Genomic DNA, 55,885 nt, shown 5'->3' on the forward strand with positions numbered 1-55,885 from the left:
TCGGCCACCTCGTTGCGACGATCGAACCCGGCGAATGCAAAAACTACTTCACAAACGCCGGATACGCTTCCGTCAAAACGTGAAAGACTCTAGCGATCGATTTCTCCGAACACGATGTCGAGCGAGCCGATGATCGCGGCAACATCGGCGATCATATGGCCTCGGGATAGGAAATCCATCGCTTGCAGGTGGGCGAAGGAAGGTGCGCGGATCTTGCATCGGTAGGGAACGTTGCCTCCGTCCGACACGAGGTAGACGCCGAACTCACCCTTCGGCGCCTCGACGGCGGCATAAACTTCACCGCTCGGCACGCGAATGCCTTCGGTATAAAGTTTGAAGTGGTGGATCGTCGCTTCCATCGAGCGCTTCATCATGGCACGCGGCGGCGGCGTGATCTTGCGGTTCGGGATCGCGACCGGGCCCTGACCTTCGGACGAGCGCAACTTTTCCAGACATTGCCGCATGATCCGGACCGACTGGCGCATTTCCTCCATGCGTACGAGATAGCGGTCGTAGCAGTCGCCATGCTTGCCGACCGGGATATCGAAATCCATCTCCGAATAGCATTCGTATGGCTGCGCCTTGCGCAGGTCCCAGGAGGCGCCCGATCCGCGCACCATCACGCCGGAAAAGCCCCAGGCCCAGGCATCATCGAGGCCGATCACGCCGACATCGACATTGCGCTGCTTGAAAATACGGTTCTCGGTCAACAGCTCTTCGAGATTGTCGCAGACCTTGAGGAACGGATCGCAGAACTTCCAGATGTCGTCGAGGAGTTGCGGCGGCAGATCCTGATGTACGCCGCCGACCCTGAAATAATTCGCGTGCATGCGGGCACCGGACGCGCGCTCATAAAAGACCATCAGCTTCTCGCGTTCGGCGAAACCCCAGAGCGGTGGCGTCAGCGCGCCGATGTCCATGGCTTGCGTGGTGACGTTGAGGAGGTGCGATAACAGCCGGCCGATTTCGCAGAAAAGCACGCGGATGAGCTGTCCGCGTCTCGGAACCGATATTTCGAGGAGCTTCTCGGCGGCGAGACAGAATGCATGCTCCTGGTTCATCGGCGCGACGTAGTCGAGCCGATCGAAATAGGGCAAGGCCTGCAGGTAGTTCTTGTACTCGATGAGCTTTTCGGTGCCGCGATGCAGCAGGCCGATGTGGGGATCGGCGCGTTCTACGATCTCGCCGTCGAGTTCGAGCACCAGCCGCAGGACGCCGTGAGCGGAGGGATGTTGTGGCCCGAAATTGATGGTGAAGTTGCGAACTGCAGCCTCGGCCATGACAGTCCTCCGCGATCAGGCGGACTTCGGTTCCGTGCCGGAACCGGCTTGTCCGCTTTCAGCCGCTCACGTCGTCGTCTGGATGATCAGCGTGAGCGTGCCGTCGCCGTCGATATTGGCCGCCACGACCTGAGTGGAATTAAGTCCGTTCGCCGCCAGTGCCGATGCCGCCTGCGGCGATGCGTCGATCGAACTTTGCAGGATGCGCAAATCCTCGGCGCTGGTCTGGGTGACGACGGCCTCCGCCTGTGCCTTGATTTCAGGAGGCAGATCCTCCATCGCCACGATTGTCACTGCGGTGAAATTCTGGGCGGAGAAGGCTTGGTCAGGTGTAGCCTGGTCGGAGGTGGCCCCTTCTGGCGTGGCTTGCTCTGGCAGGGTTTGCGGCGCCGTTGGCGGCACAGGGGCAAGCTCTGGTCCCACGGATTGCGCATAGACCGGCGAGGCAAGGGCCAGTGCCGAAAGTGTGACAATTGTCGTTGATAGGCGCATGGCCATTCCTTCCGTTTTGCTCAGCGGACGATCAATTCGGTCACGACAAAACCATCGTGTCGAAATATGGTTCCGTTACGGAGGTTGCTGTCTTGCCGAAAGCCGTGATTGTCGCGGAAAGCAGGGCGCGAAATCTGGCGTTGCCCTTTCTAAGGCAGCGGCGTGGCTGCGATCGGGCTGCGGCCAGCGCTGCAATGCTTCACGGCCCTGAGCGGTCAGTTCGTAGATCCCGCGATCGGTGCGCGCGAACCAGCGATACACGTTGTGCAGCAGGATCTTGGGTGCGTTCGGCAGGTTGGGCTTCAAGTCACGTGGCCGCTTTGGGCCGTCGGCGAGCGCTGCGGCGCATGCCAGTGCCTGCTGGCGATACGCGGTCATGATCGGCGCACGCGAGCCGCCGCCGGCGACAGGATCGCCCTGCCGACGCCGATGTTCGTCGATTAGTTTCGAGCGGCGCCGGGGATCCCGACGCGGAGCCAATGCCGTCGGGCTGAGCAGCACCTGAACCTCGCCGTTCGTTCGCACGCCAAGTAGGCCAAAGCCGAGGCGACGGCAGAGATTGCGGTATCTCACATCGCTGTCGCGGCCCTTGCCACGGGCCGACATGCAGGCCGCGAGCCAGACCTCGTCGCTCGCCGCCATACGGTCGACGCCCTGGAGGATGAGTTCGAGATTGAACCTCAGCTTTAGTTCGCAGATGACGACGATCGGTGGAGAGTCGGCACTCAGCGCTAGCAGATCGCAGCCGCCGATCTCGCCCTTGACCATAAATCCCAGGCCTTCCAGGAAGGCCTTGACCGGGCTGTAGAGTGAAGTCTCGAGCATGGGCCTTTGTTGGCTGCGAATCATCCCGCCGATCGACGGTTCAGCGCGATGATCGCTCTTTGCCGTTGAACAGGAGGTAAACGACGGCCAAACAAGTGGTCAGAGCCGTGCCACGGCCGCTTGCCAATTTGGTATGCTGGTATAATGTGTACCTGAGGTAGCATGCTCCGCGTAACTGCGCTGTGCTGGACATCCGGGCGCCCGAGACATCGTCCAGGGCATCGTCATTTGAGCGGCGGCTCCCCTGCGTTTTCTAATCCGCCAGCCGGCGGCAATGTGCATACAAGTCAATGGGATGACGATCGGCAGGGCCGTCGTTGGAATTCAGGAGTAACGGACACATGACAACGATTGCGCTGTTTGGTGCGGGCGGGAAAATGGGTTACCGTCTGTCGACCAATTTTCGCGGATCTCCCTATACGATACGCCATGTCGAGGTCAGCGACGCCGGCCGCGAGCGGCTAAAGTCGGGCCTCAACATCGATGCCGTCAGCGCCGATGAGGCGCTTGATGGCGCCGATGTGGTGATCCTGGCGGTGCCGGACACGCATATCGGCAAGGTCGCGGCGAGTATCGAGGGCAAGCTCGCATCAGGCACGATGGTCGTCGTGCTCGACGCCGCGGCACCTTTCGCCGGGCATTTGCCGAAGCGGCCGGACCTGACCTATTTCGTCACCCACCCGTGCCACCCGCCGATCTTCAACGACGAGACCGACATGGCGGCCAAGAAGGATTATTTCGGCGGCGTCAAGGCCAAGCAGCACATGGTCAGCGCCTTGATGCAGGGACCGGAGGAAGATTTCGCCAAGGGCGAGGCGATTGCAAAGATCATCTGGGCGCCGGTCATGCGCTCGCATCGCGTCACGGTCGATCAGATGGCGCTGCTCGAGCCCGGCCTTTCGGAAACGGTATGCGCCTCGCTGCTCGTCGTCATGAAAGAGGCCGTCGACGAGGTGGTGGTGCGCGGGGTCGACAAGCAGGCGGCGCTCGATTTCCTGCTTGGCCATATGAACGTGCTTGGCGCCGTCATCTTCGGCGAAACCAAAGGCGTGTTCTCCGATGCCTGCAACAAGGCGATAGAGTTCGGCAAGCCGGTACTGATGCGCGACGACTGGAAGCGGGTGTTCGAGCCGGAGGAGATTGCCGCGAGCATTCAGCGCATCACCTGAGGGCGCGACGCGTCTTCCGGAACATATCACCTGAAATTGTCATTGACTCATTATACCAGTTGGCTTAGCTGTTCAATGGATCGGACCGTCAAGCTTCGCAACAGGCTCAGGGGCTGGATGAGTGGAGGGATAGGGGGAGCGATCCGTCGAGTTGAAGCCGGCAAAGGCTTGTGAATCTGACGCGACCCGCCGCCTACGGCCGGCTAACGAAATCGAATGCATATAGCCTTGGGACAAGGCGCGGATTTTCAACGGGAGGAATACATGAAACTGACACGCAGAATGACGCTTGCGGCTTTTGCCGGCATACTGGCGCTTGGCACCGCCGCACCCGCCTATGCGGCGGATTTGATCGCCATCATCACGCCCTCGCATGACAATCCGTTCTTCAAGGCGGAAGCTGTCGGCGCGGAGGCCAAGGCCAAGGAACTCGGCTACGAGGCGTTGGTGCTCGTCCATGACGACGACGCCAACAAGCAGTCCGAATTGATCGACACGGCGATCGGCCGCGGCGCCAAGGCGATCATCCTCGACAATGCCGGCGCCGACGCCACCGTCGCCGCGGTGCAGAAAGCCAAGGACGCAGGCGTTCCTTCCTTCCTGATCGATCGCGAGATCAATGCCACTGGTGTCGCCGTCGCGCAGATCGTCTCCAACAATTATCAGGGCGCCCAACTCGGCGCGCAGGAATTCGTCAAGCTGATGGGCGAGAAGGGTAATTTCGTCGAGCTCGTCGGCAAGGAATCCGACACCAATGCCGGCATCCGCTCCAAGGGTTACCACGACGTCATCGACGACTATCCGGACCTGAAGATGGTGGCGCAGCAGTCGGCCAACTGGAGCCAGACCGAGGCCTATTCAAAGATGGAATCGATCCTCCAGGCCAATCCCGACATCAAGGGCGTGATCTCCGGCAACGACACGATGGCGATGGGCGCCTATGCGGCACTCGCCGCTGCCGGCCGCAAGGACGTCATCGTCGTCGGCTTCGACGGGTCGAACGATGTGCGCGACTCGATCACCTCCGGCGGCATCAAGGCGACAGTCCTGCAGCCGGCCTTCGCGCAGGCGCAGATGGCGGTCGAGCAGGCCAACGACTTCATCAAGAACAAGAAGTCTCCCGCCGAAGAAAAGCAGCTGATGGACTGCGTCCTGGTCAATGGCGACAATGCCGCCAAGCTGGAGACGTTCGCGCTCACCAACTGAGCCGGCGTAACATCAAGCAGCAAGGGACGAGCCCCCGGTTCGTCCCTTGCTTCCATTTCGCCCTTTCTTCCATTTCTCTGGGGGCTCCTGACTGCCATGCCGAACGAGCCGACATGTTCAACACGCTGACCCGGCCGATCCTTGTAGCGTTGTTGCTCGCAGCAATAGGCAGCCTGACCGCCTGCAAGATCCTGCCGACGCCGTCGACGGAAAACGGCGGCACTGGCTCCGCGTTCGATCCCGACAAAATGGTCGAGGACATCTGGGCGGCGAAAGTGATACCCTATCTACAGCAGAAGGCCGGGCCGTTTGCCGAGGTTCATGCCTTGGCCAAGACCGATCCCGCCGCTGCCGGCGCCAAATACGGCAATCCGAAGAAGCAGGCGAATTCGCCATGGACCTTCGCGGTTCGGCTCATGGGCAAGGTCGTTGCAGCCAATACACAGTCACGCGCGGCGACGATGGACATCGATGCCGACGGCGACGGCAAGGCGGATGCGCGGGTGCAGATCGGCCCCGCCATGCGCGGAACCGCGCTGCGCGACAGCCTCGACTTCATCCAGTTCAACGATTTCACCAACCAGATCGACTTCGCCCAGTTCGGCAAGGCGTTCAACGCCTATGCCGACAGGGCCGTGCTTTCCAAGCTGCCGCGGGAGGCACTCGAGGGCCGCAGCGTCGAGGTACTTGGCGCCTATACGCCGGGTAGTGGCCAGGACCTGCCGCTGGTGACGCCGGCGGAGGCAGAGATCGGGCCGAAGCCATGAGCGGCGATCAAGATGTCATCCTGAAGCTGGAGGATGTCTCGAAAGTCTATTCCGGCACCGTCGCAGTCAAGCGGGCGAATTTCGAGGTGCGCAAGGGCGCGGTCAACGTGCTGGTCGGCGAAAACGGAGCCGGCAAATCGACGCTGATGAAGATCATCGCCGGTGTCGAGCAGCCGACACTCGGGCGCATCCTGCTGGACGGCGAGGAGGTTTCCTTCTCGTCATCCGGAGACGCGGTGAATCGCGGCATCGGCATGGTTTTCCAGGAGCTGAACCTGTTCGGCAATCTGACTGTCGCCGAAAATATTTTCGCCACCCGCGAGATCACCAATCGGTTCCGCAAGATCGACCGCAAAGAGCAGGAGCGCCGCGCAGCGGAATTCCTTGAACGCCTGGAAGCCGGCATCCGGCCGGACATGCTGGTCGAGGATCTGCGCATCGGCCAGCAGCAGCTGGTCGAGATCGCCAAGGCCGTTTCGCTCGATGCGCGCATCCTCATCATGGATGAACCGACCTCGGCGCTCAGCGCGGCGGAAGTCGAGATCCTGTTCAAGGTGATTGCCGACCTCAAGGCGCGTGGCGTGGCAATCGTCTACATCTCGCACCGGCTCGAGGAACTGATCCGCATCGGCGACACCATCACCGTGCTGCGCGACGGACGCATCACCGGCCAGGCGGAGATGAAAGACGTCGACACCCAGTGGATCGTGCGGCAGATGATCGGCTCGGACGCCAAGGACTTCGCCAAGGCCGACGGCCATGTGCCGGGCGAAGAGATATTCCGCGCCGAGGACATCTGCCTGCCGCGTGTAACCGGCGGGCTCGCGGTCGATCACGTCTCGCTGTCGCTGCGCGCCGGCGAGATCCTCGGCATCTACGGTTTGATGGGAGCCGGACGCAGCGAGCTGTTCGACTGCATCATGGGCCGCCACGGCCATTCGACCGGCACGATATTCATTGCCGGCAAAAAGGTGCACGAGCGCGACACGACGCGGCGCATCCGGCGCGGCCTGGCGCTGATCCCCGAAGACCGCCAGCGCGAAGGGCTGGTGTCGATCCTCTCCGTCGCCAGCAATCTGACTCTGGCCAGCCTGTCGCGGTTCGTGCGTCTGTTCCACATTCGTGGTGCCGCCGAACGGCAGGCGGTGACCCAGACGGTGCGCGAACTGGCCATCAAGGTCGCCGATCCGGCGCAGGAAGTCTCGTCGCTGTCGGGCGGCAACCAGCAGAAGGTGGTGATCGGCAAAGCGCTGCTCACTGGACCGAAGGTGCTGCTGATGGACGAGCCCAGCCGCGGCATCGACGTCGGCGCCAAGGCCGACGTGTTCCGCACCATGCGCAAGCTGTCGCGCAACGGCCTGGGGATCCTGTTTGCCACCTCGGATCTTGATGAGGTGATGGCGTTGTCCGACCGCATCGCAGTGATGAGCAATGGAAAATTGACCGGCATGTTCGACCGCGCCGAGGCGACGGAGGCCGCACTCGTCGCTGCCTCGGCCTTCGGCCACGGACCGGTCCCGCACGGAGAGCAAGGCGCATGACTGACATCCCAGCCAAGGCGGCGGCCAACTCCATTTCGAGCGGCTCGGTCCTGCTGACGCTGATGAAGGCGAGGACGTTCATCGCGCTGATCGCCGTACTGTTATTCTTCTCGATAGCTGCCCCCAATTTCCTGTCGGCCGCCAATCTTATCCTGATGTCGAAGCACGTGGCGCTGAACGCATTCCTCGCAATGGGCATGACCTTCGTCATCATCACCGGCGGCATCGACCTGTCGGTCGGCTCGATCGTCGGCCTGTGCGGCATGGTGGCCGGCTATCTCGTGCTCAACGGCATCGACCTGCAGGTCGGCTATACCATCTATTTCAACGTCTTCGAGATCGCGCTGATCACGCTTGCCGTCGGCATATTGATCGGCGCGGTCAACGGGTTGCTGATCACCAGGCTTAACGTTGCGCCGTTCATCGCCACGCTCGGCGTGCTCTATGTCGCACGCGGCCTGGCCCTGCTGTCGTCGGACGGCCGTACCTTCCCCAATCTCGTCGGCAAGCCGGAGCTCGGCACCACCGGGTTCGGCTTTCTTGGCGCCGGCCGGCTGCTTGGCCTGCCGGTCGCGCTGTGGATTTTGCTCGTTGTTGCGCTAGGGGCGGCCTATCTCGCCAAATACACCCCGCTCGGCCGCCACATCTTCGCCGTTGGCGGCAATGAGCGGGCGGCGCGGATTTCGGGCGTCAGGGTCAACATGGTGAAGATGTTCGTCTACATGTTCTCCGGTTTCTGCGCGGCGATCGTCGGCCTGATCATCTCGTCCGAGTTGATGGCCTCGCATCCGGCGACCGGCGAAAGCTTCGAGCTCAACGCCATCGCAGCGGCGGTGCTCGGCGGCACGTCGATGTCGGGTGGTCGCGGCACGATCGGCGGCACCATCGTCGGCGCCTTCGTCATCGGCATCCTTTCGGACGGGCTGGTGATGATGGGGGTGAGCTCGTTCTGGCAAATGGTGATCAAGGGCCTCGTCATCATCGTCGCCGTCGTCGTCGACCAGGCACAGCGCCGGCTGCAGAGCCGTGTCACGCTGATGCAGATGGCAAAGGCCGGCTGACATGGCGGAGCTGCGTGGAGCGCTGATCGGCTGCGGCTTCTTTGCGGTCAACCAGATGCATGCCTGGCGCGACGTGGAGGGCGCCTCGATCGTCGCTATCTGCGACCGCGATCCGGACCGGCTGCGGGTCGTCGGCGACCAGTTCGGGGTCGCGCGGCGCTATACCGATGCGGCCGCGCTGTTTGCCGGCGAAAGGCTGGATTTCGTCGACATCGCCACCACCGCACCAAGCCACAGAACGCTCGTCGAGATGGCGGCGCAGCACGGCGTTCCGGCTATCTGCCAAAAACCGTTTGCGCCGACGCTTGCCGACGCCCAGGCGATGGTGAAGGCCTGCGCCGACGCCGGCGTGCCGTTGATGGTGCATGAAAATTTTCGCTGGCAGTCGCCGATCCAGGCGGTGCGTGCCGTGCTCGACAGCGGTGAGGTCGGCACGCCCTTCTTCGGACGGATCTCGTTCCGCTCGGCCTATGACGTGTTTTCCGGCCAGCCCTATCTGGCGACCGGAAGACGCTTCATCATCGAGGATCTGGGCATCCACATCCTCGACATCGCCCGCTTTCTGCTGGGCGACGTCTCGACCGTCACCGCGCGAACGGCGCGCGTCAACCCTGGCATTGCCGGCGAGGACGTTGCGACGATGCTGATGGACCACACGAGCGGCGCCACTTCCGTGGTCGATTGTAGCTATGCGACCAAGCTCGCTACCGAGCCGTTCCCCGAGACGCTGATCGAGATCGACGGCAGCGACGGCACGATCCGGCTGGCGCAGGGCTACCGCCTCACCGTCACCGGCAGGAGCGGGACGGCTATCAGCGATGTCTCGCCACCGCTGCTGGCCTGGGCATCACGGCCGTGGCACAACGTCCAGGAAAGCGTCGTCGCCATTCAAAAGCATTGGGTCGATTGCCTGACCAACGGAACCGAGCCCGCGACCTCGGGCGCGGACAACCTCAAGACATTGGCGTTGGTCGAGGCAGCGTATGCCGGCGCCGCAAGCCGGGAGCCGGTGCAACTCGACGCCTTGCTGAAATGACAGCCGACGCCTTCCTCCTCTACGGCACACGTGCCGTTGAAGCCGAACCGGTCAGGCTGCGCGCCGGCGCGCTGACAGCGGACTTCGTCAACGGCAATCTGCGCACCATCCGGCACGGCGACACCGAAGTCCTGCGCGCCATCGCCTACATCGTCAGGGATCGCGACTGGGGCACCTACGAGCCGACGCTCACCGATTTAGTCATCGACCAGGGCGATGACGCTTTCTCCGTCAGCTATTCGGCAGGTTGTTTCGGGCCAGAGGGAAGCCGGCTCGACTTCCGCGCAACAATCAAGGGCTCCGCCGATGGCCAGTTGGTCTTCGACGTGAGCGCTCGTCCCGACAGCGATTTCGAAACCAATCGCTGTGGTTTCTGCATCCTGCATCCGATCGCCGGCGTGGCCGGCAGCCCGGTCACGGTCGAGCATACCGATGGCAGCGTGGTCGCGACCAGGCTTCCAGAGCTGATCGATCCCTGGCAGCCGTTCAAGGATCTGCGGGCGATCACCCACCAGGTCCGGCCCGGCGTCACCGCCGAATGCCGGATGGAAGGCGATACTTTCGAGATGGAGGACCAGCGCAACTGGTCGGATGCCTCCTACAAGACCTATGTCCGGCCGCTCGCGCTGCCATGGCCATACGTGCTGCCGGCCGGCGAGGCCTTCCGCCAAACCATCAGCTTGCGTATAGCGGGTCGCGGGAAAGTGCCGGCCGCCGCCGCGCGCGCCGAACCGATTCGTGTCAGGCTCGGCCAAGCCGGACCGGTGCTGCCGGATATCGGCGTGATCATCTACCCGGATGAGGTCGAGGCGGCGCTGGACAACCTGTCGGTGCTGTCCGAGCTTGGCCCGCAGCAATTGATGTTCCACTATGACCCGACGCGCGGCCACGGGCTTGCCGCCTTGCGGTCCTACGCCCGGCTCGCCGCCGCCTATCCGGTCCAGACAACGCTCGAATGTGTCATTGCCGGCGACGGCGATCTCGACGCCGAGCTTTCAGGCGTCGCCGACAGGGTGCGCCAGGCCGGGCTCAAGCTTTCGGCCATTGCCGTCTCGCCCTCGGTCGACCGGCAGTCGACGCCGCCGGGCAGCGCGTGGCCGCAATGCCCGCCGCTCGAAGATGTCTATGCCGCGGCGCGGCGTGCCTTTCCCGACATCCGCCTCGGCGGCGGCATGTTCAGCTATTTCACCGAACTCAATCGCAAGCGTGTGCCGGCCGACCCGCTCGATTTCGTCACGCATTGCACCTGCCCGATCGTGCACGCCGCCGACGATCTCAGCGTCATGCAATCGCTGGAGGCACTGCCTTTCATCACGGCGTCTGTACGGGCGGTCTTTGGAACAAAACCTTACCGGATCGGGCCGTCGACCATTGCCATGCGCCAGAACCCTTATGGCGGCGCGACCAAGGCCAATCCCGACCGTCTGCGCATTGCCATGGCCGACCGCGACCCTCGCCACACCGGGCTGTTCGGCGCCGCATGGACGATCGGCTATGCCGCCCGCGTTGCGCCGGCCGGGCTCGAAATGCTCACGCTCTGCAGCTTCACCGGACCATTCGGCGTACTGGCCTCGTCGGGCGAACCTGTCGAAGAAGGTACACCTCGGCCGATTTTGTACGCGGTGAAAGGACTTTGCGAGCTGGCCGGCCATGCGCATGTGGCGGCGACAACGACTGATGAGACGCGGATGCTGGCACTGGCCGGCCGCTCCCAGACAGGCAAGATCATCGTCTGGCTGGCGAACCTTACCCCGGACGACGTTCCGGTCGACGTTTCCGGGCTCGGCTCCGATCAGGGCCCTCTCAAGATTTGGGATGGACGAATGTCACGCCAGATTCAGCAAGACGCGTCGGGCCGAGACCGTCTTGTGATGACGCCCTACGCAATCGTGCGGGTCGGCTGAAGTCATTTGCCGAGGCTCACGGGTAGCCGCCTTCCGCAGCGGTTGCCCGCAGCCGCAGCACTTCCGTTGCCGACTTGTCACCGGATTTGCTTTCGAAACTCGCCTGGCGCCATTCCAGTTGTCCTGGAAAAAAGACGGCTGAACGAGGCGACGTCTTGATATCCCACCCGATAACAAATTTCTGAAACGCTCAGTTTCGTTTCCTCAAGCATGGATTTTGCCAACTCCAGCCGCCGTTCCTGGATCCATTTTCCCGGCGTTGTCTGGAGTTCGTCGAAAAATCTGCGAGACAGGGTTCGCGAAGACATGCCCAATTCGGTTGCGAGAAATTTCAGATCGATTTCCGACATCTTGTCTTTCGAGAGCTCGCGCAGCCTATTCTCGAATGGGCTGGCCTCGTTCGAAATTCCATCGAGAGAAAATTCATAGGGACTCTGGAATGTGCGCGGCGGAGGGAGAACCAGAAGTTTTCGGATGATCCGCTCCTCCTTTGAGAAGCCCAGATCGATCAGCAAAGCCCTGGCGAGTTCGAGCCCGGAAAACCCGCCTCCGCATGTGTAAAGGCGGTCCTGGCGAATGAGCAAGCGGGAAGCGTCCCATCGCACTTGCGGAAACCGGCGGCTTGCCTCGGCTTTCAGCCACCAGGATATCGTTGCGCGTTTGCCGTCCAATAATCCTGAATTGGCGAGTAGATAACATGCACCGCAATGTGCTGCGATGATTGCGCCCTGCTGTTGTGCGAGCGCGATCAGCGGTTTTGAATGTTCACTCTCGTCGTCGAGCGAGCGCAGAAGCTCCGGAATCTCGACACCCGGCATCGCAATGAGAATCAGGACATCCATTTTCCGGGATGGTTGTGCCTTTGTCGGGAAGGAAATTCCGGTGCTTGATGCCGACGGCGCGCCCCTTGAAACGAACTCACAGGAGAGAACCTGCGCACGGCAGACGTCATTCACAAGCTGAAACATTTCCACGAGCGTCGAGACGACGGCCGAATAGAAATTCGACGGCAGCCAGATCACAACGTGGAGGCTCCTGTCAGCCATTGCGGTTCTCCCGGTGTCGTTCTCGTCGAGTGGCAAGTCTAGCATAGTCTTTGTCAAAATTGCCAATTCGAGAAAAAGCGCGGCGCCTCCCGAAGGGCCTAAGCGGGCTTGCTGACGAAAGCGGGCCGCGGAAATCCATGGCTGGGAAGATGCGAATGCTGAAATCGTTGAATGAAAACACGCGGCAAATTCATCGGATTCAGACGGCAACAGAAAACTGCGTCGGTCCGGGCTCGGGCTGATCTGTGGTCAGTCAGTAGGCCGAGAACACGGTCCCGACCGCGACGCCGGTAGGGACCTGCACTTGATTTTCAGTTGCCGGAATTCATGACGTAGAGCGCACGCGAGCGTTCGAGGTGCTTGATCATCGCCTTCTCGGCGCCATCAGCATCCTTGGCTTCGATGCGTCCGATGATCTCTTCGTGCTCGGTCAGCGTGAACTTTTCCTTGCCGGTCCAGATCAGCATTTCGGTGTGGTATTCCTTTAGCCAGCCAAGCATTGCCTCGCTGATGGCGACATAGATCGGGTTGCCGGATATTGCCGCGATCTGGGTGTGGAATTTCATGTCGGCGGATATGAAGGCTTCCGAGTCGCCACGATGGCTGCGCTGCTCGGCGACCGTTGCCCGCAGCCGCTGCACGTCCTCGGCAGTTGCCTTCTCCGCGGCTTCCCTCACCATGCCGCGGTCGAAGAAGATGCGCGCGTTCTTGAGGTGCTCGAGCGTGTCCTTCGATGACGACAGGATGATCTTGGCCGCGCCGTCGACCTGCTTGATGATCGACTTGGCGGTCAGCTGCAGCACCTTGGCACGCTCACCATGCGAGATCGCGACCAGCCCCATATTGCTCAACGCCTGCATCGCCTCGCGGATCGCTGGCCTGCCGACCTCGAAGCGCTCCATCAGTTCGCGCTCCGACGGCATGTCATCACCCGGCAGCAATTCGCCGCTGGTGATCAAGCGCTTCAGCCTTAGGAATACTTCGTCGGAAAGCTTGCGCCGGACGATCGGCTCCGAACGGTTCATCGTCGCGAATCACTCCTTTGACCGGCCTATACCTAGCATTTCCGACGTGAATCCCGGAACGCCTGTTGCCGGCTCGCCCTTACCTGCCAAGCCGGATAGGGCTTGCAATGCTTATGTACTCATTATACCAGATTTCGAGGGCCAAGGAACCTTTTTCGAACCATCCCGGCAGGCCGCGCGAATATGATTGTTCTCACCTATCGCATCGAAACGCCCGGCAATATCGAGGCGCTGGCGGCCAAGATCGCAAGCGACCAGTCGACCGGAACCTTCGTCGCGCTGGCCGGCGAGACCGAAGAGCTCAAGGCCAGGGTCGCGGCGAGGGTCCTGGCGATACGGCATCTGCCGGATGCGGATCGGCCGTCTCTTCCCGAAACCGGTTCCGGAGCAAGCCCCGAATCCAGCAACGGCCCGGTCAAGCGCGCCGACGTCGACATCGCGTTTCCGCTGGACGCCATCGGCACCGACCTGTCGGCGCTGATGACTATCGCCATCGGCGGCACGTTTTCGATCAAGGGCCTGTCCGGCATTCGTGTGGTCGACATGAAGCTACCCGAGGAGTACCGGGGCGCGCATCCGGGCCCGCAATTCGGCGTCAGGGGCAGCCGCAGGCTGACCGGCGTCGCGGATCGTCCGATCATCGGGACCATCGTCAAGCCGGCGCTGGGGCTCCGTCCGCACGAGACGGCCGCGATGGTGCAAGAGCTGATTGCCGCCGGCGTCGATTTCATCAAGGACGACGAGAAGCTGATGAGCCCGGCCTATTCACCGCTGTCGGAGCGGGTGAGGGCAATCATGCCGCTGATCTTCGACCACGAGCAGAAGACCGGCAAGAAGGTCATGTATGCCTTCGGCATTTCACATGCCGATCCCGACGAGATGATGCGAAACCACGACCTGGTGGCAAAGGCCGGCGGCAATTGCGCGGTGGTCAACATCAATTCGATCGGTTTCGGCGGTATGGCTTACCTCCGAAAACGCTCCAGCCTGGTGCTCCATGCCCACCGCAATGGCTGGGACATTCTCACCCGTCATCCCGGCCTCGGCATGGATTTCAAGGTCTGGCAGCAGTTCTGGCGCCTGCTTGGCGTCGACCAGTTCCAGATCAACGGCATCGCCTCGAAATACTGGGAACCCGACTGGTCCTTTGTCGAATCCTTCAAGGCGGTGACAACGCCGATCTTTTCGCCGGCCGATTGCGCATTGCCGGTCGCCGGCTCCGGCCAGTGGGGCGGGCAGGCGCCTGAAACCTTCCAGCGAACCGGCCGGACGGTCGATCTTCTCTATCTCTGCGGCGGTGGCATCGTCAGCCACCCGGACGGGCCGGGCGCCGGCGTCCGCGCCGTGCAGCAAGCCTGGCAGGCGGCGGTCCAAGACATCCCGTTGGCGGATTATGCCTTGAGCCATGTCGAGCTGGCGCGGTCGATCGAGAAGTTCGGCGGCGGCGAGGCGGCCTGACGCCATGCAAAACCTGCTTCTGAGTTACTATGGCGACGACCTGACCGGCTCGACCGACGTCATGGAGGCGCTCGAGCTCGGCGGCGTGCCGACCGTCCTGTTCATGCGCCAGCCGGACGAGGCGCTGCTTTCGCAATTTGCACATTGCCGCGCCCTCGGACTGGCCGGCACTAGCCGCAGTGAGACACCGCAGTGGATGGACACGCATCTGCGAGATGCCTTCGCTTGGCTGAAGACCGTCCACGCCGAGATCTGTCACTACAAGGTCTGCTCGACCTTCGATTCCAGCCCAGCAATCGGCAGCATCGGCCGGGCGATCGAGATCGGCCGCTCGGTTTTCCGGCAAGACGGCGTGCCGCTGGTGGTCGGCGCGCCGCAGCTGAAGCGCTACACCGCCTTCGGTCATCTGTTCGCAGCCTATCGCGAAAAATATTTCCGCATCGACCGCCATCCCGTGATGAGCCGCCATCCGACCACGCCGATGGACGAATCCGACCTGCTGATCCATCTGTCGCGCCAGACCGACCTCAGCTCTGGGCTGGTCGACCTGGCGACGCTGCAGTCTGCGTCGCGGTCGGAAGCATTCGACCGGCTTGTGGAGAATGGCACAGGTATCGTGCTTGTCGATGTCGATAGCCTGGAAACCCAGGCGCTTGCCGGCAAGGAGATTTGGCGCGCTCGCAAGCCGGGCGGTTATTTCGTCGTCGGCTCTTCGGGCATCGAATATGCCTTGCTGGCCGAATGGGCATCGAACCGGATCGTGGATGCCAAACCCGCATTTTCGCCGCCGGGCGCTGCCGACAGGATCGCCGTGGTCTCGGGGAGCTGCTCGCCGACGACGGAACGACAGATCCGGCATGCTCTGGCCGAAGGCTTCGACGGGATCGAGCTCGACCCGGTCGAACTGGTTTCTGAGGCGTCGAACGACGCTATTGCGCGCGCGGTTGCAACCGGCCGCTCCAGCCTACGGGCCGGGCGGAGCGTCATCCTCTACACCGCGCTCGGACCTGCGGCCGACCGCGGTGCAGAAATCGATCTCCGGGAAGGCGCCCGCCATAAGCTCGGCCGCGGCCTTGGCGAGCTTCTCCGCGGACTGACGCTTCAAGAGAAGCTGCTGCGTGTGGTCATCGCCGGCGGCGACACGTCGAGCCATGCACTTGGCCAGATGGGCGTCGACGCGCTGACGGTGCGAATGCCGCTGCCGGCATCGCCGGGTTCGCCGCTTTGTGTGGCGCATTCGCGCATCAAGGCGATCGACGGGCTGGAAATTGCCCTCAAGGGCGGGCAGGTCGGAACCGACCGCTATTTTTCCGCTATTCGCGATGGGGTCGGCGGTTGAGAGCGGGGAATATTAGGTCAAATCGGTGATGCTCAATCGAGATCGAGGATAATCATTAGCCGGCAAACCAGAAAACTTCAGGCGTTCAGATCGGCGGCAATGCCACTCATCCCGCTATCTTGTACGGCCTATTGCCCTGCTTCGATGATACTGACGGGCATAGGCGACACAGGCGTCCACCGTGCTGACACAGAGCGCATCGCGGTTGTTCGGCAGGTTGTTGTCGCCGGCGTAGGCAACCTCGGCAACATGACCGTCAACCATTCGAATTTGTGTGTTGCAATAGCCGCCGGGGGCGACGTTGACGGAACCTCCGAGCGCCGGAACGGGGCCAATGGCCACCGTCGGAACCACAATGTTGAGATTGCCGCGCTGAACGACGCGCTGATAGGTCCAGATCTGGCCGGATTTGCCGACATCGGCAGTGGCGGTCGGAAAGCCGGCGCACATTCGAACGTCCGCCTCGCTAAGGCCGACCATCTCCTTGCGGGCGGCTGCCGCCGTGGCGTCTTCCTTCGCAGTGCTCGAGGTGTCGTCGGGCATGACGCAGGAAGACAGGATGGCGGCGCTTGCCGATAGAAGGAGAAGGGCAAGCTTTCGGGTGTGGAAAGATGTCATACCAACTTCGGATTGCACGGGAGCCCCGAATGCCAACCTAGGAAGTGGGCCAATCGAGTCAACCGGCAGAAAATTCACGAAGTCGTTTGGTACGTCATTCCGCCGCACGCATCTGCTGCAAGAGGTTGAGGCTGCCGCCGTGACCCTCTCGCCCTATCTTCCGTCTGGGCATCGGATTTCCCAAACCGATCCCTTCTTGTCAGACGTACTGGCGCGCGGTGCTGTGACTTTGGTTCGGCCGACGGTGTGCTAGTTTCAGCCAATAGCTCCGGAGACGTCATGCCTATCAAGCTGCAAGAAATCGCCCTCGCTCTTCTGCTGTTGGTTGCCGGAGCTGGGGTCGGTCATGCGGAGACGGCCCAGCGGCCGCCGCCCACAGGCGGGGTTCTCTCGCTCCTGCCACCGCCGCAGACTTCCGATCATTCGATCGTCATTGCCGGACGCACGCTCGATTACGAGGCCAAGGCCGGCACGCTGTCATTGCCGTCCGGCAAAGGCGATATCACCGCCGAGATTTTCTACGTCGCCTATGCTCTGCACCCCGGGAAAGACATGGGACCGGATCCGCGGCGCCCGATCACCTTCGTGTTCAATGGCGGTCCGGGAGCAGCTTCCGCATATCTTCATCTCGGCGCGCTCGGTCCGCGGGTCCTGGCGACGGCGGCCGATGGAAGTTTCCTGCCGCCGCCACAGAGGCTGTTCGATAACCCCGACACTTGGCTTGACATGACCGACTTGGTCTTTGTGGACCCTGTCGGAACCGGTTACAGCCGTGAAGCGCCCGGCACGGAAGCACACAGCTTCTGGGGCGTCAGTCAGGACGCCGCGTCGATAGGCGCGTTTATCCGGCTTTATCTGGCGCAGACTAACCGAACTGCATCGCCAGTCTTCCTGGCTGGCGAAAGCTATGGCGGCTTTCGAGCAGCATTGCTCGCCAGGAAGCTTCAGGAAGACATCGGCATCAGCCCGAGTGGCGTCGTGCTGATCTCGCCGGCGCTCGAATTCACACTGGTGGGCCCGGACGAGTTCCAGCCGCTCCACTGGGCGCTGGAACTGTCGTCGCTGGCGGCAGTGCGCCTGCACAGCGAAGGCGTTTCCGGCCCGGCTCTGCAGGAGCGGCTGGCCGAAGTCGAACGCTATGCGCTCGGCGATTATCTGGCCGCGCTGGCCGGTGGGCTGGAGCAAGGTGGACGCCTGGCGAGCCAGCGTGTCGCCGCAATCACCGGTCTGCCGCTCGATCTGGTTCAGCGGCACTTTGCACGCATTCCCATAGGGCTCTTCGCCAAGGAGTTTGCACGGGCAAAGGGCAATGTTCTCAGCGCCTATGACGGCAACATCGCTACAGCGGACGTGGCACCAGAGAGCGTGGGAGTCGAGGGTCTCGATCCGGTGCTCGATCGAAGCGTGCCGGCGCTCACCTCCGCTTTCGTCGGCTATGTGCGTGATGAATTGAACTTCCGCACGGATATCAGCTATCGGCTTCTCAACCGCGAAGTCAGCGGCAATTGGGACTATGGAACGAGCCCGACGCGTCAGGGCTATGCGGGTGTCATGGACGACCTTCAGCAGGCGCGCACGCTGAACCCCAGCCTCGGCGTGCTGATCGTCAACGGCTACAGCGACCTGGTGACACCGTACATGGGCTCGCGTTACCTGCTTGGTCAAATTCCTTCGCTTGCCGGCGCAAAGCCCATTCGCAGCGAGGTGCTGGAAGGCGGGCACATGATGTATCTGAGGCCGGATGGGCGGGCGGCACTGAAGCAGGCTGCGTCCGAGCTTTACCGAACGACGCAATGAGACGGTTTGTGCAAAAAAGCGCCGGATGCGCTGTTCGCCCTCTCATCAGGCCCTAGTTCCATCGCGATTGATCGGTTACACACCTAGGATGGCGTCTTTTAGCGACGTTCGACAGCGAATTAGCCGGCTCTCAAGAATCGCGCCACTGGCGCGGCGTGCTGCCGAGCGGGCCATTCGGAATACCAGGCCACACAGGCTGACAAGCCTTGTCGACCGCTGGAATGCGCTGTCGCTGGCTACGCAGTTCCTGCTCGCGGGTGGTCTATTCTCCCTGTCGGCCATGGTGGTGGTGGGGATTTCAGTCACGAGCCACATAGAAGCCGTGGTCACGCAGAATTCGGCTTCCGCTACGGCTCTTTACGTGGACAGCGTTATCGCGCCGCTGCTTCCGGATATGCGCAAGAGCGAAGTCCTCGACGAGAGCGTCGCCCATGCGCTCGATGAAACGCTGGGGCAAGGGGCACTCGGCACAAGGCTCGAATCCTTCAAGCTCTGGCGTCGCGACGGAACCATCCTGTATTCGACGGACAAGACATTGATGGGCAAGCGCTTTGAACCCAGCGACAATCTCCGGGCGGCATTCGCAGGCCAAATGGTTTCGGAGTTCGACAAGCTCGACGATCCGGACAGCGAGGCCGAAAGAGCCAGCGGCTTGCATCTCCTCGAGATCTACAATCCGGTGCTGCAGCCATGGTCGGGGGAAGTGGTGGCCGTTTCGGAATTCTACGAGGTCGCCACTGATTTTGAAAGAAACCTGCATCAGGCACTCATTCGAACCTGGCTGGACGTTGCCGCCGTCACAGCGGCCTTCTTTCTCGGGCTGTCGGCAATCGTGTTCCGTGGCAGCCGCACGATCAGTTCGCAGAGCCGCTCGTTGAAGCAGCGCATTGCCGAGCTTTCCGATCTGCTTGCTCAAAACAGACTGTTGAGGCTGCGGGTGCAGCGGGCCTCGCAGCGTGCCACCGCAGTTAACGAACGCTATCTCAGGCGCATCGGTGCGGACTTGCACGATGGCCCCGCGCAACTGGTTGCTCTTGCGGCGCTGGGGATCGACAGCCCCGTCATTGGCGATCCCGCTACGCCGCAATCGAAGCGTGCACAGGAATTGCTGGCCATTAAAGCACATCTGGACAATGCCATGCGCGAGATCAGGAGCATCAGCAAGGGCCTTGTCCTGCCGCATATCGAGCATGCCGAACTGGGTGAAATTCTCGAGCTTGCCGTGCAGGCGCACGAAGAACGAACCGGAGCCAAAGTGAGATTATCGATGACCGGCGGCCATGCGACGTTGTCGCCGGCGGCCAAGATCTGCATCTTCCGCTTCGTCCAGGAGGCGCTGAACAATGGATTCCGTCATGCCGGAGGTGAACGTCAGTCGGTGGAGCAACATTTCGACGGCGAGCGCGTTTGTATCGAAGTGTCCGACGCCGGCCCCGGCTTTGACCCGCAAATCGTACGTCCCGAGAGGCTGGGGCTCGTTGGGCTACGCGAGCGGGTGGAAAGCCTCGGGGGCCAGTTTACCGTGACTTCCTCACAGAGTGGCACAGTCGTAAAAATGGCTCTCAACATCGTTGAAATGGGGCAGACATGACAGCAGCCATCAAGCTCGCCATCGTCGACGACCACCCGCTGTTCAGAGAAGGCGTTGTGCGCACGCTCGATCAGATCGGCGGGTTCGAGATCGTCGGTGAAGGAAGCAGCAGAGACGACGCCCTGCGGATAATCGTAGACCAGCGGCCCGACATTCTGCTGATGGACATCTCGGTTCCTGGAGGTGGCCTTGGCGTGATCGGACCGGCCTTGGAGCGGCATCCGGCACTGAAAATCGTGATGCTGACCGTTTCGGAAGAAAACCAGCACGTGATGACGGCGTTGCAGAGCGGGGCAAGGGGTTATGTTCTGAAGGGGGTCGGCTCGAGGACATTGGCCGCTATTCTGCGCACGGTAGCGTCGGGCGAGCGATATGTCTGTCCACAATTATCGGCGCGCCTGTTGGCCGATCTGTCGGCTCAATCAAAAGAGCCGGCGAAAGCTGACGGACTTGCCGAACTCACCAGCCGCGAAAGGGAGATCCTGACGCTGGTGGCCGCGGGACTGAGCAACAAGCGGATCGGGCTTCGGCTGAACCTGCATGAGAAAACGATAAAGCACCACATGACGCGAATCCTGGCCAAGCTCAACGTCAGCAACAGGACCGAAGCCGCGATGACCTTGCGCGACGCGACTGAGCGCCGGCATCCGCCTGTTCGTGATCATGCTTGAGCCGAAATTGCCGCACGGCGCGGCAATGTGAACTGGCCCTCAGTTGATCATTTCAAGCAACCTGTCCCGATCGGAACGCGTCGCCAGGCGCCGAATGATGGTGCGGCCCTTGGCGTCCCGCATTTCATATTGGCCGCTATCAATGCGCTCGCTGAGGCCGTTCGAATGCACCACTCCAATGCTCGGCCCGCTCACCTCGACCCGGTCTCCCGTGGTTGCATTGATGAAGAGTTTTGGCCTGCTGTCCAGGTTTACCGCAGGGGCCAGATCAGGGGGATTGTCCTCCTGCGACTTTGCTTTGTCCTTGCCCGCATTGCTATTCGAGTTTGAGTTGCCAGAGTTTCCACCTGGATTGCCGGAATTGCCGTTCCCGTTGCCATTGCCATTTCCGTTCCCGCTGCCACTACCACCATCTTTGGCCCAGGCAGTTTGCGGGCCGAGCCTCGGCGACGGTCCGTCGAACATGACGCGATAGGGGCTCACGACGAGAATGAAGGTCAACACGACTACAGAAATGCCGACACGACGTCCTCGTGAAGATCCGGTCCTTCGTCTCCGGGTCGTCATCAGTGCACTTGCCAGTCGCATGTCGGAAATGCCCTTAACCATACGGCTCTGTCGTACTGCCTCCTGTTCGAATTCGTGTGATGCTTAAAACAATGGTTTGCATCCGGGACGTCAAGACCCACCAGTTCCACGATGGTAACTGGTGGGTCTCGCTAGCGCAGGAAGGGACTATTTACTGCGCAAGTTTTTTGCCTTCCTCTGGTTGCGTCTCACGGCGAAAGCGCCGACTTCCCACCATCAGCCAACTATGAATCCAATTGCCGTGATCCCGAAACACAGGCCAAATAACGGAAAAAGCAGCCAACGTGCCTGGTGAACGCTCGGGTCCATAGCGGCCTCGTGCAACAGTCGGCATCGCAACGGGGCCATCGGAACTCGGTTCCTGAAACTGTCGCCTTTCGGGCTTTTGCGATAGCAGCCTCGGACCAAAGTTTGGCCGTGCAGGTCCTTGGTCGACAGTCTTACAGACTGAAGTCCAATACCAGGGGCAATGGACCCCGCCCTGCGTTCGGCGCCCTTTGTATCCACCTGGCGGCAGCGATCCACCGCTTCCCTCGAATGCTTTGCGTTCCTGGCACTATGGCAACAGCGACGTTGGCCCACTGCTATGTCGTTGAAACGTCATCAATACAGACCCATATCTAAGCTGCGTCGGATGTCTCCTCCCATTGCGTCCGGCGCGTTCCCCTCTGGAGGTTACAGACCTTCACGCTTGACCGGGCTCAACAGTCCGGCCTTTTCTTTTGGCGATTGCTTTTATCGGCACCCGCACCGAGGACTATTTCAACACGGCATGGTGCCCGACACAGTAGCGCGCCGCCTCAGCTGCGAGGTGGAAGTTGCTGGACAGACCAGGTGTTGCCGTCGGGATCCTCAAAGAAGACAAATCTGCCCCAGGGAAAATCCTTGATATCGCTGACGTCAATGCCTTGAGCGGCCAGGTACCGGTGAGCCTCATCGATATCGGGCACGACCAGTTGCAGGCCCCTTATGGATCCCGGAGGGCTGTCGACGAGGCCCTTGCCCAAGGCAATCGAACAGGCCGAACCGGGCGGCGTCAACTGCACGAAACGTATCTCGTCGCTTACGGTGTGATCGTGATCGAGATGAAAGCCGACTTTGCCAACATAAAAGGCGATTGCTCTATCGACGTCCGATACGGGGACCGGGACTAGTTCCAGCTTCCAATCCATGACAGCCCTTTCGCAGCTTGATTGCCAAGTGGTGCCGAACACCGTGGGCGACATCCCGCCATCTTCCCAATGCCATTGTCGGCGCGGGCCGCTCAATCAGTCAAGAGATCCAGGGTTCGGTCGGAGACTTCAAGGCCGGGTCGGCCAAAGCTCCCCACGCCAGGCGATTTTCACAGGACCACGAAACAATTATCTCCGGTCGCCGTTTCGCCCGCAGAACCTTTCGAGGAGGCGACGATGAGCGCAACCGGCTTGGACGTTTTTGACAAAACGCTGCAAATAACAAACATCTGGCTTGACGAGATCATGGCGGATCTTGGTCCGGATCGACACGTCGCCTGGCATGCATTGGGCGCCGTTCTGCGAACCCTTCGGGACAGGCTACAGATCGGACTGGCGGCTAAATTGGGAGCGGAACTGCCGCTGCTCGTGCGGGGCGCCTACTACGATCGCTATCGGCCCGCCGACATGCCCGACAAGACACGCTCGCTCGAGAAGTTCCTGCAACACATCGCCGATGAATTGAAATCGATCCGTCCTGTCGATCCCGAGGATGCGGCACGCTCAGTGCTGCGTGTGCTTGCACGGCATATCGACCTTGGCCAGTCGGCAAAGGTGCGGGATGCGCTGCCAAAGGAAATCCAGGTCCTCTGGCCTGAAAGCGTGGGCGTCAAATAGCGGCGATCCTGCTCATGCGGACGCGCGACGGACCACCTGCCACGAAACGCTGACGTTTAGAAACCTGTCGACGGAGTCCAGGTGGTCACGAACGCCGCACGATGTGTTCGACAAGGCGATGTGCCTCCTCGGCGATCGCCAATATTATGCCTGATTTGCGCGTGGAGGCGAAATCCAACCCGGCAAAGTAGATGCCTGGCAGGGCGGCCACGCCATCCTCGTGAACAGGCTGTCCTTCCGGGTCGAGCAGACCGGAAAGCCTCGCCCAACTGAAATCGCCCTTGAAGCCGGTGCACCACACCACGGTCGTGACGCCGGACTCGGCAGCATCAAGAGAACGGACAGCCGGATACGGCAGCTGCGCTGCGACAGTCTCCGCTGGGTCGGGTTCCGAAACGGGGGCATCGATTCCGGAGCGGCTGATGTATTCGTCGATATAGCGTTTGACGTTCGCGGAGGCCTCATCCGCAAAACGAACATGCTCTTCGAGATCGTCGGCGAATGACAGACGGCCGTCATCTTCGACGCCTGCGAACCGCCCCAGCAGCACGACACCTTGGGCGCCGAGCCCTTGCAGGCTTATCGTGTGTTCTACCCCAAGCAGACCACGGGGTGGAATGCGCCCCGCAAGTCGAATGATCTCGTCTCGACGCACGTCGAGAAATCCGCTTTCGACGAGCCAGAGCATGATATCGCGACCTCGGTAGCGCCGCGAGAGCCGCCCGACACGGCTGGTGGCAAGGAAGACCCTTCGGCCTGCTTCCGCCAGTTCTTCCGCGATCTGGGCACCGGACTGGCCGCTTCCGACCACCAGCACCGCTCCAGCCGGGAGATCGGCGGCGCTGCGGTAATCAGAAGCATCGATTTGGCGCAGGCCCGGCGGCAAGGCAGCGGCGAAAACTGGCCGCACCGGACAATTCAAGTCACCGCTGGCGATCACCACGTTGCGTGCCAAAACTGTGCCGCGCGAGGTGGTCAACCGATAGACGCCATTCCCGTGCCCACCGGAGAGCTCGGTCACAACAGTGTCCGGTTCGACCGGTAGTTCGTTTCGCCTGGCGAAATCCTCAAGCAGGGCGACGAACTGGTCGCGCGTCAGGGCACCGAACGGATCTGAACCGTCATAGAGGTCGCCTGGCATGACGGTCTGAACGTTGGGGGTATTCATCCGGAAAGAATCCCACCGCTGGGTGCGCCAGGTCTCTCCGATGCGGCCTCGCTCCAATACGGCATGGCGCAAGTCTTGCCGTGCCAGCGAATAGCTGACGCCCAGGCCGGCCCAACCGGCCCCGACCACCACCGCATCAAGGATGTTGGCGTCATCCGTCATTTGCCGCGGATCCGGGTGCTAGCGCCGGAGCAGCGCTTCGAGGCGGCACCAACGCGATTAGCGTAACGCCTTGGCCGGCGAACCGCCAAACAGCAACCCATCCCCGCGATCTGCATGGCTTCGCCCCCGACGCGAGGGCACGATAACAGCTTTATCGGGTCACGGCACAACCAAATACTCATCCGAAACCGGCAACGGTCGCGGCTCAACCTGGAAAGAGTGTGAAGCCGCCGTCGACGCGGATTACCTGTCCGTTGATGAAGCGCGCGCGCGGACCGGCGAGGAAGGCCACCGCTTCGGCGATCTCTTCAGGCTCCGCATACCGGTTCAGCGATTTCTTGCTCGAATCCATGCGCTGCGGATCGACCACGCGGCTCGCCTGGAACCGTGCCGTCTTGGTGGCGCCAGGGCTCACCGCATTGACGCGTACGCCATCGTCGATCAGTTCCTTGGCGAGGCAGCGCGTATAATGGACGACGGCTGCCTTGAGCGTCGAGTAGACCACTTCGGGTGAGCATCCAATATGCGCTGCCGCCGAGGCGATGTTGATCACCGAGCCCGAGCCGCGCTTGACCATGGGCGGAACGAACGCCTGGCAGACCAGCATCGTGCCGATGAGGTTGTTCTCGGTCAGAACCTTGATGTCTTCGTAGTCGATGTCGAGCGCGTTGTTGGGACTGGGCTTTACGCCCTTGGCGCCGATGTCGCCGCCGGCGCAGTTGACCAGTACGTGCACGTCGCCGAGGTCCGCCTCGATCTTCCTCTTCATTTCGGCGACGGCCTGCTTGTCGCCGATGTTGCCGGTGACCGCGGTGATGCGCGTCCCATGCTTCTCCAAGCCCCGGGCAGAGTCGCCGAGGTCCGCGAATTCGCCATATTGAGATGGCCGGGTCCAATCGAGGTCGTGGACCGCGACGTTTGCGCCAAGTTCGGCCAAGCGGTCGGCCATCACGCGGCCGAGGCCGCGTCCCGAGCCGGTCACGAAGGCGGTCAGGCCGCTGAGTTCTCGGGCAGTCATGCTGATTTCTCCTTTGCAATGAAATCGAACTTCATCATGTTGGCGGCGCTGCGCCGGATCATGTCGAGCTCGTACGAAACGAGCGCACCGTCATCATCGCGCTCCCATGGCGTGCGGTAGTCGGCGTCGTCCGCAAGGCGGTTCAGGCGCGCAGCACTCAGGCAGGCCGCGAATTCGCGGGCGGTCTTCGGCGCATATCCGTTCCACCAGTCGTCGGTGAGACAGCGAACGTGACGGGCCTCCAGCGCGCCGGGCTCAAGCACCGCCGTCAGCGTGTCGTGGTGCTCGCCAAGGATGGCTGCCAGTTCGGCGAATGGCACGGCGCCGTCGCCGATCGCGCAGCGGACCAGGCGGTAGCCCTCATCCGTGAACTGGACGCGATAATCCTTGAGGTGAACGTGGCGGACATGGGGCGCGATCCGGCGCGTGAAGGCAAGCGGCGCCTCGCCGACAGGAAAGGTGTTGCCGGTGTCGTAGGTGATGCCGACACCCGGCCCGCCGAGTTCGCAGAACGCAACCAGTTCGTCGCTGCCGAAGTCCTGATGGTTCTCGATGCCGAGCACGCGGCCCTCCGCCGCCGCACGCGGCCCCCATTCCGTCAAGGCAGCGCGAATCGTTGCGTTGAATTCGCTCCATTTCCGGCCCCACGCATTGCGGTCGCCGCACAGGACGGGCGTCAGTGCGATACGGATCGTTGTTGCCTCGAGCAGGCGCGCAGCCCGAAAGGCGTTGTCCAGTGGACCTGCCACGAGCAGTCCGCCGCTCACCACCGGGACGATGTCCAGCGCGGCAAGACGCCTGCGCAGCGCGACGATTTCGGCGTCCGTTAGTTCGGTCAACCAGGGTTCGTAGATCTCGAGCGTGCGTGCGCCCAGTTCCTGCGCCAGTGCTATGAAGCCTTCCAGCCCCGCGCCGTCCGGATTGTGCCGCGGCGTGCCGCGGCCCTGCAGTCCGAGATGGTAGGTCAGTCCGTAGGGGTTGAGGCCGAGACGAAGCATCAGCTTGGCGGTTCCAATGGAGAGCGGAGAGGCGTCACTAGCGCAGACCGGCATCGACGGTTATGGACTGTTTGGTGATCATGCGGCTGTCGTCGGCCGCAAGGAAGAGCACTGTCCGTGCAATCTCCTCGCCCAGCAGGACGCGGCGGATCAGTTGCCGCTGCACCGTCTGGTCGACTGCCTCCTGCGTCTTGAACCACAGCTCGCGCTGCCGCTCGGTCATGACGGCGCCGGGTTCGACTGCATTGACGCGGATGTTGTCCGGTCCGAACGACCGCGCCAACGCACGCGTCAGCGCCACCACAGCCCCCTTTGCGGTGGCATAGGCCACCATCTGGTCCGCTCCGAACCGCCAGGCGATGGAAGAGAAATTTATGATCGAGCCGAAGCCGAGTTCCTTCATATGCGGATGCACTGCCTGGGCGGCGAAGAAGTGATGCCGGAGATTGACGTCGAAGCTGCGGTCCCAATATTCCGCCGTTACCGCGTCTATGGGATGGCGCTGATCATTGGCAGCGTTATTCACCAGGACCGCGACCGGACCAAGCCGCGCGCGCACGCCTTCTACCGACGCCTTTAGCGCATCGACGTCGGTTACATCGCAATGGAGGTACAAGGGAGCCTGCCCGGCGGCACCACCGAGCTCGCGCACCAACGCCTCCGCTGGCTCATCCTGCACATCGAGAAAGGCTACCCGGGCGCTATTCGAGGCGAAGGCGCGGACCATATCGGCGCCGATGCCGGAGGCGCCGCCGGAGATCAGCACGACCCGATCGGTCAAGCTCGGATAAGTCGCGAATTGTACGGACATCGATTACAGAAGCGCCTTGGTTGTTGGATCGAACAGGCAGGCGCGCGACATATCGATGCCCAGCATTATCGTCTCGCCCATGACCGGAGCGTCGTCCGGCTCGAAACGGCCGGTGATCTCCAGGTCACCAAGCCTGAGCACGGCAAGCGTCTCGGCCCCGGTCGGCTCGACCAGTTCGACCGGCGCCTGCATGGACGCCACAGCCGGTTTGCGCGACTTCAGGTCGGTCGTGAAACGGTAGATGTGTTCCGGCCGGATACCGAGCACGACGTCCTTTGGCGCACCGGCGGGCATCGGTGCGGCAAGGGCGAGGCTGGCGTCGCTGCCGTCAGCGGCGCGTACCGAGATGCTGGTCGAGCCCGTAAGCCGGGCGGGAATGAAATTCATCGCCGGCGATCCCATGAAACCGGCAACGAACATGTTGGTCGGCCGGTCGTAAATCCGCTTCGGGGTGTCGAACTGCTGTACCGAGCCCTGGTTCATCACTGCAATGCGGGATGCAAGCGTCATCGCCTCGACCTGATCGTGGGTGACATACACCGTGGTCTTGCCGACGCGATGGTGAAGCTTCTTGATTTCGGTACGCATGTCGACGCGCAGCTTGGCGTCGAGGTTGGACAGGGGCTCGTCGAACAAAAACAGCTTCGGGTCGCGGACGAGGGCACGCCCCATCGCCACGCGCTGCCGCTGGCCGCCCGAGAGCTGGCCGGGCTTGCGTTTAAGCAGCTGTTCGATCTGCAGGAGTGCGGCAACCCGCTGGACAGCTTCCGCTTGCACCGCTTTTGGCACGCCTCGGCTTTCCATGCCGAAGGTGATGTTCTGGCGCACGGTCATCGTGGGATAGAGGGCGTATGACTGAAACACCATCGCAATGTCGCGGTCCTTGGGTTGCACCGAGTTCACCAGCCGGTCGCCGATCCAAATCTCTCCCGACGTGACGGTTTCGAGACCGGCAATCATGGCGAGCAAGGTTGACTTGCCGCAGCCTGACGGGCCGACAAGGGCGACGAATTCTCCGGTCTTAGCCTCGAGATCGATGCCGGCAAGAATCTCGAGCGAGCCGTAGCTCTTGTGAAGGTTGCGGATCGTCAACGCGGACATGGGCGACGCCTCATTTGATGGCGCCCTGGGTGAGGCCGCGCACGAAGTATTTTCCACCGAACAGGTAGATCAGCAGCGGTGGCAACGCGCCGATCAGCACTGCTGCGCTCATCACATCGTAAGCACGTGCGGTCGTGCCGCCGGCCGTGAGTGCTACCAACGCCGCCGTGATCGGCTGCTGCTGGCCTGATGTGAAGACGACGCCGAACAAATACTCGTTCCAGATGCCGGTGAACTGCCAGATGACGGTGACGATCAGAATGGGCGGCGACAGGGGCAGGATGATCTTGCGGAAGATCCGCCAGAAGCCGGCGCCGTCGATGCGTGCCGCCTTGATCAGGTCGTCCGGTATGCTGACGTAGAAATTGCGGCAGAACAGGGTGGTGAACGAGATGCCCTGGACGACGTGGATCAACACCAGCCCATATGTGGAATTGGTCAGGCCGAGCTTGCCGAGCAGGAACGCCCACGGCATCAGCGAAATCTGGCCGGGGATGAATACGCCGAGCAGCATCAGATTGAAGATCAGTTCGGAACCCCTGAAGCGCCATTTGGAGAGGATGTAGCCGTTCATGGCGCCGAGAATGGTCGAGATGATCGTGGCGGGGATCGTCATCGCCAGCGAGTTGAAGAAATTGCGCTTCATGCCCTCGCAGGTGCCGCTGACACAGTAGGATCCCCAGGCCTGCGCCCACGCATCGAACCGGAAGCTGCGCGGTACGGAGATGAGGCCGTTGCGGGCAATCTCCGACTGCTCACGCAATGAGTTGAAGATCACCACCAGCAACGGCACGAGATAGACGATCGCGAAAAGCGTCAGCACGGCATAGACAAGGAAGCGGCTCCAGAAATGCCGGCGCGTGGCAGCGGCTTCTTCCGGATCAAAACGGGCATTGGGGGCAATTTCAGCCATTGCGGCCCTCCGCCCGCCGGCGCCAGACAATCCACAAGGAGTACGGCACCAGCACCACCGCTACCGCTGCGAGCATCATCATCGCCGCGGCGGCACCCTCGCCGATTTGGCCGCGCTGGAACATCAGGTCGTAGACATAGATGGCGGGGAAGGTGGTGGACACACCTGGCCCGCCCCGCGTCAACGCCGCCACCAGGTCGAAGGTCTTGATGGCGAATTGTATCTGAATGACCGCCACCGCCAGGAATATCGGAGCGATGGTTGGCAGGATGACCCTGCGATAGGTCCGGAAAACCGACGCGCCGTCGATTTGCGCGGCTTTGACGAGATCCGGATCGACGGACCGTAGACCAGCCAGGAAAAGTGCCATTGCGAAGCCGGACGACTGCCAGATACCGGTTATGATCACCGCATAGATCGCGGTGTTGCGGTTGGCCGTCAGGGCGAAGCTGAAGTCGGTCCAGCCAAGCCCTCGAACGAAGGCCTGGATACCGTCGACAGGATTATACAGCCAACTCCACACCGTGCCGGTGACGATGAAGGACACCGCCAACGGATAGAGGAAGATGGTGCGCCAAACCGCCTCGCCGCGGACGCGCTGGTCGATCGCGATGGCGAGCAGCAGGCCAACCGCCATCGAGCCAACGATATAGAAGCCGCTGAACAGGAAGAGATTCGTATAGGCGATGTTCCAGCGCCGGTTTGCCCAGAGCGAAGCGTAATTGTCCAGGCCGACGAACCCATAGGTCGGCAACAGCGACGAATTGGACAGCGAGATGTAGAGCGTCCAGAGCGTGAAGACGAAAACATAGATGAAACTCGCCGCTATCGACGGCGCCAGCACCAGAATGGGCACCATCGTGCCCAGGCGCTCGCGCCACGGACGGGCCGCGGCAGCTGCAGCTGGTACTATCAGATCATGGGTGGACATCGGGCTGCTCCGGCGAGGTCTGGCCGGGCGCTTCGCCCCCGGCCATCATCGGCAGCGTCACTTCTGCGCTTGGGCCGCATCCGCCATCGCATTGGCCGCGTCCTGCGCACTCATATCCGGCGTGGCCACAAACTCGGTAATTGTATCCATGATTGCGCCGCGGACCTTTTGCGGCACCGTCATGTTGTGCGCCATCGAACGCACGAGCGTGCCGGCGGCGATCGAGGCTTGCAGATCCTTTTGCGAGAGTTGCTGGCAGGGATTGAAGCCGTTCGAAAGATCGACGTCGAGACGGGCCGGTATCGAGCCTTTGGTCTGATTGAAAATGGTCTGGAACTCGGGCGACAAGATAGTGCTCGCAAGCAGCTTTTGGCCCTCGATATAGTCCGGGTCCTTCTGCTTGAAGAACACGACCGAGTCTGAATTCAAGATGAAGCCAGGCTTGCCCCAATCGGTCGGCGCCTGGGCGCAGATATAGTCGGTGCCCTCCTTGAAGCCGCCGGCCGTCAGCAGGCCGAGCGTCCAGTCGCCCATGATGTGGAAAGCGGCCTCGCCACGGCCGACCAGGTGCGACATGGTATCCCAGTCACGCCCGTTCATGCCGGGATCCATGTACTTCGAAGTCATGGTGCGGAACTGCTCGAAGGCCTTGACCATGCCGTCGCTGCGCATGGCATCGACGTCGCCCTCAACGAAAGCTTTCCTGTAGAGATCGAGGTCCTGACCGTACACGACCACTTCGAAGACGGTCGAGTCGGTCCAGTCGGCGGTCGAGTGCGAAATGCAAATCTTGCCGCTGGCCACGATCTTGTCGCAGGCGGCGTTGAATTCCGCCCATGTCTTTGGCATCTCGGTGACGCCCGCGTCCTTCATGACCTTCGGCGATGCCCACAGCCAGTTGATGCGGTGGATGTTCATCGGCGCCGCCACCCAATTCCCGGTCGGCTTCATCACCGGCAGCAATTCGGGAGCGACGACCTTCTCCCAATTTTCCGCCTTCGCCAGGTCATCGAGATTGGCTGTCATGCCCGTCTCGTTCCATTCGGCGATTTCGGGGCCCTTGAGCTGCACAGCGGGAGGAGCGTTGCCGGCGATCACATCGGCACGCAGTTTGGCCAATGTATTGGCCGTATGGCCTGCGATGGAGGTCTGCTGCCAGGTGCCGCCCTTGGCGGTAAACATCTCGCCGAGCTTGGCGATAGCCTGGGCGTCCGATCCGGTGGCCCATTGATGCAAGAGGTTGGTCTTGGGCTCCGCGAGCGCTGTTCCGGTAGCCAAGGTGAAGGCGGTAGCGGCCGCAAAGGCCGTCCTCAGATATTTCATCGTTTCACTCCCATATGTGATGCACGGTTCGTATCGACCGCTTGTGGCCCGCGATTTGAGGTCGTGGCCGGTGAGATGCAGTAATCTCCGTTCTTTCCAAGATGACATATTTGAGCTATCAGTCAACGTGCTTTGTGCTCATCATGAACAAACCTTCGCTTAGAAATTGGCTAATCGACAGGCCGTCCGCGTCGCCGGAGAGCCTGATCGTCCGATGCCTGCGTGAGCGCGGCGTGCTTTCTGCGTCGCAAATTACCCGCATTACCGGTTTGGCGCGGTCGACGGTTTCAACCGCGCTCAATGGCTTGAGAAAGTCGGGGATGGTGATCGAATCCTCGGCCCATCATGACGCGGCCAGGGGTATTGGCAGGCCTGCCGCGACATTGACGCTCAATCCTGCTGCGGGCACCTGCGTCGGCATCCATCTGGGCCTCGACGAGATGCGCTGCGTCGTCGCCGATGTCTCGCATTCTTTCATTGCCGAACAAACTATCCCCATGGGTCTGGACTACCAGCCACAGCAGGCGGCCCAGCTCGCCAAGTCAGTAATTGCCCGATGCTACGAAGAGAACGGTCTGCCGATGGCGGGGCTCCTGGGGGTTGGGGTCTCCGTCTCGGGCCCAGTCAGCCGCGAAGGAGTGGTGCTGCGCGCGAGTATCGTTCCGACCTGGGCCGGGGTCAACATCCGCGATGTGTTCGGGCCGGTCCTCGAACAGCCGATCTTCGCCGACAATGAGAGCAACTGCTCGGCCATTGCGGAGTTGATGTGGGGTGCGGCCGTCGGCCAGGACGACTTCGTGCTGTTCAAGGTCGATCTGGGCGTCGGCGGGGCCATTGTGCAGCACGGCCGGCTGGTGAGCGGCATCGCCGGCGGCGCCGGCGAATTCGGGCACATCAGCATCGATCCCGGCGGCGACCTTTGCCGGTGCGGCAATCGCGGATGCCTGGAGCTCTATGCCAGCTTTGCCCGGCCGCTCGAGCAGATTTCGCGCATCGTGCGACGGCCGGTCACGATGGACGATGTGATCATGATGGCCGAGCAGGGCGACGTGAGGGCGCTGCGGATGATCGAGGACACCGCCGAGTTCGCCGGCCGTGGCCTTGGCTTGATCGGTTCGGTGCTCAATCCGCCGCTCATCATCATCGGCGGCCGCATGGCCTTGGCGGGCGACATTCTCCTGGCGCCACTGATCGCGTCATACGAACGCCACACGCTCATCAAGTCCCGCGATGTGGCGCCCGCGCTGCGCACACGGATAATCGTTGGCAAGCACACGGAGAACGATGCATTGCTCGGCGCGGTCGGCCTCGTGCTGCGCCACAACAGCCGACTTCAGTGACCCGGCTTCGCTTCGGGTGGTGCTCTGATTTTACGAGCTGCTGACCGAAGCGGCGGTGCTGATGTTGCCTACGCGACACGCACCGTGCGCTGCCTCGGCTTGATCGCGGTGGCGAGCAGCAGGCCGGCGACGATGAAGGCGGCGCCGGCGAGATCGTAGTCGTGCAAGCTTTCGCCAAGGAACAGATAAGCGAGCACGGCGACGAAGGCAGTCTGCAGATAGAGCAGCATGCTGGCCCGCCCGGCGCCAAGCGCCTCGACGCTACGGTTGTAGAGATAGTACATCAGAGCGCCGCCCGGGCCGGCAACATAGGCGAGAGCCAGAAGGCCGTTCGCATGCAGCGCCGAACGATCCCCGGAAAATAGTTCCCAGAGATAAAGCGGCAGTGCGGCCAGCGCGCCGGCTCCCAGCAGCAGGACCACCATCGGCAGAAGCTCGATAGCGAATTTCGCGCGACGCAGCAGCACAGTGTAGAGGCCCCAGCAAAAGGCGCTGCCGACGATCCACAATTCGCCGGGATTGAATTGTAGCTGCATCAGCGCGGCAAGGTCGCCGCGCGCCACGATCACCACCATCCCGACCAGAGCGAGCAGCGCTCCAAACGCCTTCCAGACACCGAGGGGCTCGCCAAGCACGAAGCGGGCAAGCACCATGGTCATGATCGGCGACAGCGCCATGATGATGCCGGCGGTTGTCGCGTTGGTGTAGTTGAGGCCCGTGTAGATCATGCCCTGACACAAGGTCAGCCCGATGGCGCCGATGACCAGCACCTCGATCACCCGGGATTGGATCAGCACGAGCATTGCCCCGTGATGACGATGGACGATAGGCAGCAGGATCGCGCAGGCGAGCGCCAGCCGCCAAAAGCAGAGCGCCCAAGGCGGCATCTCGGGGGCAACCCACTTGGCGGCAATATAGACGCCGGCCGACAGGAGCCAGCAGAGCGTCGCGAGGGAATAGGCGAGCGGAAGTGAAGCGTCGGGTGTCGCCTTCGCTACACTTGGATGTGCTATAGGCAGCGATTGGATATCCGTCTCCTCCCACCGCAGATTTTAGCAGATCTGCAGCGTCTTGCTAAGCAGCAGCAACAGCTGTTTCACCAGCTAGTGCAATTGGTGGGTCATTGGGGGTCCCGCCGTTCATGGTCTCGTTCCATTCGAACGCATGTTGGCCCATGAGCAACTCGATACCGAAAAGCGCAAGCCGTATCGATTTCGTGCGATACGAATCTGAGATTCATATCGCGCGACAGATATTCGCGCGGTTGCCACAATCTTCTCGCGCCATATTTCTGCCGAGAGCAGATCTGTCGCGAATTCCTGGCCCTCGGATCACTAGCGCCGCTGTTTTTTTCGAAGCAATTGGAAGAATAAGCCACTGACTTCCGTTTGCACAAAGAGCGCGACACAAATCCATGCGGAGGACGTCCGATGCATGCCGGCTTCCGAGGAAGCGTACTCGTAGCGGTGTTGGGCGCCGTCATGGCAAGCTGCGCTGGCATTCCGGCGCAAAAAACCGGGGCAATAACCGGCTATGGCCCCAACCCCACCTTACCGAAACCAAGACCGACGCTGATCCCGACTGTTAACATAGCCGAGGCGAAAGGCTGGCAGAAAGGAGGTATGCCGACCCCGGCGAAGGGGCTGACAGTGAACGCCTTCGCCACCGGTCTCGACCATCCGCGCTGGCTGCATGTGCTTCCGAACGGCGACGTGCTGGTTGCTGAAACCAATGCCCCTGCCAAGCATGACGAAGGCTTCAGTCTTAGAAAGGTGTTCATGGACCTGGCTATGAAGCGGGCTGGCGCCGCGACCAAAAGCGCCAACCGCATCACGCTCCTGCGCGACACCGATGGCGACGGCATTGCGGATGTGCGCACGACGTTCGCGGAAGGCCTCAATTCGCCCTTCGGCATGACGCTGTCCAAAGGCAAGCTCTTTGTCGCGAATACCGACGCGCTCGTCGCTTTCCCCTACTCCACTGGCCAGACCCGAGTCAGCACGTCGCCGGAAAAGATCATCGACTTGCCGGCCGGGGACCTCAACCATCATTGGACCAAGGACGTGATAGCAACTCCGGATGGACGCAAGCTCTATGTCACCGTTGGTTCCAACAGCAACGTTGGAGAAAATGGCATAGCCGCGGAGAAGAACCGCGCCGCTGTCCTTGAAGTGGATCGGTCGACCCGCCGCACTCGGGTCTTCGCCTCGGGCCTGCGCAACCCGAACGGGCTCTCCTGGAATCCTGGAACTGGCGAGCTTTGGGTCGCCGTGAACGAGCGTGACGAGATCGGCGACGACCTTGTGCCGGATTACATGACCTCGGTTCGTGACGGTGCTTTCTACGGCTGGCCCTACAGCTACTACGGACAGAACGTCGACGAACGCGCCAAGCCGCAGCGCCCCGATCTCGTGGCGACAGCGATCAAGCCCGATTACGCCCTGGGCTCTCATACCGCCTCGCTGGGACTGACCTTCTCCAAAGGCGCCCGGCTCGGTCCGGCCTATGGCAACGGCGCCTTCGTCGGCCAGCACGGATCGTGGAATAGAAGCGTGCACAGCGGCTACAAGGTGATCTTCGTGCCGTTCCATGGTGGCCAACCGAGCGGTTCTCCGAAAGATGTGCTCACTGGCTTCATCGGGCGTAATGGCGAGGCGATGGGCCGTCCGGTCGGCGTTGCTATCGATCAGACTGGCGCACTGCTCGTCGCCGATGACGTCGGTAACGTCATCTGGCGGGTCCGCCGGGCGAATGGCCGTTGAGCGCAGGTGCCTTTCTGATTCCGACCTCAGCCTTCGGCTACAGCGCCACGCCCGATATGGCTGCATTCGGCTACGGTTTCGATGCATATGCCAGGCGACGACATCGCGCCTGCCGCATGTCGGTCGCTACGGCGAGTTCTCTTTTGCGCATGGCTATTCGGGCAAGGGGGTGATCCTGTCGACGCTGTCGGGCACGCTGCCCGCTGAGGCGATCACCGGTGATGCTTCGCGGCTCGATCTGTTTTCGACCCTAAGCCACTACGCGACGAACGGTCCGCAGGCAATGTGGCCGCGTGTCGGTCCTTGCCTTGCTCCCGAAGCCTGGACCCCGATAGACCGGCCTGCTGTTTCCTCAGCTAATAGATCGATATGATTGCAGGATTAACCGTTTCATAGCCCAGGCGCGGCTCCGATTTGTCTTTCGAAATTGCGCTGGAGACAGTTCCGGTTGAACTGCAATCCACCTTTGTTTCCCTGTTTTTCTTGATCGTGCTGCCCGACAGGTCGGCGCAGGCCGACGTTACTTCTGTACTGACCACCTTCTCTTTCTCGTGCGCAACGGCGGCGGTGGATACGGCAATCACAATTGCCCCACAAATAATCGTCAATCTCATTGATTTCCCCCTTAGGGCACCGCAAACGTGTGGTCGACTGCTTTGAGACGCCGGCGAAGACGGTACTCGCGCCTGGCCGGCCCATGCGGCTTTCGACGGCACAAGATTGTAACTACATTAGCTGCAGCGCAAGTAACCATTTCGGACTAGGGAACGGGGTTCACCCTTCGACGGAAAGCGGCTGAGCTGCCGGCGAAAAAGCAGGCGTTTTAACCGTTTCCGCCGCCGGGCACCTTCTTGAGAGCGATGTAGTCGATCGCGACTGAATGCGGCTTTGCAGGAGGTGGCAGAACAGAGCGACCGCTCTGCTTCGAGCACTACGCTGGACGGCGCGAGGTCTCGCTGTCCCTGGTCGCCGAGGCTGCGCTCGCGTCTTTGCTGCCGGCGGATGCCGAAGAGCGAAAGCAAGCGGCGGTTACTCGCCGCCTCGACCGGATCAATCGACGCGTGCAGCGTGTCGAACGTGACGTCGGAATTGCCATTGAGACGCTTCGCATTGTTCGTCCGCTCTTGGCTCAACTCGACTCCAGCCTTGCCGGAATCTGCACAAGCCGAGGCGCGCGAAGGGTTTGCGGCGCCACGATTTGCTCGTTATTTCGATTACTTATCTGAATTTTGGTAGCGGGAGAGCGCTACATCGCAACACCCACTATCGACGACGCCTTCTTCTGCTATCGACGGCATGCGGCATAGCAGCAACCCACGAGTCTGGGGTCCCAAAGGCGATGATCGGAAAAATGCAGTGTTGTTCTTGATGGGTCTCGGCCGGAAAGAGCCGGGGAAATAGTACTGGGCTGTCTTATTGTAATTGTCCAAGTATCGATAAGAGGTAATTATCGATAGTGAAGAATGCTGCGGAGATAATCCGCTGTGACGGAACTAAATGGCGAGATAGCTTCCGCTACGCGAATCGGCTACAAAAGAATCAATGGCTTACGACTTCACCACTCTGCCGCTGAACACCCTGCTGGGGCCGCTCGCACGCGCCGAAGACCTTGTGGCCCGCCTCGATGAGCGCGTGTACAAAAGCCCTGTCCGCGACGGTTTTTTGCAACGCCAGCATTTTGCCGACGCGGCCGCGGCGCTCTGGCTGGAAGGCGAACTCGTCCACATGGAAGACCTCGTCCTGCACGACGCAAATATGGACATCCGCATCCCGAGCCACGAGCTCACCCGGGCGCATGCCGTGCTGCGCACCCGCCGCCGCATTCTTTTGCACCCACCCGACTGGGCGCTTTCTCGCGTAGGCATTTTGGCGTTGCGCGGCCGCGAAGGCAGGGCGGCGGCGACCGGTCTAGCGCGGGGCAGGTTGGCTCCCGTCCCGATTCAGGGACGGCGGCCGGTGGGGCGGATTACGACGTCGACGAAAGCCTTGCCGAAGACACCGGCCAGGAGGACGCTCTTGCCGAAGAGCTGGCGGAGATCGACGCCGTGTTGGCCCGCTCCGGCCGACTGCTGGCCAGCGAAAAAATCGCGCCGCGCGCCGCGGACAGCCCGGAGGTCCAGACGGAAGGGCAAGGGGCAAACGCGCGGGAGGCCTTGCCGGACGGTCTCGGGCCGCTGATCCGCGATCTCGACTGGAACGAGGACCAGCGGCTGGTCGACTGGCTCGCCGTCGTTGAGCGGCTGCGCGGCGACAACATCCCGGCCGTGCTGGCCGCGGCGATTGCCTGGGAGGCGTGGCAAGACATCGAACCACTGCAGCACCAGCACGGGCTTGGCAATCTGCTGGTGGCCGCGCTGCTCAGGGAGCGCGGCAAGGTTAGTTCGCATCTTTTTGCTCTTAATTTGGGGCTGCGCCTGATTGCCAGGGAACGGCGCAAAGGTCGCCGACCGGGTGATCTTCATGGACGCTGGGCAGATCGTCGAGGAGGGCATGCCCGACGCGTTTTTCGGCAACCCGCGCCATGATCGAACGAAGTTGTTCCTCAGCCAGATACTGAAGCATTAGACTTCCAGAAAAAGGCTGCTTTTTCACGTCGCTTTCGGAAAGCGGACAGTCTGCTTCCGGCCCCAACCGAGACCTCCAATGCCACGCTGCTGATCGCTGTTTCCTTGGGGCGCGAAACTGGCGTCCAGGGTCGGGTAGCAAAGCCGCCTTCGGGTTCGATGTGCACGCTTTGTGCTTCGAAAGTCGCATAAGATTGCAGTCTGGAACTGGCCTCTCGCGAGGGCCATCGACCGATCGCATCAGGTCGTATCTAAAGGCCGTAAGAAAAACCGGCAGTTTGCCCAATCCTTGCTGCGACTGCGTGCCCCGTTGTGCGGCAGCAGGAGTAGGTGAAGCTGGAGGGCAGCGCCGCGGACTCAACGAGCGCTACTGTTATGACGGCAGGAACGAAGAAGCAGTCCTCATGGACCGATGCATGCTATGCATTGCTTCGATCACGCCCAGCACGTGGGGACATGGGCGAACTCCGGCGAAGAGTTTGACAGCGGAGATCAGCGCAAGATGTCCGACAGGCTCTCGGGCTTCTTCTCGCCAAGCGACAGATCAAGGCCCGACAGAAGGTCGATGAGATGACTTTGCATCAGGTCGGACGCGTTTTTTGCGTCGTGCTTTTCGATGGAATCAACGAGGGCGTGATGGGCGTGGCTTTCGCAGGTGGTGTCGCGGCGGCGCCAGTAGAGCGCGATGATCAGCGACGACCGCGACAACAGGTCCTTGACGAAGCCGGTCAGGATCGAATGGCCGGCGATTTCAGCGATGCCGACATGGAATTTTGCCGACAGCATTATGGCGTCGCTGTCGCGGCCGGCATGCAGGGCCTCGTGCTCTTTTTCGAGATGAAGCCGCAGTTGCGCGATCTCGGCCGGCTTTGCCACTTCGGCGGCAAGCGCCGCGACCTTGGGCTCGATCAGCGCCCGCGCTTCGAACACCTCGCGCGCTTCCTGCTTGGTCGGCTGAGCGACGAACGCGCCGCGGTTCGGCTCGAGCCGAGCCAAGCGGTCATGCGACAGCGCCTGCAGCGCCGCGCGTATCACCGCGCGGCTCACCGAATAGATCGAGGCGAGCTCGTCCTCGGGCAACTTTGTGCCCGGTGCGAGGCGATGGCTGACGATGGCGTCGCGCAGGCCGGCATAGACCGGAAACCAGCGCATCGTCGGCTTGTCGCCATCCCGTGTCTTTGGTCCAAGCAGGTCCATCGTCTCATTGTCCCGGCGGCCGGATCGCATAGCGGCGCGAACACCGCGTTTCCGGCCGGACATCGAACATCCTGTGTGGGAGTGTCAACAATTTTGCACGCATCAGGATACACGGCCGGAGGGCGAAAAGGGCGCAAAGATTCCGGCGAAGGATTTTTCGAGTGGAACCTGGTAGCCGCCGCGCTTCGAGGTCGACAAGCCAAGGCTGACGAGGCTCTCGCAGAGTTGTACGGCGCAGGCGACGCCGTCGAGCACAGGAAGGCCATGTTCGCGGCTGAGCGCGGCGGCGAGGTCGGCCATGCCGGCGCATCCCAGCACAATCGCTTCGGCCCGGTCGTCGCGGATGGCGCGCTCGATCTCCTCCGAAATTCGATGGCGGGCGTTGGAGCCGGGCACTTCGAGCTCTAGAACGGGAACGTCGCTTGCCCGCACCCTGGCGCAGCGGCTGGCGAGGCCGTAGCGCACCAGATTGTGCTCGATCGCCGGCACCGAACGCGACAGCGTGGTCACCACGCTGAACTTGCCGGCAATTAGGCTCGCCATGTGAAACGCCGCTTCGCCGATGCCGACCACCGGCATCTCGCCGACGCAGCGTACTGCGTCGAGGCCGGTGTCGTCGAAGCAGGCGATAACGCAGGCGCTCGCCGCCGGATGTCTCTGGATCTCGCCGATCATTCCCGGGATGGCGAAGACCTCGTCGAAATAGCCTTCGACGCTCGGCGGCCCGTCCTTCGGATTGACGGCGATGATCCTGGTGCCGGCCGAAGCCGCGCCGCGCGCCGCCTCGCCGATCTTTTCGGTCATGGACGCAGTGGTGTTGGGATTGACGACGAGTATGTCCATTTGCGCTTTCATATTTCCCCGCCGAGATAGAGTTTCTTGACCCGGTCGTCGCCAAGCAGCTCAGCCGAATGTCCGGCCAGCGCGATCTTTCCGGTCGTCAGTGCGTAGGCGCGCTGCGAGATGCGCAGCGCCATGCGCGAATTCTGCTCGACCAAGAGAACGCTGACCTTTTCGTCGCGATTGATCGCCACGATGGAGCGGGCGATGTCCTGGACGAGCTTCGGCGCGACGCCGAGCGAGGGTTCATCGAGCAGCAGAAGCTTCGGTTTGGCCATCAGCGCCCGCCCGATCACCAGCATCTGCTGTTCGCCGCCGCTCATCGTGCCCGCCGTCTGGGAATAGCGTTCCTTCAGGCGCGGAAAGCGCGTGAGCACCATGTCCAGCGTCCTGGCGATTTCGGCCTTGTCGGTGCGGGTGAAGGCGCCCATCATCAGATTGTCGCGCACCGTCATGTAGGAAAAGACGCGCCGACCCTCCGGCACCATGGCGATGCCCATCCTGACCAGCTCGTCCGGGCGCGTTCCGTCGATGCGGTGGCCCCGGAAATGAATCTCGCCGCTGCGGACTTTCTTCAGGCCGGTGATGGCGCGCAGGATCGAGGATTTGCCCGCGCCGTTCGCGCCGATCAGCGCGACGGTCTCGCCCTCGTTGACGTTGAGCGACACGCCCTTCAGTGCATAGACATGGTCGTAGTAGAGTTCGACGTCGGAGACTTTCAGCAGTTCGCTCATGGCTAAAATCCGATCGTCTCATCTTCGGCGCCGAGATAGGCCTCGATGACCTTTTCGTTCTCCTGGATTTCCTTCGGCGTTCCCTCGGCGATTTTCACACCGAAGTTCAGGACGACGATGCGGTCGGAAATGTTCATGACGGCGGGCATATCGTGCTCGACCAGCAGGACAGTCACGCCGCGCTTCCGCACGCCGCGCACCATCTCCACCGCGCGCACGGTTTCGTCATGGTTCATGCCGGCGAAGGGCTCGTCGAGCAGAAGCACGGTCGGGTCGGTAGCGAGCCCGATGGCAATCCCGAGCGCGCGCAGATGGCCGTGCGGCAGCGTGCTGGCGATCTCATGCCGTTGCGCGCCGAGATCGAGGAAGTCGATGATCTCGTCGGCCGAGCGGCCGAATTCATCCTCGTCGCGCCGTGCGGTGTTCGTGCCGAGATAAAAGCCGGCAAGGCTGGCATTGGAACGCAGGTGATGCGCGATGATGACATTGTCGCGCACGGTCATGCCCTTGAAGATCGTCGTCTCCTGGAACGTGCGCACCACGCCCTTCCGGGCGACGATATGCGGCGCCAGGCCTGAAATCCGCTCTCCCCGGAATAGCACTTCGCCCGAGGTCGGATTGAGGAAAGAGGAAATCAACTTGAACAGCGTCGACTTGCCGGCGCCGTTGGGGCCGATGACGGAGAGGATTTCGCGTTCGCGGACCGCGAAGGAAACATTGTTGACCGCGACCAGCCCGCCGAAGCGTTTGGTCACGGCCTTGATCTGGAGAAGCTCAGTCATGGTCCTAGCCCTGCTTCTTGCCGAACAGCCTGAGGCTGAGCAGGCCGTTGGGAAGGAACAGCATCAGCGCGATCAGCACCGAAGAGAAGATCAGCAACTGGAACTCGCCGGTCTCGAACAGGAAATCCCAGCCGAAATAGAGCACGAAGGTGCCGATCATCGGCCCGAAAACGTGGCCGAGCCCGCCGAGGAAGCAGTTCAGCATGAAGTTCACCGAGTCGGTGACGGTGAAGCTCGACGGATAGATCGACTGCGAGATGGCGACGAACATCGCACCGCCGAGACCGCCGAGGAATGAGGAGAAGGCGTAGGCGATAACGCGCAGATAGGCGATGTTGACGCCGATCGAGGAGGCCAGTTCCTCGTTCTGCTGCAACGACTGGCAGAGTTTGCCAATGCGCGAATGGACTAGGCGGTAGAGCGCCGCAAAGCACAGCACCATCAGCACAACCGACACCAGATAGAAGGCGGGACGCGGATTGGCGAGCGTCGCGAAATCTGGAAGGATGGTCAGCCCGAAGATCGAGATGCCGCCGGGGAGCGGAATGCTGACCATGCCCTTGGCTCCGTTGGTGATCGGCAGCGCCAGCGCGAGCAGCCGCGCCACTTCGGTCAAAACCAGCGTGACCATGGCGAAATAGACGCCGCGAAGCCTGAGGATGGGCAGTCCGATCAGCACGCTTGCAGCGGCGCAGAATAGCCCAGCCAGCGGCAGTGTCAGCCAGAACGACACACCGTACTGGACGACAAGAATGGCCGAAACATAGCCGCCCATAAGCGCGAAGGCCCCCTGGCCGATATTGATGCGGCCGATGTAGAAAGTCACCCACACCCCGGCGCTGGCGATGCTGAGCAGCGCGACCGAGGTCAGCGTGTAGTAGAGGTCGAGCCGACCGGTCGCCTCGATCAGCCAGGGCACGCCGACGAGTACGACCAGCAGGAAGACAGCGACGGCGAGGATGTTGCGTGTACGCTTCATGTCCATCATCCCCACGGCTTGCCCATGAGCCCGTTCGGGCGGATGCTCAGGAACACCATCAGCGCGGCGAAGATGACGAGATAAGTGACGTCGCCATATTGGCGTAGGACCGTCAGGCCGACCGATTCCATCATGCCGAGGATGAAGCCGCCGGCGATCGCTCCGCTGACCACGCCGGCCCCGCCGATCATCACCATCAAGAACGCCTTGATCGAGATCGGCCCGCCGATGCCCGAATTGACGCCGGTGATGGCGACCAGCAGCCCGCCGACTATGCCGGCAAGCATGGCGCCGAGCGCAAAGCCGATCATCGAATAGCGGTCGACCTCGACGCCCATCAGCTGCGCCGCGACCCGGTCCTGCGCCAGCGCCCGCATGGCGCGTCCCGGCTTGCTGTACTGCATGAAAAGCACGAAGGAGGCGATGAACAGTATGGCGAGTGCGCCGACCAGCAGCCGGTCGTAAGGCATTATGAGGCTGTCGGAGACGAAGACGCCTTTGACGATCTTCGGCACGCCGCGCTGCTTTTCGCCGAACAGGAGGAGGATCACGGCGTCGAGGAAGAATGCGACCGCCGCCGCGAGAAGCATCGTACTTTCCTCCCGCACGCTTCGCTTAATCACCGTCCTGAAAAGGAATTTCTCGACAAGCGCTCCAATGACCAGCAGCGTGATCCCGGACGCGACGAGCGCGACGACGAAAGGCATGCCGAGCTGGCCATAGACGGTGTAGGTGACGAAGCCGCCGAGAACGTACATCTGCCCATGGGCAAAGTTAAGCACGTTCATCAGCGCGAAGATCAGGGTCAGACCGAGCGCGATCAAGGCGTATTGCGCGCCAAGATAAAGCCCGTTGGCGATGACTTGTTCCATCAGGATGGTTCCGGCCGTTCAGAGGCTGAAGACGAATGCTCGAGCCTCTGCGGCAATCCGCTTCGGTGCAGTTGCGTCAATCGACTTGAGCGACGAAGAGCGTCTCGAACTTGCCGTCGCGGTATTCCGTGACCACCATCGGGACCGAAAGCTGGCGCTTCTGGCCAAATGACGTCATTCCGACATAGGTCAGCTTGGCATCGCCCTTCAGATAGGGATTGGGCGCCGAGAAAGTGTCGATCGTCTTCTTGAACTCCTCGACATTGTCGATCGCGGCCGGGTTCGCCTTCAGCGTCTCGATGATGTATTCGAGCGCGTAGACCTTGGTGTTGGACTCGTCATTGTATTCGCCGAACATTTTCGTATAGCGTTCGACGAACTCCTTCATCGTGTCGGACGCGATTTCGGGCGTCGATGCGCCGCCGACCGAGATGAAGCCGTTGGCCAACTCGCCCGCGCCCTCTTCCAGCACCTTGGCATCCTGCGCCGTTTCGGTGGAGATCAGGCCTTCGTAGCCGAGCTCGCGCGCGGCGCGGATCAGCAGCGGCGCATTGCCCGGCGCGACGCCCGAAAGCACCAGCAGGTCCGGTTTTTGCAAAACGATCGGCGTCAGTACCGGCGTGAAATCGCGGGTATCGTTTTGGTAGACATCCGTGGCGGCCACAACCTCGAGCCCGAGCGCCTTTGCCGCGGCAACACCGCCATCCCGCTGGCTCAGCGGATCGGATTCGTTGGCGGCGACAAAGGCAACTTTTTTCACGCCCCTGTTTTCCATGAGATATTTGTAGATCGCCGGAGCCGACTGGTAGTTGGCGATCATGCCGAGCACGGCGTTGGACGCCGGCGGGGTGTAGAGTTCCTTCGGGAATGCGTAGGGAAAATAGATGATGCCCTTGGATTCTGCCACGGGACGCACCGCCGCCGCGCCGTCGTCGACATTCGGACCGACGACATAGTGGATGCCCTCCTGGGCCATCTTCTCCATGCCGGCGATCGCCCGCTTCGGGTCCTTCTGGTCGTCGAAGGTGACGATTTTGATGTCATAGGTCTCGTCACCAATCTTCACACCGCCGGTTTCGTTGATCCAGGCGGCGCGCGTCTGCATCGAGCGGACGTTGGATGTGCCCCACGCAGCGGCCGCGCCACTCGTCACGCCGACAAAGCCGATCTTGAGTTCCTTGTTGGCGGCGTGCACCGCGATTGTGCCGCCGGCCATGATTGCCAGCGCGGAGACGGCGCCGCGCGCCGCGGATGTGATTATTGAACGTCTGTTGATCATTGTTCTTTCCCCTTTGGAGGCCGCGCATTGTTGCGACAGAACTCGACCGATACGCGGACTTTTGTGAGTGAAGGCTCAAATCAATCACCTGTCAACAAAACTTTCTCAGATTGTTGACAATCTTGTGAGCGGCCGTAGACGAAGAACGTAGGACCGATCGCGGTTCGGTGCTTTGCTCGAGAGGTTCGTGGTGTCGGAATTCCTGAAGCTCGCATGGTGGTCAGAGCGACGGGTGTCTTTCTCACACTACGGACCAAGGATCAGGACGAGGTCGGCGTCGTGATCGAGGATCGACGCGGTCGGGTCGTCGGTATCGAGGTGAAGGCCTCCGCAACGGTTCCGCAGGACTTTCGGGGGATTGCGCCAGTTGCAGGAAGGAGTCCGCGATCGTTTTGTGCGCGGGCTGGTGCTGCACGACCATCACCGTGTGACGCCGTTCGGCGAAAAAATTGCAAGCTGCACCGCTGTCGGTTCTGTGTTCGATGTAAAGTTGCATAAAATGCGGTCTGGAACTTGGGTCGCGAGGTGGTCTAAATAATCCCAGATCGATACGAGCCGAGCCTTCATTGGTCGCGGTGATTTCTGGCAACTTCGCCACCCCCGTAAGCCATCTTGCATCGAACCAGCGGTCCGCCGGCCCGTCATAGGGCAGCCGCGTGACATCCCAGTGGCTGACGAAGCGCGCGTAGGCGTCCCAGACCGGTGGACCGCCGCCGATGAAGACGACACGGCCGGCAAAGCGCTTGAGCGTGTCCTCGGGATCCATACTGGAGTGAACGACGACAAGTTCCCGATCCGCGCGAGCAAAATCCGGAACGCTTGCGATCGTCTTGGGACCGGCGAGCAAGACGTGTCCTCTCGTGACGTCGAAAAACCGTGCAACGTCGGCTACGAACTCCGGCGAGCCGAAGCGATATTGGCAAACTGAAACGTCAGAGCGGGCATCGCGCAGATGCCCGCCACCAAGGGTACGGATGCACGCAAGGGACCGAAGAAGCGCCGGCGACCCCCCACCGCTCGAAGAACAGGAGAGGGGCCAATAGTGCGAAACCCGCTTTCCAAGCCGTTTGCCGATCCAGAAGGACAGCCGGTCCCCCAGTGCCGCGCCAATGGCGGCGGCAAGCCATCACGAAATTCCGGTTCTTCTCAGCAGCGCCACGCGGGCTAACGCTGATTATCGTATGGCCGGCCTGCAGCGCGAATAGCGCTGCTGGCTCGCCCAGGTTCGGTCATCGTCAATCGCCAGATCACGCACGATCAGCACGGGATGGAGCCGGTGAGCGACAGCGCAGGGTTCGGCGTCGTTTTGGCCTTCGGCCTATTGGTGCTCAACTGGCTGGCGATCCGCTATATCGATGTTGTCGCCTGGGCTGGCGAGCTTCTGATGCGCACGCCGTTCCACCCCGGTGCGAGGAACGGGAGAGCACCAAGGACGGCGACGAAATAGCAGGGCGGTACAACCCGCCCCAACCGAAGCCGCGTTCTCGACGACATGGTTACTGTGACAAGACGAACAGGGTATAAGGCTATCAGGCAGCAGACTGGTTGAGGAGCGCCCCACCGTCATGAAGCCGATGAACGAAGAGCACCTCGCGGTTCTACGCAGGCACATGGTCGAGATGATTGCAATTCACACCGATCTTGCAAGCGAAGAACTTGGCAAGGTGGCGCTCGATGAGCGGGTATTGGCGGCGATGAGGCGGATACCGCGGCACCTCTTCGTGCCAGCATCAGTTGCGCCTTATGCCTACCAAGACATGCCGCTGCCGATCGGCTTTGATAAAACCGTCTCGCAGCCCTTCATCGTTGCTCTCATGACCGATCTCCTTGCGCCGCAACCGCACGAGGTAGTGCTCGAGATCGGCACCGGCCTAGGCTACCAAACCGCAATCCTCGCGGACCTTGCCGGGCAAGTTTGGAGCGTCGAAATCATCGAGGAATTCGCAAGCCATGCCGAGGCTCTCCTGCGGGGTCTCGGCTTCTCCAATGTCGGCATTCGTGTCGGAGACGGGTCTCGCGGCTGGCCTGAGCACGCCCCATTCGACAAGATCCTGGTCACCGCGGCCGCTGAGCGGACACCGCCGGCTTTGCTTGAGCAGCTCAAACCCGGGGGACGCCTGGTCCTGCCCGTGGGACCTGGAGAAGCGCAGTTGCTGACGGTCATCGACAAGGATGCGGCAGGGCAACTGAAGACTCGCAAACTCATCCCGGTTCGGTTCAGCCGTCTCGAAACGGTCTAATGAGGGGTGCGGCTGCGCGGAGCCGTGCTGGAGGATCAGGATAACGCGCGCCGCATCGATCACACAGGCGCTGGATGGCATTGCCGATCTTTTGACATCCATGCCGCAACGCTACTCGTCGAGCACGCCTGCAGCCGCCGGTCGCAGCCGCTGGCGGTCATGCCGGCGAGGTCGTATTGCGCGCTTCTCAAAGACCCCTTATCCAGCCTACTGTGTGCCTACCAGAGGGCAAATGGGTCGCTCATCTGGGAAATGACGGCCAAAGGCTCAAGGAATTCGCCCAGTGGCCAACACGTAGCGGGCAGGAGGTAACGATGGATCTCAAGGACAGGCGCCTCTAGTACGGCGTGGTATCCGTGATCGTGGTATTGGTCATGATTGCGTATGCGGCTGGTTGGTTTGGCGGCACACCGATACCAGCGCCGCAGCAGTGAGAGCGATCGTCATTCTCGCTTGGCGGCAGCTGACTGCTCAGTCTCTAAAGGTCGAAGGAAGGGACACCTGATTGGCTGTTTCGCTGGTTCGGCTACCATCCTGACGACGCACAGCCTGGACCGTTTTTGAGATGGCTTCGGCTCAACTTGTTGGTTGATGGACGGACCGGTCCTTGGATTGCGCAATCCGCAACACACCGCCATCGGGCCGGGTAACTTCGATAATGGTTTCGACACGGACAAACTGCGATCCTACGGAGTAGCCAGGCGCCAGGTCATGCCGGAAGTCGTACACTGGAGCCACAAGGGCCCAACGACCGGGCGGAGAACTCGCATCAGCCCGGCCTTCGGCGGTTTCGAAGCTAAACTGCCACTCGCTTGATCCCGCTGCCCGGCCAGCGATGGAGCCGGGCTACTCCAGCACAGACTCTGCCCGTCGATCAGCTCGATCGGCACGGACTCCAGACCGACATCGTCGAACAGCCGCGCATTTGACCGCGTTCGCCAAATTAATGGCCGGATCTTTGCAAAGCCTCCGCATTTTCGTGGGGGGAAGCCCTCCCAGCATCATCGTGATTGGACTTCACGATCGGTCGGAGTCACGCTGGCCGCAGGTATAAGAAGGATATGGGTGGGCCAACTATCGTCCGAATAGGAGGCTAAAATGAAGCACCAGACGCTTGAGCAACTGCAGATTGTCGCCGAGATCGATCAGGACTACCTGCGCCAGGCCATGTCGCGCAGCGAACGTCTTGAACGCTGGGCGGAGCTCCTTGAACGGAACCCTGACCGGCGACTCTCGACGCTACACCAGACCGAGTATCAGCCGGTTAGATCACGCGGGGCCATGCGCGGCGACGGCTCGCCGATCTCAGTCGCTTTCGAGGATCCTGTCCTCCGCGCCGCCGGGTTGGAAAACGACAACTGCGGCGAAGCGAAGCGGTTCTTCGAACTGACCGACAAGCAATTGCATGAGATCATCTGCTATTGTCATTTCGGCGCGACGGTGAGCGCCGTAACGGCCGCCCGTCACATCCGTGCGGCGATTGCCGGGAGACAGCCCGGCATGTTCGCTCGGATGCGTGAGGCGTTCGTCGGATAAAGCCGGAGCCGTTTCGCAGCATCATTTTTGAAGCGGCTCGCATGGAAAGCCGCCGCCGTAGCGCAGGCAAGCGCTCCCCACGCGGGGAGGCTGCGTTGCATGAGGGGGTGCGGCTTTCCGCAGGAGCACGCCGACCTGCATCTTTTCCATCCGAACCGGAAAGATCCCAATGCTGCCAGTACATCCGTGGTCAGCGCCGTGGTTCAAAGGCTCGAACAGAGCGACATGCGCGCCGGATAAGCGCTATACATTCGCTGTCGAAAATTCGATGCTTCATGGTGGGTCGAAGGTCGCGGACCTATGTCGATCGGGACCGGGAAAGCCAAATCGTGCCAAATTTTCGCGAACTGCATATATCTCTCGATGCACATTCAATCAAGGCTCAATAGGTTTGGTTCGTAATTGCGGATTAATATAGCTGTTGTCGGCAAAATTAAGAGGGATGAATTACAATAAAATTGCTTATGGCTCCGCCTTTCGGACGGCCAAAAGCGCCGGTAACAACGACTGATTTACATTTCAAATATTTTCGGTTTGAGGAATTAAAAATTTGGCACTCCTATCATTCGAGTGCCAAAGGGGCTACGTTAAGTGTTGCAGTCGCTCTATGTGCGGCGGCAGAAAGAACCCCCAATGAAATTCCGGCCACTCCACGACCGCGTCGTCATTCGGCGCGCGGAAGGCGATACCAAATCCAAGGGCGGGATCATTATTCCCGACACCGCCAAGGAAAAGCCTCGGGAAGGCGAAGTGATCGCCGTGGGCCCGGGCTCGCGTGACGAGAGCGGCAAGCTGATCCCGCTCGACGTCAAGGCCGGCGATCTCATCCTGTTCGGCCAATGGTCCGGCACCGAGGTCAAGATCGACGGCGAGGACCTCCTGATCATGAAGGAGAGCGACATTTTGGGCATCGTCGAGAAGACCAAAGCGGCCAAGAAAGCCGCCTGACCGGGCGATTTCCGATCCCGCAATTTCAAGACTGAACTGGACGTAAAATCATGTCTGCCAAGGAAATCAAATTCGCTACCGATGCCCGCGACCGGATGCTTCGCGGCGTCGAAATTCTGAACAACGCCGTCAAGGTGACGCTCGGCCCCAAAGGCCGCAATGTCGTCATCGACAAGGCCTATGGCGCGCCGCGCATCACCAAGGATGGTGTCGCCGTCGCCAAGGAAATCGAGCTTGCCGACAAGTTCGAGAACATGGGCGCCCAGATGGTGCGCGAAGTGGCCTCGAAGACCAACGACCTCGCCGGCGACGGCACGACGACAGCCACGGTGCTGGCCGCTTCCATCCTGCGCGAAGGTGCCAAATTCGTTGCCGCGGGCATGAACCCGATGGACCTCAAGCGCGGCATCGACCTTGCTGTGGCTGCTGTGGTGAAGGACATTCAAGCCAGGGCCAGGAAAGTCAAATCTTCGGACGAGATCGCCCAGGTCGGCACGATTGCCGCCAATGGCGACGCGTCGGTCGGCGCCATGATCGCCAAGGCGATGGACAAGGTCGGCAATGACGGCGTGATCACCGTCGAAGAAGCCAAGACCGCCGAAACCGAACTCGATGTCGTCGAAGGCATGCAGTTCGACCGTGGCTATCTCTCGCCCTATTTCGTCACCAATGCCGAAAAAATGCGCGCCGAGCTGGAGGACCCTTACGTGCTCATCCATGAGAAGAAGCTCGGCAATTTGCAGGCGTTGCTGCCGATCCTCGAAGCTGTGGTGCAAAGCGGTAAGCCGCTGCTGATCATCTCGGAAGACGTCGAAGGCGAGGCGCTGGCGACGCTGGTCGTCAATAAGCTGCGCGGCGGCCTCAAGGTCGCAGCCGTCAAGGCGCCAGGCTTCGGTGACCGGCGCAAGGCGATGCTGGAAGACATCGCCGTGCTCACCGCCGGACAGATGATTTCCGAGGATCTCGGCATCAAACTCGAGAACGTCACGATCGACATGCTCGGGCGGGCTAAGCGCGTGCTCATCGAGAAGGATACGACGACGATCATCGACGGCGCCGGCGAGAAAGCCACCATCCAGGCGCGCGTCCAGCAGATCAAGTTGCAGATCGAGGAAACGTCCTCGGATTACGACAAGGAGAAACTCCAGGAACGTCTCGCCAAGCTGGCTGGCGGCGTTGCTGTCATTCGCGTCGGCGGCGCGACCGAGACGGAAGTCAAGGAAAAGAAGGACCGCATCGATGATGCGCTGAACGCCACTCGTGCAGCCGTGGAAGAAGGCATCGTTGCCGGCGGCGGTGTTGCGCTTTTGCGCGCCAAGGCAGCTTTGACTGAGCTTACTGGCGCGAATGCTGATATGACGGCAGGTATTTCGATTGTGCTGAGAGCACTTGAAGCCCCGATCCGCCAGATTGCCGAGAATTCCGGCGTTGAAGGTTCGATCGTCGTCGGCAAGCTCTCCGACAGCAAGGATCACAACCAGGGCTTCGACGCCCAGAACGAAGTCTATGTCGACATGATCAAGGCCGGTATCGTCGACCCCGCCAAGGTCGTTCGGACGGCCCTGCAGGATGCCGGCTCGATTGCCGCGCTCCTGATCACCGCTGAAGCAATGATCGCGGACATTCCGCAGAAGGTTTCGCCCGCTATGGGTGGCGCGGGAGGTATGGGCGGAATGGGCGGAATGGACTACTGAGCGGCGCCTGAGACTATAGCCAGGACGACGGAAGGCCAGCGACGCGGGCACATGCGAGCCGATATCTCGGCGATCATCGGTTCGCTCGACATCGTGTTCGGGGAGATCGATCGATAGGCTCGTCGCTGTCGTATTTGCTGCTAAAAATGGTCTTGGAGACAAGAACATGACCGACACTCTTGCCGAGAAAACATGTACGCCTTGTCGCGGCGGCGTCCCGCCGCTCACGCGTGATGAAGCCCAACGGTTCCAGGCACAGGCTCCTGATTGGGAGCTGGGTGACGATGCCCACCGCATCCAGCGGAGCTTTCGATGCCGCAATTTCCGGGACGCGCTCACCCTTGTTCAGGAGATCGGTGAGCTCGCCGAAACCGAGGGCCATCACCCCGACATCAGCTTCGGCTGGGGTTATGTGACGGTTTCCCTGAGCACCAAGAAGATCAAAGGACTGCACGAGAACGATTTCATCATGGCGAGCAAGATCGATCGGATGCTCGATCGCGCGGGGCGGCCCCTCGACCGCCAACGGTGACACGGCAAATCCATTGCCAATCAAGTGAGGTCGTTTATGCACTGTCGTCCGAGATAAAGATTGCGCGGATCGAAGGTGAGCGGCAGCGCAACATTGATCTGGTAGTCAAGGGTGTGATTGGCGATGACGATGCTCGGGAACGCATCGCCGAACTCAAAGCTCGACGTTTTGAGGCCGAGGCGGAACTGGCCAATCTTGAAGAGGCGCCATCAACCCTCACTCTCCATCCAACGACAATAGAAAAGTATGTCGAAACGGTCGATGCGCTGGCTGCGGTCTTAGCTCATCACGCTGAGGCGGACGACGATCGGGGCGCTTTGGTGAAGAGTTTCCGCACGCTTGTACACAGCGTGACGATCCACCCGAAAGGGTCGCGAGAGGGTTTTGAAATCGAGGTCAAAGGCAAGCTTGCCGCCCTCATCGGCGGGAACACATTCCCCCAAGCGCGTTATGCTGGGGAACGCATGGAAGCCGGAGGCTACAGGCATGAACCCACTATTACGTACGATAGTGGGTTTAGGGTGGTAGCGGGAGAGGGACTTGAACCCCCGACCCCAGGATTATGATTCCCGTGCTCTAACCAACTGAGCTACCCCGCCAGGGCGGCGAAGGCCCGAAATCCAGCTTAAATCGGCAGGCATATCGGCGCGTTCGCCAAGGTCGCGCGGATATAAGGTTGCGAGGCCAAGCCTGTCAAGCATCGAAGTGGCTGCCGAGCCGGCATATTGCTGGCGCCTAAAGCTTTGCCGGGCAGACATTTGGGCGCACAGGCCGGGGTTGAGTTCAGCGAGGCACGTCGCTATGTCTCGGCCACGAAAGCCATGGTCATGAATTGATGAAACCGCGCATTGCAGTCCTCGGTTGCGGATACTGGGGCAGCAACCACATCCGCACCCTCAAGGCGCTCGGCGCGCTGCACGCGGTTTCGGACGTCAACCCGGCGCGTGCGGAGGGTTTTGCCAGCGAGCAGGATTGCCTGGCGATCGAGCCGGAGGCGCTGTTTGCCCGCGACGATGTCGACGCCATCGTCATGGCGCTGCCGCCGCAGTTCCATGCCGACATGGCGGTGCGCGCCGTGCTCGGGGGCAAGGACGTGCTGGTGGAGAAGCCGATCGCGCTGACAGTGGCCGATGCCGAGCGCTCGGTGCAGGCGGCCGCCGATAATGGCCGTGTCTTCATGGTCGGCCACGTGCTGCGCTTCCATCCCGCCTTCGAGACGCTGAAGGCGCTGATCGACAATGGCGAGCTCGGCGAGGTCCGCTACATCCATTCGCATCGGCTAGGCCTCGGCAAGTTCCACACCGAAAACGATGCGTTGTGGGATCTGGCGCCGCACGATCTGTCGATGATCCTGGCCATCACCGGCACCGAGCCGGTCGAAGTGCGCGGCGAAGGCGCTGCCCTTCTCGACAATCTCAGCGACTTCGCGCATCTGCACATGCGCTTTCCCAACGGCCTGCGCGGCCATCTGTTCGCCTCGCGGCTCAACCCTTACCGCGAACGGCGGCTGACCGTGGTCGGCACCAAGGCAATGGCGGTATTTGACGATGTCGAGCCGTGGGAGCGCAAGCTTGCCGTGTACCGCCACGCGGTGTGGCAGGACAGCGGGCAATGGGCGTTCACCGCCAACGAGCCGTCCTATGTGGCGGTCGGCGAGGGCATGCCGCTGACGCGCGAGCTCGAGCATTTCATCCACTGCATCGAGACGCGGGCCGAACCGCGCACCAGCGGCGAGGAAGCCATCAGGGTGCTGCGCATCCTGACCGCCGGCACCGTCGCCCACACCAGGCCCTAAAGCGCGTCGCGTTCGTTCGACCTCATACGACGCGCTGTAGGTCCTTGTTTTTATGCATGTCGTTATCGCAAAACCGCTGCGACATGCATTAAAAAGAAAACGCCGTCTATTCGGCGGGAACCCGCGCCGGCTGGACGGCAAGCCGCGTCAGCATCGCCTCGGCTTCGGCGCCGCGCTCGGAGCGCTCGATGAAGCCGCCGCCGAACACACGCGCCTCGTTTCCGTCGTCCGAATAGAGCACGCAAGCCTGACCGGGCGCGATACCGGATTCGCCGTCGACCAGCTCCACCGAAGTGGCGCCGGCGCGGTGATGCAGCACGGCCGGGCGCGGCGGCCGCGTCGAGCGCACCTTGGCGAAAAGCTCAAGCCCGGCCGCCGGGATATCGGTCAGCGGGCCATCGCCCAGCCAGTTCATGTTGCGCAAGAAGATCTTGTGCGTCTCCAGCGCCTCGCGCGGGCCGACGACGACGCGGGCCCGGTCGGCGTCGAGATGGACGACGTAGAGCGGCTCGCCGGAGGCGATGCCGATGCCGCGGCGCTGACCGACGGTATAGCGCAAAATGCCCTCGTGGCGGCCAAGCACACGCCCGTCTATATGGACGATGTCGCCCGGATTGGCCGCAGCCGGCTTCAGCTTGGCGATGATGTCGGAATATTTGCCCTGCGGCACGAAGCAGATGTCCTGGCTGTCCTGCTTGGCAGCAACCGTCAGCCCCATCTCCTCGGCGATAGCGCGAACCTCAGGCTTCGACAGGCCGCCGAGCGGAAAACGCAGATAGTCGATCTGCGCCTGGGTGGTGGCGAACAGGAAGTAGCTCTGGTCGCGGTCGGCGTCGACCGGCCGGTAAAGCGCGCGGTGGGCGCCATTGGCGCCGGAACGGATGTAGTGGCCGGTCGCTAGCGCGTCAGCACCGAGTTCCTTGGCGGTCGCGAGAAGGTCGGCGAATTTCACCGTCTGATTGCAGGAAACGCAAGGGATCGGCGTTTCGCCGGCGACATAGCTCTCGGCGAACGGGTCGATCACCGCCTTGCGGAAGCGTTCCTCGTAATCGAGGACGTAATGCGGGATACCGAGCGTCTCGGAGACGCGGCGGGCATCGTCGATGTCCTGGCCGGCGCAGCATGAGCCGGCCCGGTGCGTTGCCGCGCCGTGGTCGTAAAGCTGCAGCGTGACGCCGACGACGTCGTAGCCCTCGCGCTTCAGGAGACCGGCAACGACCGACGAATCGACACCGCCCGACATGGCGACGACGACACGGGTGTTTTCTGGGCGTCCGGGAAGATCGAGGCTATTCATGGTTCTTTCGTTCTGCGCGGCGTTTCAATGCCAATGGCGGGAATATAGGTCAAGCGTCCCGGCTGCGCCAGCTTTGCCGGGCCGGCTCATTTTTCCGGGCGGGTTCAACGCGCTTGCCGGCAGATGTCTCAAATGCCGATGAAAAGACTAACGCCGCGTTCATGATCCTTACCTAACCATTAGGGTCTGCTTAGGCAAATTTTAAAGCTGTGGCGGTAATGTGGTGGGGATTGGGTCTTTGAGTTTTTTGTAGAGAGTACGATGACCGATCTAATTAGACCGCGAGTCAAATATGTTATCGGGCCAGACGGCAGCCCACTTACCATCGCCGATCTGCCGCCGACAAACACACGTCGCTGGGTTATCCGGCGCAAGGCGGAAGTGGTGGCGGCGGTGCGTGGCGGGCTTTTGAGCCTCGAAGAGGCGTGCCAGCGCTACAAGCTCACCACCGAGGAATTCCTGTCCTGGCAAGCGTCGATCGACGAATACGGCCTTGCCGGGCTGCGCACCACGCGCATCCAGCAATACCGGCATTAGGCCGGTAAGGGCGCCGATCCGCGCCCTTACGTTTGCGAGGGGCGACGATCTGCAATTTCAGACCGTCAGCACCACCTTGCCGATCGGCCTGGTGGCGAGGAAGGCATGGGCGGCACCTGCCTGTTCGAGCGGAAACGCCTTTGCCACGTGGACGGCCAGCTTTTTCGCGTCGATCAATTTGCCGAGCTCCACCAGAGCGGCACGGTCGGGCACTACGGACATGCGCTCGACGCGGATGCCTCGCGTCCTGGCCTTTGCTTTGGTGGCA

52 protein-coding genes, 1 tRNA gene and 5 pseudogenes (1 of these 58 cut by a window edge) are annotated in these 55,885 nt (G+C 61.6%); 27 read left to right on the forward strand and 31 right to left on the reverse strand.

All coding sequences use genetic code 11. The features are described 5' to 3' along the window. Positions 1-89: 89 nt before the first annotated feature. The 3 genes from NKJ40_RS15295 to NKJ40_RS15305 form a co-directional block, all read right to left on the reverse strand. Positions 90-1,280, reverse strand: coding sequence for an NADH-quinone oxidoreductase subunit D (locus tag NKJ40_RS15295; protein WP_352466720.1), 1,191 nt, complete (start codon positions 1,278-1,280; stop codon positions 90-92). Between the two features lie 66 nt (positions 1,281-1,346). Continuing rightward, a complete protein-coding gene (locus NKJ40_RS15300) occupies positions 1,347-1,778 on the reverse strand; it encodes a hypothetical protein (protein WP_352466721.1) in 432 nt (143 codons plus the stop codon). Positions 1,779-1,847: 69 nt separating this feature from the next. After that, positions 1,848-2,597 (reverse strand): DUF2161 domain-containing phosphodiesterase, encoded by a 750-nt coding sequence (locus tag NKJ40_RS15305; RefSeq protein ID WP_352466722.1) that lies wholly within the window; start codon positions 2,595-2,597, stop codon positions 1,848-1,850. A gap of 341 nt (positions 2,598-2,938) precedes the next feature. On the opposite strand from NKJ40_RS15305, the gene NKJ40_RS15310 reads away from it, so the two are divergent. From NKJ40_RS15310 to apnL, 7 genes are all read left to right on the forward strand, one after another. Next, a complete protein-coding gene (locus NKJ40_RS15310) occupies positions 2,939-3,766 on the forward strand; it encodes a phosphogluconate dehydrogenase C-terminal domain-containing protein (RefSeq protein ID WP_352466723.1) in 828 nt (275 codons plus the stop codon). A gap of 264 nt (positions 3,767-4,030) precedes the next feature. Next, positions 4,031-4,972: a D-ribose ABC transporter substrate-binding protein gene (locus tag NKJ40_RS15315; RefSeq protein ID WP_352466724.1), complete on the forward strand. Its 942-nt coding sequence runs from the start codon at positions 4,031-4,033 to the stop codon at positions 4,970-4,972. A 113-nt stretch (positions 4,973-5,085) separates the two neighbouring features. Then, positions 5,086-5,739: a DUF2291 family protein gene (locus tag NKJ40_RS15320; protein WP_352466725.1), complete on the forward strand. Its 654-nt coding sequence runs from the start codon at positions 5,086-5,088 to the stop codon at positions 5,737-5,739. Further along, a complete protein-coding gene (locus NKJ40_RS15325) occupies positions 5,736-7,280 on the forward strand; it encodes a sugar ABC transporter ATP-binding protein (protein WP_352466726.1) in 1,545 nt (514 codons plus the stop codon). Before NKJ40_RS15320 ends, NKJ40_RS15325 begins: the two co-directional genes overlap by 4 nt. After that, positions 7,277-8,341: an ABC transporter permease gene (locus NKJ40_RS15330; protein WP_352466727.1), complete on the forward strand. Its 1,065-nt coding sequence runs from the start codon at positions 7,277-7,279 to the stop codon at positions 8,339-8,341. Before NKJ40_RS15325 ends, NKJ40_RS15330 begins: the two co-directional genes overlap by 4 nt. 1 nt (position 8,342) lies before the next feature. Then, positions 8,343-9,377 (forward strand): Gfo/Idh/MocA family protein, encoded by a 1,035-nt coding sequence (locus tag NKJ40_RS15335; RefSeq protein WP_352466728.1) that lies wholly within the window; start codon positions 8,343-8,345, stop codon positions 9,375-9,377. Further along, a complete protein-coding gene (gene apnL / locus NKJ40_RS15340; protein WP_352466729.1) occupies positions 9,374-11,281 on the forward strand; it encodes a D-apionate lactonase in 1,908 nt (635 codons plus the stop codon). The genes NKJ40_RS15335 and apnL overlap by 4 nt, the downstream gene beginning before the upstream one ends. Before the next feature lie 77 nt (positions 11,282-11,358). Here apnL and NKJ40_RS15345 read toward each other — a convergent pair whose 3' ends face one another. Further along, entirely contained in the window at positions 11,359-12,327 is a 969-nt protein-coding gene (locus tag NKJ40_RS15345) for a GlxA family transcriptional regulator (RefSeq protein WP_352466730.1), read from the reverse strand. Positions 12,328-12,638: 311 nt separating this feature from the next. After that, positions 12,639-13,352, reverse strand: a complete 714-nt coding sequence (locus tag NKJ40_RS15350) for a transcriptional regulator NanR (protein WP_352466731.1) — start codon at positions 13,350-13,352, stop codon at positions 12,639-12,641. Positions 13,353-13,535: 183 nt separating this feature from the next. Between NKJ40_RS15350 and oiaX the strand changes: the two genes are divergently transcribed. Together oiaX and NKJ40_RS15360 are read left to right on the forward strand one after the other, a co-directional pair. Beyond that, a complete protein-coding gene (oiaX, locus tag NKJ40_RS15355; protein ID WP_352466732.1) occupies positions 13,536-14,810 on the forward strand; it encodes a 3-oxo-isoapionate-4-phosphate decarboxylase OiaX in 1,275 nt (424 codons plus the stop codon). A 4-nt stretch (positions 14,811-14,814) separates the two neighbouring features. Next, positions 14,815-16,149, forward strand: coding sequence for a four-carbon acid sugar kinase family protein (locus NKJ40_RS15360; protein WP_352466733.1), 1,335 nt, complete (start codon positions 14,815-14,817; stop codon positions 16,147-16,149). A 114-nt stretch (positions 16,150-16,263) separates the two neighbouring features. On the opposite strand, the gene NKJ40_RS15365 is transcribed toward NKJ40_RS15360, so the two are convergent. After that, positions 16,264-16,767 (reverse strand): hypothetical protein, encoded by a 504-nt coding sequence (locus NKJ40_RS15365; protein WP_352466734.1) that lies wholly within the window; start codon positions 16,765-16,767, stop codon positions 16,264-16,266. Positions 16,768-17,046: 279 nt separating this feature from the next. Between NKJ40_RS15365 and NKJ40_RS15370 the strand changes: the two genes are divergently transcribed. From NKJ40_RS15370 to NKJ40_RS15380, 3 genes are all read left to right on the forward strand, one after another. Beyond that, complete coding sequence (locus tag NKJ40_RS15370) at positions 17,047-18,564, forward strand: S10 family peptidase (protein WP_352466735.1); 1,518 nt, start codon at positions 17,047-17,049, stop codon at positions 18,562-18,564. A 280-nt stretch (positions 18,565-18,844) separates the two neighbouring features. Continuing rightward, the gene (locus tag NKJ40_RS15375) at positions 18,845-20,155 is read left to right on the forward strand and encodes a sensor histidine kinase (protein WP_352466838.1); all 1,311 of its coding nucleotides are present in this window, start codon (positions 18,845-18,847) and stop codon (positions 20,153-20,155) included. After that, entirely contained in the window at positions 20,152-20,826 is a 675-nt protein-coding gene (locus NKJ40_RS15380) for a LuxR C-terminal-related transcriptional regulator (protein WP_352466736.1), read from the forward strand. The genes NKJ40_RS15375 and NKJ40_RS15380 overlap by 4 nt, the downstream gene beginning before the upstream one ends. 39 nt (positions 20,827-20,865) lie before the next feature. Here the strand turns inward: NKJ40_RS15380 and NKJ40_RS15385 are convergent, their stop codons facing one another. Both NKJ40_RS15385 and NKJ40_RS15390 read right to left on the reverse strand, forming a co-directional pair. Then, complete coding sequence (locus NKJ40_RS15385; RefSeq protein WP_352466737.1) at positions 20,866-21,327, reverse strand: hypothetical protein; 462 nt, start codon at positions 21,325-21,327, stop codon at positions 20,866-20,868. An 887-nt stretch (positions 21,328-22,214) separates the two neighbouring features. Further along, positions 22,215-22,682 carry a VOC family protein gene (locus NKJ40_RS15390; RefSeq protein WP_352466738.1) on the reverse strand — a complete coding sequence of 156 codons (468 nt, stop codon included), beginning with the start codon at positions 22,680-22,682 and terminating at the stop codon, positions 22,215-22,217. A gap of 141 nt (positions 22,683-22,823) precedes the next feature. On the opposite strand from NKJ40_RS15390, the gene NKJ40_RS15395 reads away from it, so the two are divergent. Beyond that, positions 22,824-23,264: a DUF2267 domain-containing protein gene (locus tag NKJ40_RS15395; RefSeq protein WP_352466739.1), complete on the forward strand. Its 441-nt coding sequence runs from the start codon at positions 22,824-22,826 to the stop codon at positions 23,262-23,264. Positions 23,265-23,349: 85 nt separating this feature from the next. Here NKJ40_RS15395 and NKJ40_RS15400 read toward each other — a convergent pair whose 3' ends face one another. The 8 genes from NKJ40_RS15400 to NKJ40_RS15435 form a co-directional block, all read right to left on the reverse strand. Then, positions 23,350-24,594: a flavin-containing monooxygenase gene (locus tag NKJ40_RS15400; protein WP_352466740.1), complete on the reverse strand. Its 1,245-nt coding sequence runs from the start codon at positions 24,592-24,594 to the stop codon at positions 23,350-23,352. Positions 24,595-24,799: 205 nt separating this feature from the next. Beyond that, positions 24,800-25,612 (reverse strand): SDR family NAD(P)-dependent oxidoreductase, encoded by an 813-nt coding sequence (locus tag NKJ40_RS15405; protein ID WP_352466741.1) that lies wholly within the window; start codon positions 25,610-25,612, stop codon positions 24,800-24,802. Further along, positions 25,609-26,610 (reverse strand): sugar phosphate isomerase/epimerase family protein, encoded by a 1,002-nt coding sequence (locus tag NKJ40_RS15410; RefSeq protein ID WP_352466742.1) that lies wholly within the window; start codon positions 26,608-26,610, stop codon positions 25,609-25,611. Before NKJ40_RS15410 ends, NKJ40_RS15405 begins: the two co-directional genes overlap by 4 nt. A 37-nt stretch (positions 26,611-26,647) precedes the next feature. Further along, complete coding sequence (locus NKJ40_RS15415; RefSeq protein WP_352466743.1) at positions 26,648-27,421, reverse strand: SDR family NAD(P)-dependent oxidoreductase; 774 nt, start codon at positions 27,419-27,421, stop codon at positions 26,648-26,650. A 3-nt stretch (positions 27,422-27,424) separates the two neighbouring features. Next, entirely contained in the window at positions 27,425-28,522 is a 1,098-nt protein-coding gene (locus tag NKJ40_RS15420; RefSeq protein WP_352466744.1) for an ABC transporter ATP-binding protein, read from the reverse strand. A gap of 10 nt (positions 28,523-28,532) precedes the next feature. Next, the gene (locus NKJ40_RS15425; RefSeq protein ID WP_352466745.1) at positions 28,533-29,435 is read right to left on the reverse strand and encodes a carbohydrate ABC transporter permease; all 903 of its coding nucleotides are present in this window, start codon (positions 29,433-29,435) and stop codon (positions 28,533-28,535) included. Next, positions 29,428-30,366 carry a carbohydrate ABC transporter permease gene (locus NKJ40_RS15430; RefSeq protein ID WP_352466746.1) on the reverse strand — a complete coding sequence of 313 codons (939 nt, stop codon included), beginning with the start codon at positions 30,364-30,366 and terminating at the stop codon, positions 29,428-29,430. The genes NKJ40_RS15425 and NKJ40_RS15430 overlap by 8 nt, the downstream gene beginning before the upstream one ends. A gap of 57 nt (positions 30,367-30,423) precedes the next feature. After that, positions 30,424-31,689, reverse strand: a complete 1,266-nt coding sequence (locus NKJ40_RS15435) for an ABC transporter substrate-binding protein (protein ID WP_352466747.1) — start codon at positions 31,687-31,689, stop codon at positions 30,424-30,426. Between the two features lie 143 nt (positions 31,690-31,832). Between NKJ40_RS15435 and NKJ40_RS15440 the strand changes: the two genes are divergently transcribed. Continuing rightward, positions 31,833-33,029, forward strand: a complete 1,197-nt coding sequence (locus tag NKJ40_RS15440; RefSeq protein WP_352466748.1) for an ROK family transcriptional regulator — start codon at positions 31,833-31,835, stop codon at positions 33,027-33,029. 68 nt (positions 33,030-33,097) lie between these two features. Here the strand turns inward: NKJ40_RS15440 and NKJ40_RS15445 are convergent, their stop codons facing one another. Next, entirely contained in the window at positions 33,098-34,057 is a 960-nt protein-coding gene (locus tag NKJ40_RS15445; protein WP_352466839.1) for a DMT family transporter, read from the reverse strand. A gap of 402 nt (positions 34,058-34,459) precedes the next feature. On the opposite strand from NKJ40_RS15445, the gene NKJ40_RS15450 reads away from it, so the two are divergent. Then, positions 34,460-35,791: a PQQ-dependent sugar dehydrogenase gene (locus NKJ40_RS15450; protein ID WP_352466749.1), complete on the forward strand. Its 1,332-nt coding sequence runs from the start codon at positions 34,460-34,462 to the stop codon at positions 35,789-35,791. 356 nt (positions 35,792-36,147) lie between these two features. Here the strand turns inward: NKJ40_RS15450 and NKJ40_RS15460 are convergent, their stop codons facing one another. The 3 genes from NKJ40_RS15460 to NKJ40_RS15470 form a co-directional block, all read right to left on the reverse strand. Next, positions 36,148-36,405: a hypothetical protein gene (locus tag NKJ40_RS15460; protein ID WP_352466750.1), complete on the reverse strand. Its 258-nt coding sequence runs from the start codon at positions 36,403-36,405 to the stop codon at positions 36,148-36,150. 117 nt (positions 36,406-36,522) lie between these two features. Beyond that, positions 36,523-36,924 (reverse strand): hypothetical protein, encoded by a 402-nt coding sequence (locus tag NKJ40_RS31930; RefSeq protein WP_502903715.1) that lies wholly within the window; start codon positions 36,922-36,924, stop codon positions 36,523-36,525. A 406-nt stretch (positions 36,925-37,330) separates the two neighbouring features. Next, positions 37,331-37,588, reverse strand: a complete 258-nt coding sequence (locus NKJ40_RS15470; protein ID WP_352466751.1) for a hypothetical protein — start codon at positions 37,586-37,588, stop codon at positions 37,331-37,333. A gap of 248 nt (positions 37,589-37,836) precedes the next feature. On the opposite strand from NKJ40_RS15470, the pseudogene NKJ40_RS15475 reads away from it, so the two are divergent. Together NKJ40_RS15475 and glnQ are read left to right on the forward strand one after the other, a co-directional pair. After that, positions 37,837-38,175 (forward strand): annotated as a pseudogene (locus tag NKJ40_RS15475) (DUF1612 domain-containing protein); the annotation flags it as partial. Between the two features lie 40 nt (positions 38,176-38,215). Beyond that, positions 38,216-38,356 (forward strand): annotated as a pseudogene (gene glnQ, locus NKJ40_RS15480) (glutamine ABC transporter ATP-binding protein GlnQ); the annotation flags it as partial. Between the two features lie 491 nt (positions 38,357-38,847). Here glnQ and NKJ40_RS15485 read toward each other — a convergent pair. The 8 genes and pseudogenes from NKJ40_RS15485 to NKJ40_RS15520 all read right to left on the reverse strand — a co-directional run. Next, the gene (locus NKJ40_RS15485; RefSeq protein ID WP_023722328.1) at positions 38,848-39,552 is read right to left on the reverse strand and encodes a GntR family transcriptional regulator; all 705 of its coding nucleotides are present in this window, start codon (positions 39,550-39,552) and stop codon (positions 38,848-38,850) included. Positions 39,553-39,654: 102 nt separating this feature from the next. Then, entirely contained in the window at positions 39,655-40,395 is a 741-nt protein-coding gene (locus tag NKJ40_RS15490) for an aspartate/glutamate racemase family protein (RefSeq protein WP_023722329.1), read from the reverse strand. An 8-nt stretch (positions 40,396-40,403) separates the two neighbouring features. Continuing rightward, positions 40,404-41,126 (reverse strand): ABC transporter ATP-binding protein, encoded by a 723-nt coding sequence (locus NKJ40_RS15495; protein WP_352466752.1) that lies wholly within the window; start codon positions 41,124-41,126, stop codon positions 40,404-40,406. A gap of 2 nt (positions 41,127-41,128) precedes the next feature. Further along, positions 41,129-41,908 (reverse strand): ABC transporter ATP-binding protein, encoded by a 780-nt coding sequence (locus tag NKJ40_RS15500; protein ID WP_352466753.1) that lies wholly within the window; start codon positions 41,906-41,908, stop codon positions 41,129-41,131. A gap of 4 nt (positions 41,909-41,912) precedes the next feature. Next, positions 41,913-42,887: a branched-chain amino acid ABC transporter permease gene (locus NKJ40_RS15505; protein WP_292659991.1), complete on the reverse strand. Its 975-nt coding sequence runs from the start codon at positions 42,885-42,887 to the stop codon at positions 41,913-41,915. A 5-nt stretch (positions 42,888-42,892) separates the two neighbouring features. Next, positions 42,893-43,759, reverse strand: a complete 867-nt coding sequence (locus tag NKJ40_RS15510) for a branched-chain amino acid ABC transporter permease (RefSeq protein WP_352466754.1) — start codon at positions 43,757-43,759, stop codon at positions 42,893-42,895. A 76-nt stretch (positions 43,760-43,835) separates the two neighbouring features. Beyond that, positions 43,836-45,038: an ABC transporter substrate-binding protein gene (locus NKJ40_RS15515; RefSeq protein WP_352466755.1), complete on the reverse strand. Its 1,203-nt coding sequence runs from the start codon at positions 45,036-45,038 to the stop codon at positions 43,836-43,838. Positions 45,039-45,639: 601 nt separating this feature from the next. Continuing rightward, positions 45,640-45,939, reverse strand: a pseudogene (locus NKJ40_RS15520) (diacylglycerol kinase); the annotation flags it as partial. 375 nt (positions 45,940-46,314) lie between these two features. Between NKJ40_RS15520 and NKJ40_RS15525 the strand changes: the two are divergent. The 8 genes and pseudogenes from NKJ40_RS15525 (at position 46,315) to NKJ40_RS15560 (ending at position 51,988) form a co-directional block, all read left to right on the forward strand. Then, positions 46,315-46,485: a hypothetical protein gene (locus tag NKJ40_RS15525; protein WP_352466756.1), complete on the forward strand. Its 171-nt coding sequence runs from the start codon at positions 46,315-46,317 to the stop codon at positions 46,483-46,485. A gap of 118 nt (positions 46,486-46,603) precedes the next feature. Beyond that, positions 46,604-47,278: a protein-L-isoaspartate(D-aspartate) O-methyltransferase gene (locus tag NKJ40_RS15530; RefSeq protein WP_352466757.1), complete on the forward strand. Its 675-nt coding sequence runs from the start codon at positions 46,604-46,606 to the stop codon at positions 47,276-47,278. Between the two features lie 669 nt (positions 47,279-47,947). Then, positions 47,948-48,072: pseudogene (locus NKJ40_RS15535) on the forward strand (IS6 family transposase); the annotation flags it as partial. A 304-nt stretch (positions 48,073-48,376) separates the two neighbouring features. Next, positions 48,377-48,814, forward strand: coding sequence for a hypothetical protein (locus tag NKJ40_RS15540; RefSeq protein ID WP_352466758.1), 438 nt, complete (start codon positions 48,377-48,379; stop codon positions 48,812-48,814). A gap of 633 nt (positions 48,815-49,447) precedes the next feature. Then, the gene (locus tag NKJ40_RS15545) at positions 49,448-49,762 is read left to right on the forward strand and encodes a co-chaperone GroES (protein ID WP_352466759.1); all 315 of its coding nucleotides are present in this window, start codon (positions 49,448-49,450) and stop codon (positions 49,760-49,762) included. Between the two features lie 50 nt (positions 49,763-49,812). Further along, positions 49,813-51,456 (forward strand): chaperonin GroEL, encoded by a 1,644-nt coding sequence (gene groL, locus NKJ40_RS15550; RefSeq protein WP_352466760.1) that lies wholly within the window; start codon positions 49,813-49,815, stop codon positions 51,454-51,456. A 42-nt stretch (positions 51,457-51,498) separates the two neighbouring features. After that, a pseudogene (locus NKJ40_RS15555) lies at positions 51,499-51,573 on the forward strand (NADH-quinone oxidoreductase subunit D-related protein); the annotation flags it as partial. Between the two features lie 49 nt (positions 51,574-51,622). Continuing rightward, on the forward strand, positions 51,623-51,988 hold the full coding sequence (locus NKJ40_RS15560) for a 4a-hydroxytetrahydrobiopterin dehydratase (RefSeq protein ID WP_023676573.1): 366 nt from the start codon (positions 51,623-51,625) through the stop codon (positions 51,986-51,988). A gap of 522 nt (positions 51,989-52,510) precedes the next feature. On the opposite strand, the gene NKJ40_RS15565 is transcribed toward NKJ40_RS15560, so the two are convergent. Further along, positions 52,511-52,587, reverse strand: a tRNA-Met gene (locus tag NKJ40_RS15565). 236 nt (positions 52,588-52,823) lie between these two features. Here NKJ40_RS15565 and NKJ40_RS15570 point away from each other — a divergent pair. Further along, positions 52,824-53,783, forward strand: a complete 960-nt coding sequence (locus NKJ40_RS15570) for a Gfo/Idh/MocA family protein (RefSeq protein ID WP_352466761.1) — start codon at positions 52,824-52,826, stop codon at positions 53,781-53,783. Between the two features lie 106 nt (positions 53,784-53,889). On the opposite strand, the gene mnmA is transcribed toward NKJ40_RS15570, so the two are convergent. Next, positions 53,890-55,080: a tRNA 2-thiouridine(34) synthase MnmA gene (gene mnmA, locus NKJ40_RS15575; RefSeq protein WP_352466762.1), complete on the reverse strand. Its 1,191-nt coding sequence runs from the start codon at positions 55,078-55,080 to the stop codon at positions 53,890-53,892. Between the two features lie 261 nt (positions 55,081-55,341). Here mnmA and sciP point away from each other — a divergent pair, with 261 nt between their 5' ends. Beyond that, on the forward strand, positions 55,342-55,617 hold the full coding sequence (gene sciP / locus NKJ40_RS15580) for a CtrA inhibitor SciP (RefSeq protein WP_023679563.1): 276 nt from the start codon (positions 55,342-55,344) through the stop codon (positions 55,615-55,617). 57 nt (positions 55,618-55,674) lie between these two features. On the opposite strand, the gene NKJ40_RS15585 is transcribed toward sciP, so the two are convergent. Continuing rightward, on the reverse strand, positions 55,675-55,885 hold the end of the coding sequence (locus NKJ40_RS15585) for an NADP-dependent oxidoreductase (protein ID WP_352466763.1). Its footprint extends 716 nt past the window's final position; the window shows 211 of its 927 coding nt (coding positions 717-927); the start codon falls outside the window, past its right edge; the stop codon is at positions 55,675-55,677.

It is taken from the genome of Mesorhizobium sp. M0119, assembly GCF_040322615.1.
Taxonomy (GTDB): domain Bacteria; phylum Pseudomonadota; class Alphaproteobacteria; order Rhizobiales; family Rhizobiaceae; genus Mesorhizobium.

Excerpts from the sequence above, each read along its gene's own strand:
- NKJ40_RS15395 (WP_352466739.1), top strand. The coding sequence starts at position 22,824 with ATGAGCGCAACCGGCTTGGACGTTTTTGACAAAACGCTGCAAATAACA.
- NKJ40_RS15360 (WP_352466733.1), top strand. The coding sequence starts at position 14,815 with ATGCAAAACCTGCTTCTGAGTTACTATGGCGACGACCTGACCGGCTCG.
- NKJ40_RS15495 (WP_352466752.1), bottom strand. The coding sequence starts at position 41,126 with ATGAGCGAACTGCTGAAAGTCTCCGACGTCGAACTCTACTACGACCAT.
- NKJ40_RS15450 (WP_352466749.1), top strand. The coding sequence starts at position 34,460 with ATGCATGCCGGCTTCCGAGGAAGCGTACTCGTAGCGGTGTTGGGCGCC.
- NKJ40_RS15335 (WP_352466728.1), top strand. The coding sequence starts at position 8,343 with ATGGCGGAGCTGCGTGGAGCGCTGATCGGCTGCGGCTTCTTTGCGGTC.
- NKJ40_RS15425 (WP_352466745.1), bottom strand. The coding sequence starts at position 29,435 with ATGGCTGAAATTGCCCCCAATGCCCGTTTTGATCCGGAAGAAGCCGCT.
- NKJ40_RS15410 (WP_352466742.1), bottom strand. The coding sequence starts at position 26,610 with ATGCTTCGTCTCGGCCTCAACCCCTACGGACTGACCTACCATCTCGGA.
- NKJ40_RS15460 (WP_352466750.1), bottom strand. The coding sequence starts at position 36,405 with ATGAGATTGACGATTATTTGTGGGGCAATTGTGATTGCCGTATCCACC.
- NKJ40_RS15470 (WP_352466751.1), bottom strand. The coding sequence starts at position 37,588 with ATGCGCCCGGGTGAGCTCGTGGCTCGGGATGCGGATGTCCATATTTGC.
- NKJ40_RS15365 (WP_352466734.1), bottom strand. The coding sequence starts at position 16,767 with ATGACATCTTTCCACACCCGAAAGCTTGCCCTTCTCCTTCTATCGGCA.
- NKJ40_RS15490 (WP_023722329.1), bottom strand. The coding sequence starts at position 40,395 with ATGGACATACTCGTCGTCAATCCCAACACCACTGCGTCCATGACCGAA.
- NKJ40_RS15330 (WP_352466727.1), top strand. The coding sequence starts at position 7,277 with ATGACTGACATCCCAGCCAAGGCGGCGGCCAACTCCATTTCGAGCGGC.
- NKJ40_RS15320 (WP_352466725.1), top strand. The coding sequence starts at position 5,086 with ATGTTCAACACGCTGACCCGGCCGATCCTTGTAGCGTTGTTGCTCGCA.
- mnmA (WP_352466762.1), bottom strand. The coding sequence starts at position 55,080 with ATGAATAGCCTCGATCTTCCCGGACGCCCAGAAAACACCCGTGTCGTC.
- NKJ40_RS15570 (WP_352466761.1), top strand. The coding sequence starts at position 52,824 with ATGAAACCGCGCATTGCAGTCCTCGGTTGCGGATACTGGGGCAGCAAC.
- NKJ40_RS15560 (WP_023676573.1), top strand. The coding sequence starts at position 51,623 with ATGACCGACACTCTTGCCGAGAAAACATGTACGCCTTGTCGCGGCGGC.
- NKJ40_RS15405 (WP_352466741.1), bottom strand. The coding sequence starts at position 25,612 with ATGACTGCCCGAGAACTCAGCGGCCTGACCGCCTTCGTGACCGGCTCG.
- NKJ40_RS15400 (WP_352466740.1), bottom strand. The coding sequence starts at position 24,594 with ATGACGGATGACGCCAACATCCTTGATGCGGTGGTGGTCGGGGCCGGT.
- groL (WP_352466760.1), top strand. The coding sequence starts at position 49,813 with ATGTCTGCCAAGGAAATCAAATTCGCTACCGATGCCCGCGACCGGATG.
- NKJ40_RS15435 (WP_352466747.1), bottom strand. The coding sequence starts at position 31,689 with ATGAAATATCTGAGGACGGCCTTTGCGGCCGCTACCGCCTTCACCTTG.
- NKJ40_RS15500 (WP_352466753.1), bottom strand. The coding sequence starts at position 41,908 with ATGACTGAGCTTCTCCAGATCAAGGCCGTGACCAAACGCTTCGGCGGG.
- NKJ40_RS15510 (WP_352466754.1), bottom strand. The coding sequence starts at position 43,759 with ATGGAACAAGTCATCGCCAACGGGCTTTATCTTGGCGCGCAATACGCC.
- NKJ40_RS15350 (WP_352466731.1), bottom strand. The coding sequence starts at position 13,352 with ATGAACCGTTCGGAGCCGATCGTCCGGCGCAAGCTTTCCGACGAAGTA.
- NKJ40_RS15420 (WP_352466744.1), bottom strand. The coding sequence starts at position 28,522 with ATGTCCGCGTTGACGATCCGCAACCTTCACAAGAGCTACGGCTCGCTC.
- NKJ40_RS15440 (WP_352466748.1), top strand. The coding sequence starts at position 31,833 with ATGAACAAACCTTCGCTTAGAAATTGGCTAATCGACAGGCCGTCCGCG.
- NKJ40_RS15375 (WP_352466838.1), top strand. The coding sequence starts at position 18,845 with ATGGTGGTGGTGGGGATTTCAGTCACGAGCCACATAGAAGCCGTGGTC.
- NKJ40_RS15305 (WP_352466722.1), bottom strand. The coding sequence starts at position 2,597 with ATGCTCGAGACTTCACTCTACAGCCCGGTCAAGGCCTTCCTGGAAGGC.
- NKJ40_RS15415 (WP_352466743.1), bottom strand. The coding sequence starts at position 27,421 with ATGTCCGTACAATTCGCGACTTATCCGAGCTTGACCGATCGGGTCGTG.
- NKJ40_RS15295 (WP_352466720.1), bottom strand. The coding sequence starts at position 1,280 with ATGGCCGAGGCTGCAGTTCGCAACTTCACCATCAATTTCGGGCCACAA.
- NKJ40_RS15325 (WP_352466726.1), top strand. The coding sequence starts at position 5,736 with ATGAGCGGCGATCAAGATGTCATCCTGAAGCTGGAGGATGTCTCGAAA.
- oiaX (WP_352466732.1), top strand. The coding sequence starts at position 13,536 with ATGATTGTTCTCACCTATCGCATCGAAACGCCCGGCAATATCGAGGCG.
- NKJ40_RS15300 (WP_352466721.1), bottom strand. The coding sequence starts at position 1,778 with ATGGCCATGCGCCTATCAACGACAATTGTCACACTTTCGGCACTGGCC.
- NKJ40_RS15310 (WP_352466723.1), top strand. The coding sequence starts at position 2,939 with ATGACAACGATTGCGCTGTTTGGTGCGGGCGGGAAAATGGGTTACCGT.
- NKJ40_RS15380 (WP_352466736.1), top strand. The coding sequence starts at position 20,152 with ATGACAGCAGCCATCAAGCTCGCCATCGTCGACGACCACCCGCTGTTC.
- NKJ40_RS15515 (WP_352466755.1), bottom strand. The coding sequence starts at position 45,038 with ATGATCAACAGACGTTCAATAATCACATCCGCGGCGCGCGGCGCCGTC.
- NKJ40_RS15315 (WP_352466724.1), top strand. The coding sequence starts at position 4,031 with ATGAAACTGACACGCAGAATGACGCTTGCGGCTTTTGCCGGCATACTG.
- NKJ40_RS15345 (WP_352466730.1), bottom strand. The coding sequence starts at position 12,327 with ATGGCTGACAGGAGCCTCCACGTTGTGATCTGGCTGCCGTCGAATTTC.
- NKJ40_RS15430 (WP_352466746.1), bottom strand. The coding sequence starts at position 30,366 with ATGTCCACCCATGATCTGATAGTACCAGCTGCAGCTGCCGCGGCCCGT.
- NKJ40_RS15505 (WP_292659991.1), bottom strand. The coding sequence starts at position 42,887 with ATGAAGCGTACACGCAACATCCTCGCCGTCGCTGTCTTCCTGCTGGTC.
- NKJ40_RS15370 (WP_352466735.1), top strand. The coding sequence starts at position 17,047 with ATGCCTATCAAGCTGCAAGAAATCGCCCTCGCTCTTCTGCTGTTGGTT.
- NKJ40_RS15530 (WP_352466757.1), top strand. The coding sequence starts at position 46,604 with ATGAAGCCGATGAACGAAGAGCACCTCGCGGTTCTACGCAGGCACATG.
- apnL (WP_352466729.1), top strand. The coding sequence starts at position 9,374 with ATGACAGCCGACGCCTTCCTCCTCTACGGCACACGTGCCGTTGAAGCC.
- NKJ40_RS15540 (WP_352466758.1), top strand. The coding sequence starts at position 48,377 with ATGAAGCACCAGACGCTTGAGCAACTGCAGATTGTCGCCGAGATCGAT.
- NKJ40_RS15485 (WP_023722328.1), bottom strand. The coding sequence starts at position 39,552 with ATGGACCTGCTTGGACCAAAGACACGGGATGGCGACAAGCCGACGATG.
- NKJ40_RS15545 (WP_352466759.1), top strand. The coding sequence starts at position 49,448 with ATGAAATTCCGGCCACTCCACGACCGCGTCGTCATTCGGCGCGCGGAA.
- sciP (WP_023679563.1), top strand. The coding sequence starts at position 55,342 with ATGACCGATCTAATTAGACCGCGAGTCAAATATGTTATCGGGCCAGAC.